This window comes from Williamsia sp. D3, from assembly GCF_000506245.1.
GTDB lineage: Bacteria > Actinomycetota > Actinomycetes > Mycobacteriales > Mycobacteriaceae > Williamsia > Williamsia muralis.
Genome location: NZ_AYTE01000047.1, coordinates 230,460 through 288,130, shown reverse-complemented (window position 1 = coordinate 288,130; position 57,671 = coordinate 230,460). Strand labels below are relative to the sequence as shown.

General features: G+C 65.6%; 51 protein-coding genes, 1 tRNA gene and 3 pseudogenes (2 of these 55 cut by a window edge). 23 read left to right on the top strand and 32 right to left on the bottom strand.

The window, feature by feature from the left end; genetic code table 11:
• Positions 1-1,025: the 3' portion of an MFS transporter gene (locus tag W823_RS54605; RefSeq protein WP_023962965.1), read on the top strand. The gene continues 445 nt to the left of window position 1, outside the view; 1,025 of the gene's 1,470 nt are visible here — the last part of the coding sequence; its start codon lies off the left edge, out of view; the stop codon is at positions 1,023-1,025.
• Between the two features lie 119 nt (positions 1,026-1,144).
• Entirely contained in the window at positions 1,145-1,639 is a 495-nt protein-coding gene (locus tag W823_RS54600; RefSeq protein WP_023962962.1) for a DUF4395 domain-containing protein, read from the top strand.
• On the opposite strand, the pseudogene W823_RS54595 reads toward W823_RS54600, so the two are convergent.
• From W823_RS54595 to W823_RS54575, 5 genes and pseudogenes are all read right to left on the bottom strand, one after another.
• Positions 1,629-2,583, bottom strand: a pseudogene (locus W823_RS54595) (exopolyphosphatase). The gene W823_RS54600 and the pseudogene W823_RS54595 sit on opposite strands and share 11 nt — an antisense overlap.
• A complete protein-coding gene (locus W823_RS54590) occupies positions 2,580-3,131 on the bottom strand; it encodes a DUF501 domain-containing protein (protein ID WP_023962960.1) in 552 nt (183 codons plus the stop codon). The pseudogene W823_RS54595 and the gene W823_RS54590 overlap by 4 nt, the downstream one beginning before the upstream one ends.
• Positions 3,131-3,637: a septum formation initiator family protein gene (locus W823_RS57565; protein WP_023962958.1), complete on the bottom strand. Its 507-nt coding sequence runs from the start codon at positions 3,635-3,637 to the stop codon at positions 3,131-3,133. The genes W823_RS54590 and W823_RS57565 overlap by 1 nt, the downstream gene beginning before the upstream one ends.
• A gap of 107 nt (positions 3,638-3,744) precedes the next feature.
• Positions 3,745-5,031: a phosphopyruvate hydratase gene (gene eno, locus W823_RS54580; protein WP_023962957.1), complete on the bottom strand. Its 1,287-nt coding sequence runs from the start codon at positions 5,029-5,031 to the stop codon at positions 3,745-3,747.
• 168 nt (positions 5,032-5,199) lie between these two features.
• Positions 5,200-5,889, bottom strand: coding sequence for a lytic transglycosylase domain-containing protein (locus W823_RS54575; protein WP_235189686.1), 690 nt, complete (start codon positions 5,887-5,889; stop codon positions 5,200-5,202).
• A 351-nt stretch (positions 5,890-6,240) separates the two neighbouring features.
• On the opposite strand from W823_RS54575, the gene efeU reads away from it, so the two are divergent.
• From efeU to efeB, 3 genes are all read left to right on the top strand, one after another.
• Complete coding sequence (gene efeU, locus W823_RS54570) at positions 6,241-7,134, top strand: iron uptake transporter permease EfeU (protein ID WP_023962952.1); 894 nt, start codon at positions 6,241-6,243, stop codon at positions 7,132-7,134.
• Positions 7,135-7,218: 84 nt separating this feature from the next.
• A complete protein-coding gene (efeO, locus tag W823_RS54565) occupies positions 7,219-8,400 on the top strand; it encodes an iron uptake system protein EfeO (RefSeq protein WP_023962951.1) in 1,182 nt (393 codons plus the stop codon).
• Positions 8,400-9,746, top strand: a complete 1,347-nt coding sequence (efeB, locus tag W823_RS54560; protein WP_023962948.1) for an iron uptake transporter deferrochelatase/peroxidase subunit — start codon at positions 8,400-8,402, stop codon at positions 9,744-9,746. Before efeO ends, efeB begins: the two co-directional genes overlap by 1 nt.
• Before the next feature lie 67 nt (positions 9,747-9,813).
• Here efeB and W823_RS54555 read toward each other — a convergent pair whose 3' ends face one another.
• Positions 9,814-10,464: a MazG family protein gene (locus W823_RS54555; protein WP_023962946.1), complete on the bottom strand. Its 651-nt coding sequence runs from the start codon at positions 10,462-10,464 to the stop codon at positions 9,814-9,816.
• Positions 10,461-14,053 (bottom strand): annotated as a pseudogene (mfd, locus tag W823_RS54550) (transcription-repair coupling factor). Before mfd ends, W823_RS54555 begins: the two are co-directional and overlap by 4 nt.
• Before the next feature lie 181 nt (positions 14,054-14,234).
• Between mfd and W823_RS54545 the strand changes: the two are divergent.
• Genes W823_RS54545 through W823_RS54535 form a run of 3 tightly spaced genes read left to right on the top strand, consistent with a single transcriptional unit; the run spans position 14,235 to position 16,480 of the window.
• On the top strand, positions 14,235-15,128 hold the full coding sequence (locus W823_RS54545) for an oxidoreductase (protein ID WP_023962944.1): 894 nt from the start codon (positions 14,235-14,237) through the stop codon (positions 15,126-15,128).
• The gene (locus W823_RS54540; RefSeq protein WP_023962942.1) at positions 15,125-15,649 is read left to right on the top strand and encodes a GNAT family N-acetyltransferase; all 525 of its coding nucleotides are present in this window, start codon (positions 15,125-15,127) and stop codon (positions 15,647-15,649) included. The genes W823_RS54545 and W823_RS54540 overlap by 4 nt, the downstream gene beginning before the upstream one ends.
• A 48-nt stretch (positions 15,650-15,697) precedes the next feature.
• Positions 15,698-16,480 (top strand): dioxygenase, encoded by a 783-nt coding sequence (locus W823_RS54535; protein ID WP_023962940.1) that lies wholly within the window; start codon positions 15,698-15,700, stop codon positions 16,478-16,480.
• Positions 16,481-16,509: 29 nt separating this feature from the next.
• Here W823_RS54535 and W823_RS54530 read toward each other — a convergent pair whose 3' ends face one another.
• From W823_RS54530 to W823_RS54510, 5 genes are all read right to left on the bottom strand, one after another.
• Complete coding sequence (locus W823_RS54530; protein ID WP_023962938.1) at positions 16,510-17,181, bottom strand: TetR/AcrR family transcriptional regulator; 672 nt, start codon at positions 17,179-17,181, stop codon at positions 16,510-16,512.
• Between the two features lie 131 nt (positions 17,182-17,312).
• On the bottom strand, positions 17,313-18,617 hold the full coding sequence (locus tag W823_RS56960; protein WP_023962936.1) for a serine/threonine-protein kinase: 1,305 nt from the start codon (positions 18,615-18,617) through the stop codon (positions 17,313-17,315).
• Between the two features lie 203 nt (positions 18,618-18,820).
• Positions 18,821-19,345 (bottom strand): hypothetical protein, encoded by a 525-nt coding sequence (locus W823_RS54520; protein ID WP_023962934.1) that lies wholly within the window; start codon positions 19,343-19,345, stop codon positions 18,821-18,823.
• 384 nt (positions 19,346-19,729) lie between these two features.
• Positions 19,730-19,801 (bottom strand) — tRNA-Gln (locus tag W823_RS54515).
• 63 nt (positions 19,802-19,864) lie between these two features.
• Entirely contained in the window at positions 19,865-20,674 is an 810-nt protein-coding gene (locus tag W823_RS54510) for an SDR family oxidoreductase (protein ID WP_023962932.1), read from the bottom strand.
• 100 nt (positions 20,675-20,774) lie between these two features.
• On the opposite strand from W823_RS54510, the gene glmU reads away from it, so the two are divergent.
• The 3 genes from glmU to arsC are packed head-to-tail and all read left to right on the top strand — an operon-like array spanning position 20,775 to position 23,601.
• Positions 20,775-22,277: a bifunctional UDP-N-acetylglucosamine diphosphorylase/glucosamine-1-phosphate N-acetyltransferase GlmU gene (glmU, locus tag W823_RS54505; RefSeq protein ID WP_023962930.1), complete on the top strand. Its 1,503-nt coding sequence runs from the start codon at positions 20,775-20,777 to the stop codon at positions 22,275-22,277.
• On the top strand, positions 22,274-23,254 hold the full coding sequence (locus W823_RS54500; RefSeq protein ID WP_023962927.1) for a ribose-phosphate diphosphokinase: 981 nt from the start codon (positions 22,274-22,276) through the stop codon (positions 23,252-23,254). The genes glmU and W823_RS54500 overlap by 4 nt, the downstream gene beginning before the upstream one ends.
• An 8-nt stretch (positions 23,255-23,262) precedes the next feature.
• Positions 23,263-23,601 carry an arsenate reductase (glutaredoxin) gene (gene arsC, locus W823_RS54495; protein WP_023962926.1) on the top strand — a complete coding sequence of 113 codons (339 nt, stop codon included), beginning with the start codon at positions 23,263-23,265 and terminating at the stop codon, positions 23,599-23,601.
• Positions 23,602-23,617: 16 nt separating this feature from the next.
• On the opposite strand, the gene W823_RS54490 is transcribed toward arsC, so the two are convergent.
• Positions 23,618-24,097 (bottom strand): limonene-1,2-epoxide hydrolase family protein, encoded by a 480-nt coding sequence (locus tag W823_RS54490; protein WP_038254654.1) that lies wholly within the window; start codon positions 24,095-24,097, stop codon positions 23,618-23,620.
• Between the two features lie 256 nt (positions 24,098-24,353).
• Here W823_RS54490 and W823_RS54485 point away from each other — a divergent pair, with 256 nt between their 5' ends.
• Positions 24,354-24,992: a 50S ribosomal protein L25/general stress protein Ctc gene (locus tag W823_RS54485; protein ID WP_023962919.1), complete on the top strand. Its 639-nt coding sequence runs from the start codon at positions 24,354-24,356 to the stop codon at positions 24,990-24,992.
• On the opposite strand, the gene W823_RS54480 is transcribed toward W823_RS54485, so the two are convergent.
• Positions 24,993-25,931, bottom strand: coding sequence for a DMT family transporter (locus W823_RS54480; RefSeq protein WP_161634049.1), 939 nt, complete (start codon positions 25,929-25,931; stop codon positions 24,993-24,995).
• Between the two features lie 64 nt (positions 25,932-25,995).
• Between W823_RS54480 and W823_RS54475 the strand changes: the two genes are divergently transcribed.
• From W823_RS54475 to W823_RS54455, 5 genes are all read left to right on the top strand, one after another.
• On the top strand, positions 25,996-26,601 hold the full coding sequence (locus W823_RS54475; protein WP_023962915.1) for a TetR/AcrR family transcriptional regulator: 606 nt from the start codon (positions 25,996-25,998) through the stop codon (positions 26,599-26,601).
• A 25-nt stretch (positions 26,602-26,626) separates the two neighbouring features.
• Entirely contained in the window at positions 26,627-27,217 is a 591-nt protein-coding gene (pth, locus tag W823_RS54470; RefSeq protein WP_023962913.1) for an aminoacyl-tRNA hydrolase, read from the top strand.
• 119 nt (positions 27,218-27,336) lie between these two features.
• The gene (locus W823_RS54465) at positions 27,337-28,353 is read left to right on the top strand and encodes a beta-ketoacyl-ACP synthase III (RefSeq protein ID WP_023962911.1); all 1,017 of its coding nucleotides are present in this window, start codon (positions 27,337-27,339) and stop codon (positions 28,351-28,353) included.
• A 128-nt stretch (positions 28,354-28,481) separates the two neighbouring features.
• Positions 28,482-30,083, top strand: a complete 1,602-nt coding sequence (locus W823_RS54460; RefSeq protein WP_038254645.1) for a peptide chain release factor 3 — start codon at positions 28,482-28,484, stop codon at positions 30,081-30,083.
• The gene (locus tag W823_RS54455) at positions 30,083-30,730 is read left to right on the top strand and encodes a hypothetical protein (RefSeq protein WP_023962906.1); all 648 of its coding nucleotides are present in this window, start codon (positions 30,083-30,085) and stop codon (positions 30,728-30,730) included. Before W823_RS54460 ends, W823_RS54455 begins: the two co-directional genes overlap by 1 nt.
• Here the strand turns inward: W823_RS54455 and W823_RS54450 are convergent.
• The 12 genes and pseudogenes from W823_RS54450 to W823_RS54395 all read right to left on the bottom strand — a co-directional run bounded on the left by W823_RS54450 (position 30,727) and on the right by W823_RS54395 (position 45,152).
• Positions 30,727-32,771 (bottom strand): annotated as a pseudogene (locus W823_RS54450) (neutral/alkaline ceramidase). The gene W823_RS54455 and the pseudogene W823_RS54450 sit on opposite strands and share 4 nt — an antisense overlap.
• Positions 32,772-32,789: 18 nt before the next feature.
• Complete coding sequence (locus tag W823_RS54445; RefSeq protein ID WP_031333556.1) at positions 32,790-34,100, bottom strand: D-arabinono-1,4-lactone oxidase; 1,311 nt, start codon at positions 34,098-34,100, stop codon at positions 32,790-32,792.
• Complete coding sequence (locus W823_RS54440; protein WP_023962902.1) at positions 34,088-35,347, bottom strand: alanine racemase; 1,260 nt, start codon at positions 35,345-35,347, stop codon at positions 34,088-34,090. The genes W823_RS54445 and W823_RS54440 overlap by 13 nt, the downstream gene beginning before the upstream one ends.
• Positions 35,344-36,597: an MFS transporter gene (locus W823_RS54435; RefSeq protein ID WP_023962900.1), complete on the bottom strand. Its 1,254-nt coding sequence runs from the start codon at positions 36,595-36,597 to the stop codon at positions 35,344-35,346. The genes W823_RS54440 and W823_RS54435 overlap by 4 nt, the downstream gene beginning before the upstream one ends.
• Positions 36,594-37,304, bottom strand: a complete 711-nt coding sequence (locus W823_RS54430) for a TetR/AcrR family transcriptional regulator (protein ID WP_031333554.1) — start codon at positions 37,302-37,304, stop codon at positions 36,594-36,596. The genes W823_RS54435 and W823_RS54430 overlap by 4 nt, the downstream gene beginning before the upstream one ends.
• A 178-nt stretch (positions 37,305-37,482) precedes the next feature.
• Positions 37,483-38,484: an enoyl-CoA hydratase/isomerase family protein gene (locus W823_RS54425; RefSeq protein ID WP_023962896.1), complete on the bottom strand. Its 1,002-nt coding sequence runs from the start codon at positions 38,482-38,484 to the stop codon at positions 37,483-37,485.
• A 13-nt stretch (positions 38,485-38,497) separates the two neighbouring features.
• Positions 38,498-40,312: an ABC-F family ATP-binding cassette domain-containing protein gene (locus W823_RS54420; RefSeq protein ID WP_023962894.1), complete on the bottom strand. Its 1,815-nt coding sequence runs from the start codon at positions 40,310-40,312 to the stop codon at positions 38,498-38,500.
• On the bottom strand, positions 40,309-41,247 hold the full coding sequence (locus tag W823_RS54415) for a 4-(cytidine 5'-diphospho)-2-C-methyl-D-erythritol kinase (protein ID WP_023962892.1): 939 nt from the start codon (positions 41,245-41,247) through the stop codon (positions 40,309-40,311). The genes W823_RS54420 and W823_RS54415 overlap by 4 nt, the downstream gene beginning before the upstream one ends.
• Positions 41,248-41,271: 24 nt before the next feature.
• Positions 41,272-42,135, bottom strand: coding sequence for a 16S rRNA (adenine(1518)-N(6)/adenine(1519)-N(6))-dimethyltransferase RsmA (rsmA, locus tag W823_RS54410; RefSeq protein ID WP_031333552.1), 864 nt, complete (start codon positions 42,133-42,135; stop codon positions 41,272-41,274).
• 31 nt (positions 42,136-42,166) lie between these two features.
• Positions 42,167-43,288 carry a resuscitation-promoting factor gene (locus W823_RS54405; RefSeq protein WP_031333550.1) on the bottom strand — a complete coding sequence of 374 codons (1,122 nt, stop codon included), beginning with the start codon at positions 43,286-43,288 and terminating at the stop codon, positions 42,167-42,169.
• Between the two features lie 71 nt (positions 43,289-43,359).
• The gene (locus W823_RS54400; protein ID WP_023962888.1) at positions 43,360-44,304 is read right to left on the bottom strand and encodes a TatD family hydrolase; all 945 of its coding nucleotides are present in this window, start codon (positions 44,302-44,304) and stop codon (positions 43,360-43,362) included.
• 2 nt (positions 44,305-44,306) lie between these two features.
• Positions 44,307-45,152, bottom strand: a complete 846-nt coding sequence (locus W823_RS54395; RefSeq protein WP_023962887.1) for a PhzF family phenazine biosynthesis protein — start codon at positions 45,150-45,152, stop codon at positions 44,307-44,309.
• Between the two features lie 36 nt (positions 45,153-45,188).
• Between W823_RS54395 and W823_RS54390 the strand changes: the two genes are divergently transcribed.
• Together W823_RS54390 and W823_RS54385 are read left to right on the top strand one after the other, a co-directional pair.
• On the top strand, positions 45,189-45,704 hold the full coding sequence (locus W823_RS54390) for a GNAT family N-acetyltransferase (RefSeq protein ID WP_200866417.1): 516 nt from the start codon (positions 45,189-45,191) through the stop codon (positions 45,702-45,704).
• 10 nt (positions 45,705-45,714) lie between these two features.
• On the top strand, positions 45,715-46,647 hold the full coding sequence (locus W823_RS54385) for an alpha/beta fold hydrolase (RefSeq protein ID WP_023962883.1): 933 nt from the start codon (positions 45,715-45,717) through the stop codon (positions 46,645-46,647).
• Here W823_RS54385 and W823_RS54380 read toward each other — a convergent pair.
• Entirely contained in the window at positions 46,613-47,020 is a 408-nt protein-coding gene (locus W823_RS54380; protein ID WP_023962881.1) for a TIGR03668 family PPOX class F420-dependent oxidoreductase, read from the bottom strand. The genes W823_RS54385 and W823_RS54380 overlap by 35 nt on opposite strands.
• Positions 47,021-47,286: 266 nt before the next feature.
• On the opposite strand from W823_RS54380, the gene nhaA reads away from it, so the two are divergent.
• The 3 genes from nhaA to W823_RS54365 all read left to right on the top strand — a co-directional run bounded on the left by nhaA (position 47,287) and on the right by W823_RS54365 (position 51,402).
• A complete protein-coding gene (nhaA, locus tag W823_RS54375; protein WP_023962879.1) occupies positions 47,287-48,579 on the top strand; it encodes a Na+/H+ antiporter NhaA in 1,293 nt (430 codons plus the stop codon).
• Between the two features lie 70 nt (positions 48,580-48,649).
• Positions 48,650-50,203: a methionine--tRNA ligase gene (metG, locus tag W823_RS54370; RefSeq protein WP_023962877.1), complete on the top strand. Its 1,554-nt coding sequence runs from the start codon at positions 48,650-48,652 to the stop codon at positions 50,201-50,203.
• Positions 50,204-50,223: 20 nt separating this feature from the next.
• Entirely contained in the window at positions 50,224-51,402 is a 1,179-nt protein-coding gene (locus W823_RS54365) for an aminodeoxychorismate synthase component I (RefSeq protein ID WP_023962875.1), read from the top strand.
• Between the two features lie 83 nt (positions 51,403-51,485).
• Here the strand turns inward: W823_RS54365 and rsmI are convergent, their stop codons facing one another.
• Positions 51,486-52,334, bottom strand: coding sequence for a 16S rRNA (cytidine(1402)-2'-O)-methyltransferase (gene rsmI, locus W823_RS54360; protein ID WP_023962873.1), 849 nt, complete (start codon positions 52,332-52,334; stop codon positions 51,486-51,488).
• A 138-nt stretch (positions 52,335-52,472) separates the two neighbouring features.
• On the opposite strand from rsmI, the gene W823_RS54355 reads away from it, so the two are divergent.
• Positions 52,473-53,999 (top strand): dolichyl-phosphate-mannose--protein mannosyltransferase, encoded by a 1,527-nt coding sequence (locus W823_RS54355; RefSeq protein ID WP_031333543.1) that lies wholly within the window; start codon positions 52,473-52,475, stop codon positions 53,997-53,999.
• 90 nt (positions 54,000-54,089) lie between these two features.
• On the opposite strand, the gene W823_RS54350 is transcribed toward W823_RS54355, so the two are convergent.
• The 4 genes from W823_RS54350 to W823_RS54335 form a co-directional block, all read right to left on the bottom strand.
• Positions 54,090-55,790: a BCCT family transporter gene (locus tag W823_RS54350; RefSeq protein WP_023962869.1), complete on the bottom strand. Its 1,701-nt coding sequence runs from the start codon at positions 55,788-55,790 to the stop codon at positions 54,090-54,092.
• Between the two features lie 95 nt (positions 55,791-55,885).
• Positions 55,886-56,281: a GntR family transcriptional regulator gene (locus W823_RS54345; protein WP_235189678.1), complete on the bottom strand. Its 396-nt coding sequence runs from the start codon at positions 56,279-56,281 to the stop codon at positions 55,886-55,888.
• Positions 56,278-57,528, bottom strand: a complete 1,251-nt coding sequence (arcA, locus tag W823_RS54340) for an arginine deiminase (RefSeq protein WP_023962867.1) — start codon at positions 57,526-57,528, stop codon at positions 56,278-56,280. The genes W823_RS54345 and arcA overlap by 4 nt, the downstream gene beginning before the upstream one ends.
• Positions 57,529-57,538: 10 nt before the next feature.
• On the bottom strand, positions 57,539-57,671 hold the 3' portion of the coding sequence (locus W823_RS54335) for an MFS transporter (protein ID WP_023962865.1). 1,079 nt of this gene lie beyond the right edge of the window; the window shows 133 of its 1,212 coding nt (coding positions 1,080-1,212); its start codon lies off the right edge, out of view — the gene reads right to left on this strand; it ends in the stop codon at positions 57,539-57,541.

Here is a 57,671-nt window from a genome sequence, read left to right as displayed (position 1 = left end):
TGATCGGACCGGTCCTCGGCGGCTGGCTGGTCACCAACAACCCCATCGGCGGCGAGTGGCGCTCCATCTTCTTCATCAACCTGCCGATCGGCATCGTCATCGCGATCGCCGGGTTCTTCCTGGTCCCCAACACCAAATCCGAGGAAGTCCGCGACCTCGACATCGTCGGTGTGGTGCTGGCAGTGGGCGGCGTGCTGCTGCTCGTCTACCCACTCGTCGAGGGCCGCCAGCTCGGTTGGCCCGCCTGGTCATTCGTTCTGATGGCGTTGTCGCCTGTGGTGCTGACCGCGTTCGTCTTCCAGCAGAAGCGGCGGACGATCACCGACGCGCTGATCCCCCTACGCCTGTTCGGTAACCGCGGGTTCGTGGGCGGATCGGCAATCCAGTTCCTCTTCCAGGGGTCGATCACCTCGTTCTTCCTGATCCTCGCCCTCTACGTGCAGGTGGGTCTCGGATTCGAGGCCATCGCGGCCGGCGCGATGACACTGCCCTTCAGCATCGGGGCGGTGTTGGCCGCCGGTGTCGCAGCCGCACTGACCACACGTCTCGGCCGGAACCTTCCGCTGATCGGGGGGCTGATGATGAGCTCGGGAACCGCCTGGACCATCGCCACGATCCGGTCCGCGGACGAGGGCTTCTCGAGCTGGGACACCGTCATCCCGATGGGTCTGGCCGGGCTGGGCCTGACCATCATGCTGGTTCCCCTGCTCGACATCGCGTTGTCGACTGTCGACGTGGAGGACTCGGGAGCGGCGTCCGGCACTCTCAACACGTTCGCGCAGATCGGCGGCGCAGTCGGCGTCGCCGTCACCGGTGTGCTGTTCTTCGGGGAGGCGGGACGCTACTCACAGCCAGAGTTGTTGCACGCGTTGTCGATTGCTGCGTGGGTTCCCATCTGCGGCTACGCATTGTGTGCCGCGGCGAGCTTCCTGCTGCCCGGGCTGGGTGCGGTGCGCAAGCATGCCGAAGAGCAGGAGCGTATCGCTGAGCTCGAGGAAGCCCGGCTCGCCGCCGAAGCCCGATGATGGTGGGTTCGGGCGGGCGTTTGACCAGATCACGCCCACCAGAACCCACCAATTCGGGGTTTCGGGCAGGGTGAGTCCAATGGTGGGCGATCGGGTGATGGGTCCGTAGCCTGTTCTCTGTGCTGACTTTTCCCAATCCGGTCAATGACTACGCTGCCCGATCCACCGCCGGGCTGGTCGTGGTCCTGGCCGTCGTCGCCGTCGCGGTGAACAACCCCGTCGTCTACGCGCTGTTGGCGATCGGGTTCGCCTTACGTGTCGCGTCCGGCCCGACTCTGTCACCGTTCGGTCAGTTGTCGGTGCGGGTGATCGTGCCGTATCTGATCAAGAGGACAAAGCTGGTCCCCGGGCCACCCAAACGATTCGCCCAGACCATCGGGCTTGTCGCCAGCGGCGCGGCGTTGATCCTGGCGCTTCTCGGACTCGGGCTTGCCGCGCAGATCGTCACCGGCATTCTCATCGTCGCAGCCCTGCTCGAATCGGCGCTCGGATTCTGCCTCGGATGCACCATCTTCGGCTTCCTGCAACGCCGCGGCGTCATCCCCGAGAGTGTCTGCGAGGCGTGCAACAACATCTCGCTCCAGCGACCCGCCGGTGAACAGGTCAGCTCTTAGCGAGGAGCGACAACGCGATTCCGTCGAGGATGTCGTGCTCGGAGACGACCATCTCCCGGATCGGGCTCTGTTCGGCGATCACCCGGGCCAGTTCCAGCGTCACCAGTGACCCGCCACCGATGACGTCGACCCGGCCCTCGTGCATCGGCCCCAGAGCGGCCCGCTCGGCGCGCGGCATCGCGACCAGATCCCAGCAGACACGGGCGAGGTCGTCGAAGCCCACTCGGGACAGATGGATGATCTCCGGGTTGTACTCGGGCAAACCCGAAGCCAATGCGGCAAGGGTGGTCATGGTGCCCGCGACACCGACGAAGGTGCGCGCACCGGCCACCGATACGTGCGTAAAGGCTTCCGCCAGAAGCTCTTTGATGACCTTCTGGGCCTCGTCGATCTCGGATTTCGTGGGCGGGTCGCTGTGCAGGCACCGTTCGGTCAACCGCACGCAACCGACGTTCGCCGAGTATGCGGAGTGCACTCCCTGCTCGTCACCGACGACCACCTCGGTGGAACCGCCCACCGAGGTCGACGACAACAAACGGGCCCTGCGCCGGATCGAGATCGCCCACAGCCCCCGCGAACGACAATCGGGCTTCCTCGTCGCCCGTGATCACCTCGGCCACACCGCCCGGAACCACCTCGCCGAGCAGTTCCCGGGTCATCGCGAAGAAGTCATCCCGGTTCGCCGCGTCACGCGTGGCCGAGGTGGCGACCATACGCACAGCGCTCACGCCATGCGCCTTCATCACATCCACGTACTCGGCCAGAGCCTGCCGCGTGCGCTCGATGGCTTCGGCGGCGAATGCGCCCGTCGCGTCGACTCCTTGGCCCAGACGGACAACACGCATCTCGCGGTAGAGATCAACGAGACCGCCATCGCCGCCGCGCGCCACCAGCAGGCGGATGGAATTGGTGCCGCAGTCGACCGCGGCGACAACCTGGGTCATTCCGGGATGTCCCCTGCCGGCGTCCGCGGCCAATCCGCCGGTACCGCGGTGCCTCGCAGGCCGGCGTCTGCGGCAAGGGAGACCGCCTCGTCGCCGAGAGGGTTCACCCCCGGACCCTTGGCGAGCGAGTGCGCGATGAGGACGTGCAGGCATTTGACGCGCTGCGGCATCCCGCCGCCGGTGAAGTCTGTGCCGAGCGGTTCGATGGCGTCACGCTCGGCGAGATAGGACTCGTGCGCTCGCCGGTAGTGCTCGGCCAACTCCGGGTCCTCGGCGAGACGGGTGGTCATGTCACGCATCACCCCGGCCGACTCCTGACGGCTGGCCTCGGCTGTGAGCCGCGGGTCGGTGAGGTAGTACAGCGTGGGGAACGGCGTGCCGTCGGGCAGTCGCGGCGCCGTCTTGACCACGGCGGGCCGGCCGTCGGGCGTGCGGTAGCTGATCTCCAGCACCCCGCGCGGCACCCGGCCGAGCTGCTCGGCAACGGCGTCCAGATCTTCTTGCGAGACAGCCGAACCCGCTTCTGACCCCTGCTCGGGCTCCGTCATCACTTCTCGGGAACCGAGATCGAGTTGTACAGGGTCGTGTACCAAGGGTTGGCCGCCACCCTCTCGGCTTCACGTTCTTCTTCTGTCTTCTCGGGAGGAACCGGGTACTGCATGAGCAGCGGCTTCTCCCCCGGCATCACGAACTGCAAACGCTCGCGGGCTTGCGCTTCGATGTAGGCCGGATCGTTCTGCTCGGCCACCTTCTCTTCGTACTCCTGCACCTGCACCTGCAGCTGAGCGTTGCTGGCGCGGAGTTCGTCGAACTCGGTCTGCTGCGAGAAGTACGTCCGCATGGGCACCGCCAAGGTCAGCGCCAGAAGACTCAGAACCGCCGCGAGTACCACTGCCCGCTTCGGGTTGATGTTCTCCCACCGCGAGGAGAGTGCCGACGCGGTACGGGGGAACGCCGTCGACGATGCCGCGGATTGCCTATTCGCGCTCCGGGAACGGGCGGGCCCAGGACTGGGCGCACCTCGTGACCCGGAGCGCGATGGCCCGTGCTTCACGTCGGCCGAGGTCCGTCTCCGGTTCCCACGGGGCGCATCGGAGCCGCCTCGCCTCCGGTTTCGTCTCTCGGCCATCATCATCGATCCATCAACCCGTTCGGTACCGATCAGCCTTCGAAGGAGAACCGCGGGAAGGCGAGGTCACCGGCGTACCGGGCGGCGTCGCCGAGGCCTTCTTCGATGCGGAGCAGCTGGTTGTATTTCGCGACGCGCTCGCTGCGGGCGGGTGCGCCGGTCTTGATCTGGCCACAGCTGCACGCCACTGCCAGATCGGCGATGGTGGTGTCTTCGGTCTCGCCGGAACGGTGGCTCATCATCGACTTGTAGCCGTTGTTGTGTGCCAGCGCGACAGCGTCGAGGGTCTCGGTCAGGGTGCCGATCTGGTTCACCTTCACCAGCAGCGCGTTGGCCGCACCGCGGTTGATGCCGTCTTCGAGGCGCTCGGGGTTGGTGACGAAGAGGTCGTCGCCGACCAACTGGATCCTGTCGCCGATCGATTCGGTGAGGGCGACCCAGCCGTCCCAGTCATCCTCGGACAGGGGGTCCTCGATGGAGACCATCGGGAACTCGGTGATCAGTGCCGCATAGAAGTCGGCCATCTCGGCAGCAGTGTGGGTCTTGCCCTCGAAGGCGTAACCCGTTCCCTCGGTGTGGAACTCGGTGGCCGCCACGTCCAGGGCCAGGGCCACATCGGTGCCGAGCTTGAGACCCGTCTTGCCGATGGCCTCGCTGATGAGTTCCAGAGCTGCGCGGGTACCGGCCACGTCGGGGGCGAAGCCGCCCTCGTCGCCCAGCCCGGTGGCAAGACCCTTGGCCTTGAGCACGGACTTGAGGGAGTGGTACACCTCGGCGCCCCAGCGCAGTGACTCCTTGAACGTCGCTGCACCGATCGGCGCGACCATGAATTCCTGGACGTCGACGCCGGTGTCGGCGTGTGCGCCGCCGTTGAGGATGTTCATCATCGGCACGGGGAGGATGTGGGCGTTCGGTCCGCCGAGGTAGCGGAACAGCGGCAGACCGGCAGACTCGGCGGCGCCCTTGGCCACGGCAAGCGACACTCCGAGCAACGCGTTGGCGCCCAGTCGCGACTTGTCCGGCGTGCCGTCCAGGTCCAGCAGTGCTTGGTCGACGAGACGCTGATCGTCTGCCTCGATGCCGATCACAGCGGGAGCGATCTCCCCGAGGACGGCCTCGACCGCCTTGGTGACACCCTTGCCGCCGTAGCGGTCGCCGCCGTCGCGCAGCTCGACTGCCTCGTGCTCACCGGTCGATGCGCCGGAAGGCACCGCAGCGCGGGTGAAGGTGCCGTCGTCCAGTACCACCTCCACCTCGACTGTGGGATTGCCCCGCGAGTCGAGAATCTCGCGCGCTCCGACCTGATCGATGCTGGCCACGGCATATCTCCTTCGAGTTGGGATGTCACTCCACGTTCAGCGCACGCACCATCGCGGGTGCGGCGAGTATCGCTACAAAGACTAGTGCCCAACCCCTCGCCATACCGACTTGACTCACCGACCGGGAGGGTGGGAAATCGAGACGGCGCGAATTCGAGACGGGGGGAATCAGTAGGCGACGTTGACCGAATAGGCGTTGGCGTGGTCGCGGACATCCAGTACGTACTGCATCGAGTTGTTGTAGACCTTGACCGCGTTCTCCCAACCCTCGGGAGTGGTCATGTCGCCGCCGGACACGCAGAGGTAGCGCGCCGCAGACAGCGCTGCGTCGTCGATGTTGTCCATGTCGGCACGCCCGTCACCGTTGGCGTCGACGCCGAAGCGTTCCCACGTGGTGGGGATGAACTGGAAAGGCCCCATCGCGCGGTCGAGCTGGTCGTCGCCGTCGAGCACGCCGCCGTCGGTGTCATTGATGGTCGCGTTGCCCTGCGTCCCGTCGAGCGGAACACCACGGATCTCCGGGGACACGTCTCCGTTCGCCGCGATGTCGGCTCCGCGGTAGCGCCCGTGTTTGCTCTCGACCCCGGCGATCCCGGCGAGAGTGGTCCAGGTGATGCCGCACTCGGGGTGTTGCTGGCGCTGGATCTCCGCGGCATTGCCGTACGCCTCCAGTGCCACCAACGGGATCCGGGTCTGTTCTGAGATGGGAGTCGCCCAGTCGCGCAGCAGTTCTGCCGTGCGTCCGGGGGTGTTGATGTCGATGTAGGGAACGGGCGCACCCGGATTGGGCGGGATGCCCTCCGGGATGGCGACCTTCGATTTCGACGGCAGATCGAGGCAGCCCGCGGTCAGGAACATCGCCGAGGCGATGGCCGTGACAGCCACTGTCCGTCCGGCGGTCGACCGCACCCCGATTCGGAAACCTCGCCGTCGCGAAGGCACCACCGTCATCCTCACTTCCGTCTTCGTCAACCGCTCACCGGTCACACACCCACTGTGCCCGACACATCTCCGGCGACAGGGCAACGAATCGCCGGTGCCCCGGCACCCGCCCCGGCCACTATGCCCGATATGTCCGTATTCGCAGGTAACGCGCGTGCACACCCAGCCAACCAACTCTCGGGAGCCACTCGGAGTTCCTGCAATCTGGCTGTACGATCGCCGAATTAGGCAACGCGACCCTAATCTGACGCACGAGGAGTCCGCACCGTGAACCTGGCTGACACCGGCTCGGCACCATCGGTGGGAACACAGCTGTTCGGCAGTGGGCTGATCGGTCTTCGTGAGGGCCTCGAAGCCGGGATCGTCGTGATGATCCTCGTCGCATTCCTCGTGAAGTCCGACCGCCGCGACGCCCTGAAATGGGTGTGGCTCGGGGTGGGCGCCGCGGTCGCCATGGTGCTGATCATCTTCGCGGCCATCCACTACGGCACCTCCACCCTCACCGGACTCACCGCTGAAGCGATCGCGGGAGTGACGTCACTGGCCGCAGTGGTCATCGTGACGTTCATGGTGCTGTGGATGAAGAAGGCCGCGGCGTCAATCTCCGGTGAACTCAGGCAGTCGATGACCCGGGCCCTCGAAGTGGGGGCCGGCGCGGTTGTCCTGCTGTCGTTCCTGGCCGTCGGTCGCGAGGGCGTCGAGACCGCCCTTTTGATGGTCGGGTACGCGGAGAACACATCGGGAAGCAACTGGCCACTGATCGGTCTGATCATCGGCGTGGTCGGGGCGGTGGCGCTGACCGTCCTCCTGTACCAGGGCACCGTCCGGATCAACTTCCAGAAGTTCTTCACCTACACCGGCGCGTTCCTGGTGTTCGTGGCCGCCGGGATGCTCGCCTACGCGATCCGAGCACTGCAGACCGTCAACTGGATCCCGGGATTGTCGAACATCGCCTTCGACATCACCGACCACTACGACCAGACGTCCTGGTACGGCACGGTTCTGGCCGGCATCTTCAACTTCCGGCCCGATCCCACCGTGCTCCAGGTGGTCGGCTGGGCGGCCTACCTCGTCATCGTCATGACCGCGTTCCTGTGGCCGACAAGGCGCAAGAATCCCGCCACTCCCCCGGCACCGACCCCCACCTCGGCCACCGTCTGATCGACGCCCGGCCTCCTCGCGCCACCCAAGAAAGGCAGCACCCCCTTGAAGAATCCCACCCGAGCCACGAAAGTCGTTGCACTCATGTGCGCGGCTGTCGCCGGCCCCGTGTTCCTCGCGGCATGCACCGACAAATCGGAGCCGTCCGAAGGTGACATCGCGGTGACCTCCACCGATGAGAGCTGCGACCTCGCGGCCACCGACGCCCAGACCGGCGACGTGTCGTTCAACGTGACGAACAACGGCAACAAGATCACCGAGTTCTACGTGTACGGCAACAACAATCGGGTGCTCGGCGAGGTCGAGAACATCGGTCCCGGTCTGACCGGAAAGCTGACGGTCGAGATCGTCGAACCCGGCACGTACGAGACGGCATGCAAACCGGGCATGGTGGGCACCGGTATCCGCAAGCAACTCGAGGTCACCGGGGAGACGAAGGAAAAAGCCAAGGCCCCGGCCGACGTCGAACAGGCCAAGGCCAGCTACCTCGACTACGTGCGCGGGCAGGTCAACGGGTTCGCCGCGCAGACCGCCACCTTCGTCGAGGCCGTGAAGTCCGGTGACCTGGAGGCCGCGAAGGCGCAGTTCGGCCTCACCCGCACATTTTTCGAGCGGATCGAGCCGGTTGCCGAGTCGTTCCCCGACCTCGACCCCGCAATCGACATGCGGTGGGATGACACCGAAGACGGCGCCCAGCCGTTCACCGGTTTCCACCGTCTCGAGCGTTTCCTGTGGCCGCCGCAGCAGTCCGATGTGGGCGAGAACCCCGGTGATGTGACCCAGGCCGACTTCGACAACGCCCAGAAGACAGACAACAAAACCGAGGCAGACAAGGCCGCGGACGAACTGCTGGCCAACGTGAACGAACTCAAGACCGAGGTCGACAAGCCCGACTTCACCTTCGAGACAGGCTCTTTCGTCAAGGGTCCGCAGGCGCTCATCGATGAGGTCGCGGCCACGAAGGTCGGGGGCGAGGAAGATCGTTACAGCCATACCGACCTCTGGGATTTCGCAGCCAACGTCGATGGTTCCGAGACGCTGATCGCTGCGATGCAGCCCATCATCGCCGCCAAGAATCCCGAACTGATGGACAAGATCACGGCACAGTTCGCCACCGTCCGGCAGTCCGTCGAGCAGTACCGCGAAGGTGACGGATACAAGTCGTACGACCAGGTGCCCGAAGAGGCGCGCAAGGCGTTCTCCGACCAGATCGATGCGCTGTCGCAGAGCCTGAGCCTGGTTCCGGGGCTCGTGATGGGTCAGTAGTGGACGGACCCGACGACAAGCGGGCCGCCGACAAGCCGGCCGACACCCCGTCCGAGCAGCCCCGACATCATTCCGGCGTGACCCGCCGGGTGGTGCTGGGTGCTGCCGGCGTGGGTGCGGTCGCAGCTGCGGCCGTCGGCGGCGCTGCGGTCGGACGGTCAACCGCAGCCGAATCGCAGGCCGACGCCAACGCCCACGTCGTCCCGTTCTACGGCGAACGTCAGGCGGGGATCATCACCGCGGCCCAGGACCGCCTGCACTTCGCCTCGTTCGACGTGATCACCGACTCCCGAGAAGAGCTGGTGGACATGCTGCGACGCTGGACCGCCGCGGCCGAGCGGATGACCCGCGGTCTCGACACCGTCGAAGGCGGTGCTCTCGACATGGGCGACTACACGCCCCCCGCCGACACCGGCGAGGCCATCGGCCTGTCCGCTGCATCGTTGACGCTCACCATCGGCTTCGGGCCCGGCCTGTTCGGGCCGAGCGCGTCCAATCCCGCCGGGGTGGACCGCTTCGGCATCGCCGACCGCAAACCCGCTGCGCTGGTCGACCTCCCACCCTTTGTCGCCGACGCCATCGAGCGCACTCGCAGCTTCGGCGACATCGCCGTTCAGGCCTGCTCGAACGATCCGCAGGTGGCGGTACACGCAATCCGGAACCTGGCGAGGATGGGGTTCGGCGTGGTGAGCGTGCGGTGGTCGCAGCTCGGGTTCGGTCGCACGTCGTCGACCACCACATCGCAGGCGACACCGCGGAACATGTTCGGCTTCAAGGACGGAACGGCCAACATCAAGGCCACCGACACCAAGGCCCTCGACGAGCACGTCTGGGTGGCCGAGGGCGACAACCCCGCCGGCGCACAGTGGATGACCGGCGGGTCGTACCTGGTGGCCCGGCGTATCCGGATGGACATCGAACCGTGGGACCGGGCGATGCTCCTGGAACAGGAACAGATCGTCGGCCGCTTCAAAGGCAACGGCGCCCCTCTGGGCAAGGTAGACGAATTCGACGAACCGGACTTCGCGATCGGTGACGGCACCGGCCCGCTCATCGCTCGCAATGCCCATGTGCGCCTGGCACATCCGAACAACCTGAACGGCGTGCGGATCCTGCGCCGCGGCTACAACTTCACCGACGGTTCAGACGGCTTCGGACACCTCGACGCCGGTCTGTTCTTCATCGCCTATTGCCGCGACGCGCACAAGCAGTTCGTCCCCATGCAGCGTGCACTCTCCACCAAGGACGCGATGATGGAGTATCTGATGCACACCGGCAGTGCAGTGTTCGCCTGCCCACCCGGGGTCAACGAGGGCGAATACTGGGGTCAGAGCCTCTTCGAATAGCCCAGCCCTCCGATGTTGTGCGGTTTTGGCGGACGCCACCTGCAGGAATGCTCGCCATAAGGGCACATCATCGGGGGAGGTTGGTGCGCCAGAACTCCGGTGTTCTCGGCCCGGGCCCTGCGGCCTCGGCAATGCGGATGTCGGCCATGAACTGCAGAACCGCTGCGCGCAGGGCGTCCTCGACACTCGGCCCGTCGGCAACCACCCGGACAGAACGTACTGCGTCGGGAACGAGGTCGTCCGGAAAACCGGCAGCGGCAAGGCGTTCGAGTACCTTCTGCGCCAGCGCCAGGGCCGGCTGACCGGTGGCGATGCCGTCGAGTACCGATCCCCTGGCCTTCTCCGCCGCCTTCCGGGTCTCCCATTCCTCGAGTTGGGTCTGCAGGTCGATGTCGTTCCCGCTGAGCACACCCTGGGTGCGAGCCGAGATCTTCGTGGTGAAAGCTCGTGCCACATCATCGATGTCGAAGGGGTCACCGGACCGGTCGGCCGCGATCCGGGCGTGGAAGAGCACCTGCAGCAGGATGTCGCCCAATTCCTCGAGAAGGTGGTCGCGGTCGCCGGAATCGATGGCGTCGAGCAGTTCGTAGGTCTCTTCGACGAGGTACCGGCGCAGCGACTCATGCGTCTGCTCCCGCTCCCACGGGCCGTCGCGACGCAGTCGGTCCATCAGCTCGACGGCCGCGAGAAGTTCCCAGCCGCTGGGCCGTTCGGTCACGTGCCACCTGCCGTGCCGGCCGCCGAAGGAACGGCCGCACGCATGTTGACCGAGCCCGGGGTGCGACCGTCGACAACCAGCAGGAGGTCTGCGACCACCTGCACCAACTCGACGTCGCGGACCCGGTCGCTGCCGATGCCGCCGGTACGTGGGATGGGCAGGCCGACCACGCCGGTGGTCGCGCGATAGACCACGCTCGGGTAGATCCGCTTGAGCCGGACCTGTTGGGAATCCATGAGTTTGAGCGGCGCGATCTTGATCTGGCTGCCGGCCACACCCACCTCTTTGACCCCGAGTTCGCGCGCCAGCATCCGCAACTTGGCCACCGACACCAGCCGTGCGACCTCTTCGGGTAGCGGACCGTAACGGTCGACCAGTTCGTCCACCACCCCGCCGATCTCCTCGGCCGAGTCCGCGGCGGCGAACTTGCGGTATGCCTCCAGGCGCAACCGGTCCGAATCGACGTAATCGACCGGGATGTGGGCATCCACCGGCAGATCGATCCGCACCTCGCGGTCTTCCTCGGTCGCGATCGGTCGGCCGTCCGCTGCCGCCCGGTAGGCCTCCACCGCCTCGCCGACGAGTCGCACGTAGAGGTCGAACCCGACCCCCGCGACGTGGCCTGACTGTTCGGCACCCAAAACGTTTCCGGCGCCACGCAATTCGAGGTCCTTGAGGGCGACGGCCATGCCGGCGCCCAATTCGTTGTTCTGCGCGATCGTCGACAACCGCTCGTAGGCGGTCTCGGTGAGCGGCTTGTCGCCGTTGTACAGGAAGTACGCGTAACCGCGTTCGCGGCTGCGACCGACGCGGCCGCGCAACTGGTGCAGCTGCGACAGTCCGAGCACTTCCGCGCGGTCGACGATGAGGGTGTTGGCGTTCGAGATGTCGAGACCGGTCTCGATGATGGTGGTACACACCAGGACGTCGTATTCGCGGTCCCAGAAACCCGTGACCGTGCGCTCGAGAAGGTCCTCGCCCATCTGGCCGTGTGCCACCACGACCCTGGCCTCGGGCACCATCTCCTTGATGGACGCCGCGGTCTTGTCGATGGTGCTCACCCGGTTGTGCACGTAGAACACCTGACCATCACGCAGCAACTCACGCCGGATCGCGGCCGCAACCTGCTTCGCTTGATAGGCACCGACATACGTGAGAACCGGGTGCCGTTCCTCGGGCGGGGTCAGGATGGTCGACATCTCGCGAATGCCGGCCATCGACATCTCCAGCGTTCGCGGAATCGGCGTGGCCGACATGGTCAGCACGTCCACGTGGGTACGCAGCGCCTTGATGTGTTCCTTGTGCTCGACGCCGAAGCGCTGTTCTTCGTCGACCACGACCAGGCCGAGGTCCTTCCACCGCACACCGGAGGCAAGCAATCGGTGGGTGCCGACCACGATGTCGATGCTGCCATCGGCCAGACCGTCGGTGACCTTGCGTGATTCGCGGGTGTCGGTGAAACGTGACAAGCCGGCCACAGTGACCGGGAACCCCGACATGCGTTCGGTGAACGTCTGCAGATGTTGTTGCGCGAGAATGGTTGTGGGCACCAGCACCGCAACCTGCTTGCCACTCTGCACGGCTTTGAAGGCCGCGCGGACGGCGATCTCGGTCTTGCCGTAGCCCACATCACCGACCACCACACGGTCCATCGGGACGGGCCGCTCCATGTCGCCTTTGACCTCGCCGATCACGGTGAGCTGATCGATGGTCTCGGTGAAGCCGAAGGCGTCTTCCATCTCCCGCTGCCACGGGGTGTCGGGTGCAAAAGCGTATCCGGGCGCGGCGTGCCGGGCGGCGTACAGCTGCACCAGTTCGCCGGCGATCTCCCGAACAGCCTTGCGCGCCTTGCGTTTGGTGTTCTGCCAGTCCGACCCACCGAGCTTCGAGAGCGAGGGCGCCTCACCGCCGACGTACCGCGACAGCTGATCGAGCGAGTCCATCGGAACGAACAGTCGGTCGCCGGGATGACCACGCTTGCTCGGTGCGTATTCGATGACCAGGTATTCGCGGCGCGCGCCGCCGATCGTTCGCTCGATCATCTCGACGAACTTGCCGATGCCGTGCTGATCGTGCACCACCATGTCGCCGGCATTCAATGCCAGTGGGTCGACCTGGTTGCGGCGCTTGGCCGGAAGTCGTCGCCCGTCCTGGGCGCCGGTCACCCGCGCACCGGTGAGGTCGGCTTCGGTGGCGACCACCAGGCCCGCATCGGGCAGCACAAGTCCCGAGGTGAGCGCGCCTCGCAGCACCGACACCACGCCGGGCTCGGGAACGGAGCCGGGTTCGGCCAGCCGTGCCGCCACCTCGGCCTCGCCCAGTCGTTCCACCAGGCGCTCGGCTGTTCCGGCGCCGGCCGCGACCACAGCGGCGCGATTACCTGCGCCGATGTGAAGACGCAGGGAGGCAAAGGTTTGGTGAGTTCGTCGCGGTCTCCGCGGGGTGCGGGCCCGGGCGTGACCGCGAGTTCGGTGCCCATTCCCATCGGACTCAACGTCCACCACGGCCGTTCGGCCTCGACGGTTTGCGTGTGGACCTCACCGAGTGACCGGTATGCGCTGGCCTCCAGGTGCAGGATGCCTCCCAGGTCGATCGGGGCGTCGGCCCCGCCACCGGCAGCAGTCCACGACGCCTCGAGGAACTCGGCGCCGGTGCGGGCGAGATCGGAGGCGCGGGTACGAACCTTCTCGGGATCCAGGACCAGCACGTGCGTGCCCGCCGGCATCACCTCGGTGAGCAATTGCATCTGCCCTGGGACAAGTGCGGGGATCAGCGCTTCCATGCCCTCGGTCGCGATCCCGTCGGAGAGCTTGGTGAGCATCTCCACCAGCGGACCGGTCGAACTACGCTCGACATCGTTGCCGGTCCCGGCTATCTCGCCTGCCAGCTCTGCCGCACGAGTCCGGACCCCGGTGGTCAGCAGCAGTTCCCGGCACGGATGGATGTGGACGAGCTTCATGTCCACCTCGGGCTGACTGCGCTGGTCGGCAACCGAAAAGGCACGCTGCTCGGTGATCTCGTCGCCCCAGAACTCCACGCGCACCGGGTAATCGGTGGTGGTCGGGAACACGTCCAGGATGCCGCCGCGCACCGCGAACTCGCCTCGTTTGCCGACCATGTCGACACGGGCGTAGGCGAGTTCGACCAGTTTCTCGATCAATGCATCGAAGTCGACCTCCGCTCCCTCACGCAGGGTGATCGCGTCGAGGTCGCCGAGTCCCGGGGCCATCGGTTGCACCAGCGAACGCACGGTGGTGACCACCACGCTCAGCGGTGGGCCGTAGCTGCTGTCCTCGGGATGCCGGAGGCGATGCAGCACTCGCAGCCGCTGACCGACCGTGTCCGCCGACGGCGACAACCGCTCGTGCGGCAGCGTCTCCCACGACGGGAAGTTGCTGACCCTCTTGCCGATCATGTCGCGGAGCTGGGCCGTGAGCTCATCGGCTTCGCGTCCGGTCGCCGCGACGACGAGCACGGGATCCGGGGAGGCCGCGGCCATGGCCGAGATCAGGAACGGCCGGGCGGCGGGTGGGCCCACCAGCTCCAATTCCGGGGCTCCCAGCTGGGCCACCACTCCGGTCAGGGCCACGTCCGACGCCGCGATCTGCGCCAAACCCGACAGCTGTCCCGTGAAAAATGCAGCAGAGGGCCCAGTCACACGAACAGTTTACGGGTGCGAACAAGGGCCGCCGGGCCGGGACCGTCGTGGACCGGAACGAAACCCGGGCAACACCTTCGTCGCCGGAGACCGGGCAGTTACGCTAGGCCGCATGAAAACCCGCTGGTCGGTGGCCAACCTGCCACGTATGGACGGCAAGCGTGTTGTCGTCACCGGTGCCACGAACGGCATTGGATGGGAAACCGCGCGCGGACTGGCGCGTGTCGGGGCCCAGGTGGTGCTGGCGGTACGCGATCTCGATCGCGGCAAGGAGCGTGCCGAGCAGATCGCCGACGAGACCAGCGGCGCCCGCACCGAGGTCGTCGAACTCGATGTCGCCGATCTGTCCTCGGTCCGTCGCTGCGCTGACGGTCTCGGACCGCTCGACATCCTCGTCAACAATGCCGGCGTGATGGCGTCGGAGCGGCGGACCACCGTCGACGGGTTCGAGATGGCGCTCGGAACCAACTTCCTCGGACCGTTCGCGCTCACCAACCTGTTGCTGCCCCAGATCGCCGAGCGTGTCGTGATCGTCGGATCCACGTCGCACAAGACCGGTGAGATCAACCTGGACGATCCACATTTCGAGCGCCGCACGTGGACACGCCCCACGTCGTACTCCCAGTCCAAATTGGCCGACATGTTGTGGGCGCTCGAACTCGATCGTCGATTGCGCAAGGCTGGTTCGACGATCACCACTGCCATTGCTCACCCGGGGTGGGCCACCACCGGCATCCTCGGGGTCACCGGGATCGCACCTCTGGACAAGGTGATCGAGGCCGCCGGCGCTGTGCTCGCCAATACGCCAGAACAGGGCGCGGCGGTCACGCTGTACGCGATGAATCCCGATGTGCCGTCGGGGGCGTACGTCGGACCCGACGGTCGATTCGGTCTGCGCGGCGATCCGGTTCTGGTCGGGCGCACCCCGAAGGCCTGCGACTTCCGGACCGCCGGCCTGCTGTGGGAGTTCGCAGAGCGCGAGACCGGCACGGAGTTCGGTCTGTGAGTGTGTTGATCCGACCGGCCACCGCGCCGGATTGTGTTGCGGTGGCCGACATCTACCGCCACTACGTCGAGAACACGGTGATCACGTTCGACTACGACTCGCCGTCCGCAGCCGACTGGAAGGCCAAGCGTGCGGATCTGAACGCCCAGCGGATGCCGTTTGTCGTCGCCTCGGACGAGACCGGCGCGGTGGTCGGGTTCGCGTACGTGGCGCAGTATCGCGTCAAACAGGCGTACGCCTGGACGGTGGAGAACACCATCTATCTCAGCGCCGACCACACCGGGAAGGGCTATGGAACCGCGTTGATGAACGGGCTGCTCGACGCGGTGCGATCGACATCGATCCGACGGATCGTCGCGGTGATCGCCGACGTGCCCGGTACGGGCTCCATCGCACTGCACACCAAGGCCGGTTTCTACGACGTCGGCAGGTTGCGGCGGATCGGCTACAAACACGGCGCGTGGGTCGATTGCGTGCAGATGCAGCTGGACGTGAACGAATCGGACGATCCACCTACCTGAATACCCAGCGCCGGGATTAAACGGACCGCGGTCCGCGTTGATAGTGTCATGTCTGTGTCGCGCATGCCCGCCTTGTTCCTCAGCCACGGTGCGCCGCCGTTGGTGAATGACACCCGGTGGGTCTGCGAACTCCGTGCGTGGTCCGGCGATCTGCCCAGGCCGTCGGCGATCCTGATCGTCTCGGCGCACTGGGAGTCCGCTCCGCTGACCATCGGTTCGACCGATCCCACCGTGCCGCTGACCTACGACTTCGGCGGTTTCCCCGAGCACTACTATCGCGCACGCTACGACGCACCCGGGGCCGTCGACCTCGCCGGCCAGGTCGCCGCGCTGATGCCCGACGGACAAGCAGTCCACCACGACACCGACCGCCGACTCGACCACGGCGCCTATGTGCCGCTGACCGTGATGTACCCGGAGGCGCAGATCCCGGTCTTGCAGGTGTCGCTGCCGACACTCGACCCCGAGAAGTTGCTCGACCTCGGCCGGCGACTGCGCCCGTTGCGCGACCAGGGCGTCCTCATCATCGGGTCCGGGTTCACCACACACGGGCTGCCGTTCCTGCGCGACCCACGCCCCGACGCCCCTGCACCCACCTGGTCGAAGGAGTACGACAGTTGGGCCGCAGAACGATTCGCCGCGGGTGACGTGGAGTCACTGGTGCGTTTTCGGACCGAGGCGCCGGGCATGCCGTACGCCCATCCGACGGTCGAGCACTGGTCGCCGCTGTTCGTGGCACTGGGCGCGAGCGACGACCCGGAGCAGCAGGGTCAGCAGATCATCGACGGATTCTGGATGGGCCTGAGCAAACGGAGCCTGCAGCTGAGCTGACGAGTCGGTCCTCGACAGCAGCCTGGGGGCTACCCCTTCTCGGTGTAGTCCGGACCGACGAGATGTGGGTCGGATTCCAAGTGCGACAACCCGTTCCAGCAGAGGTTCACCAGGTGGGCGGCCACCACCTCCTTGGACGGCTCACGGACGTCGAGCCACCACTGGGCCGTTACGGTCACCATTCCCACGAGGGCCTGTGCGTACAGCGGCGCCAGTGCCGGGTCGCGGTCGCGGCGCTGAAAATCACTGGCCAGCAGGTGCTCGACCTGGCTGATGGCGTCGGTCAGCAAGCTCGAGTACTTACCGGTCTCGCCCGCTGTGGGGGTACCGCGCACCAGGATCCGGAATCCCTCGGTGCGGTCTTCCATATAGGTCAGCAAGGCCAAGGCCACCTGCTGGATCCGGAACCTCGACCGGTTCTGGGTGAGCGAGGAGGTGATCATCCCCAACAGGGTTTCCATCTCGCGGTCCACCACCACGGCGTAGAGACCCTCTTTGCCGCCGAAATGTTCATACACAACAGGTTTGGAGACGCCTGCGCGCTGAGCGATCTCCTCGACAGAGGTCGAGTCGAAACCGCGCTCGGCGAACAGCCCACGGGCCACCTCGATCAGCTGGTGGCGCCGCTGCGTTCCCGTCATGCGGGCTCGCGGGGCGCGTTGCACCTTCTCGTCGTGTGCGGTGGGACGGTCGACGGTCACCTCGGTCCCTCCTATTCACGTGCCGACCCTGCGTGTGGCCCACAATATAGGCCGTATGCGCCCCGCGCCGAGAATCGTCGTTCTGTCGAGTTGTCGCCACTCGGCCCCGCGTAGCCGCGGTGAGAGATCCGCTACGCGGCCTGACCCACGACGGCGTCGACCACGATCTTGGGCATGCTCGAGTTCAACAACCCTTCGCGCACGAAACCGACATGTTCCGGGTTCTTGCGAACGATGTCGGCGACGACCTGCGCGTACCCCGGAAGACGGACGGCCTTCTCGACGACCTCGCCGAACACGTCGCCGACGTAGAACCGGTTGTGCTCCGCGCCGAGGATCAGCAGACGGGTGAGAAGGAGCTCTCGGGTAGCCAGATCGTCGACTGCATGAAAGGCGGCCCTAATGAAGTCGGCGAGCTTATCGCAGAACGACCACGGGTGGTCGCCGGCCGCGAAGCCGTCGAAGTAGACGAGAATTTGTCTAAACTCGGCCGGCGCGTCCCGAGCGAGCGCTTTCACCACTGCCACGGGCAACGGCACCAGGAACTGCAGGTACAGCTTTGAGTCCGTGGGGTTCTTCATGAACACCTCTGCGAGCTTCTTGACGGTCGACGATCCGCCGCCGGCGACAACCAGCTCGATGAGTTCCTTGGCCTGAACGCCCGGCGGCGACAAGAGGGTCGAGTCGGCGTTCACCTGATCGAACGCAGCCGCCAGTTCACCCGCATCCTCGAATCGCCTTGCCGGATCCCTCGCGAGGCACTTGTGCAGGATGTGCTGGAACTCCGGCGGCACCTTGCTGATGTCGGGCGCGAACGGCCGCTCGCCGGTGAAGAGTTCGTACAACATGCGGCCCAACGAGAAGACATCAGCTGTCGGACCGACGGAATGAGCATCTGAAATCTGCTCCGGCGCGACGTAGGCCCATGTGCCCATGCCCAGATGGGACTGAGTGAGGCTCGTGCTTTCACTAGTCAGGCGCAGACCGAGACCGAAGTCAGCGAGACGAGGCTGGCCCCTGTAAAACAGGACGTTCTCAGGTTTGAGATCACGGTGCAAGACACCCTCACGGTGGGCGTACGCCATGCCCTGCAAGATCTGCGAGAACACCCGACTGATCTGTTCCTTCGGCAACCCCGTCGGGTTGCCGACCAACAGATCCCGCAACGAGTGGTCCGCCCACTCCATCGCGTACCACGGACCACGATCAGGGCAGGTGTTCGAATCGAGAACGCTGACGAGATTCGGGTGTGCCAGCGTTGTCTGGCAACGAATCTCGCGCTGGAAGCGGGCCGCCGTAGTCGCCGGATCGGCGTCGTTGGGATCAGGCTTCATGAACTTGATCGCGACCTTCCGACCGCTCTCGGACTCGGCCTCCCAGATGACGCCATAGCCGTTGAACCGGCTGTCGAGCTGCTTCAAGAGTGTGTAACGCATGTCTGTGTTCCTTCATCGGGCGCCTCGGAGACCCAGGGTTTCATTGATCGAGGCGGCCGCACCGATGAAGGCACACATCCATTGCACGAACACGCAACGTGTATACACTCGTGGTGCGACCCAAATTAATAGCCACGGATTGGTCCGCGTGAGTCTCGGGACTGCTGAACCGGCAAGTTTGCGCAGTTCCGAGACTCGATCTCTCAGAATGGTGGCTCGTCGTCCCCCTCGTCGTTGATGGATGGCAGGCGCTGCGGCATCGTCACGACTCCGCCCGAACCCCACCCGTCGGGTTCCGCGAGACGTCGCGCGTCGTACATACGGTCAGAATCATCCTCGCCCAGCAGCCCGAAGTCGTCACCGTCGGCGTCCGAACCACCGTCCGCGTAACTCGCCAGGGCATACTTCCCCCGCTGGTCCGTGCGGACAAGTTCGTCTGTCGACACCATGCGGGCCATCGCCGCCCGAATCACGTTCATGGGGTCCTTCGAATCTGTAGACCACCCCGCGCGCCGCACCAGGTGATACGCCTCCGAGATACTCAGCGTTGGTCCGTGCTTCTGGAAGACCTCCAGCAACATGGCGCTGGTCGACGGCGCGGCCGAGCTGTCGACGTCATCCTCGGCGAGGGCCTTCAGTGCTCGACCGACGCGTTTCATCTCCACACCAAGCCACGCCTCGTAGGCGCGTAGGTCTGCGACGATCTCGTCGATCTTGCTTTCAGGCATGGCGCAATCGTAGCACCGCACCCGGACTTTCCAACGGAACGTGTCAAGTGGCGAACCCGCTACGTCCACTAGAAGCCTGCTACTAACCGCCAAGGGTCGCTTCTAGGTCAACATCGGTTGAATGGAAACCAATGGTCAGGGGGTTTTGGCACTGCAGTCCAAAGCAAAATGTGATTTCAGTCACATCGAGCAGTTTGAGCGCTGTTTTCAGATCGGAAAAGTATCAGAAGTTTCGTAGTAGGCGAAAAAAAACGTTGGAAGTGCAGCGGTTGCTACATCGCGCAAGAACGCTTTTGCAGAGACAACAAGGGCAGTCAGTAGCGCACGGATATCGCACGGTGCCATCGCGAAGATCAAAGGAACTCGATGAGCTACAAAAGATTGCTCCGCCACCAGGACTCGAACCTAGAATGCCTGAACCAAAATCAGGAGTGTTGCCGATTACACCATGGCGGATTGCGCTCACGATTGTGCCACGCGTCCGAACCCCGAGCGCAACAGGTCCGGACTGCGCACAGCTCAGTCCTTGGGGCCGCCTGCGACGTAGATCACCTGTCCGGACACGAAACCGGCACCTTCGCTGACGAAGAACGAGGCCGTGTGGGCGATGTCATCGGGCACACCGGTCCGCGCGACCGGGATCTGCGAAGCAGCGGCCTTCTTGAAGTCCTCGAAGGGAACGCCGACGCGTTCGGCCGTGGCCGCGGTCATCTCGGTCTCGATGAACCCGGGGGCGATGGCATTGGCGGTGACGCCGAACTTGCCCAACTCGATGGCCAGGGTCTTGGTGAACCCCTGCATGCCCGCCTTGGCGGCCGAGTAGTTGACCTGGCCACGGTTGCCCTGGGCCGAGGTGCTCGAGAGGTTCACGATCCGGCCGAATTTGGCGCCGACCATGTGCTGCTGCACCGCACGCGACATCAGGAAAGCACCGCGCAAGTGCACGTTCATGACCGCGTCCCAGTCCGAGACGGGCATCTTGAAGAGCAGGTTGTCGCGGGTGATGCCGGCGTTGTTGATCAGGACGGTCGGGGCACCGAGTTCGCTCGCGACACGTTCGACCGCGGCGGCCACCGAGTCCTCGTCGGAGACATCGGCGCCCACGGCCAGGGCTTTGCCGCCGGCGTCGGTGATCGCCCTGACGGTGTCGGCACAACTGCCCTCGTCGAGGTCCAGCACCGCCACCGCCAGGCCGTCGGAGGCCAGACGCTTGGCCACCGCCGCGCCGATGCCGCGGGCCGCTCCGGTCACGATCGCCGTTCTCTGTTCGCTCACAAACAACTCCTTGTCGAAGAAACCTGATTCGTCTACCCGGCCGGCCCGAACCATCACTGCGCTGCCCGGTCGATACTCACCCAGTTGTATCAAGACCCCTCCGAAGGTGCGTAGGATCGGGCCGTTCCCCCGCTTCCAACCGCATGGGAGTTCTATGTCCGCGGCCCCCGCATCCGCGCCTTCGTCGTCCGGACCGACCGCAGTTCTGGTTCTCGCCGCAGGCGCAGGCACCCGGATGAAGTCCGCGACCCCGAAAGTCCTGCACACCATCGCCGGCCGCACGCTGCTGTCCCACGCGTTGCACGCCGCAGACGACATCGCTCCCGACCACCTGGTGGTCGTCGTCGGCCACGACCGCACCCGGGTCGAGACCGCGTGCTCGGAGATCGCCACCACGTTGGGCCGCCAGGTGGTGACGGCGGTGCAGGAGCAGCAGAACGGCACCGGTGACGCCGTGCGCGCCGGACTGTCGGCGTTGCCCGACGGCTTCGACGGCACCGTGCTGGTGACCGCGGCGGATGTCCCCCTGCTCGACGGACCGACACTTCATGCGCTGATCAGCGACCACACCGCGTCGCCCCGTGCCGCGGTGACAGTGCTCACGTCCACAGCCGAAGACCCCACCGGGTACGGCCGGGTTCTGCGAACCCAGGACGGTGCGGTCACGGCGATCGTCGAACAGAAGGACGCCACGGAGCAGCAACGGGAGATCACCGAGGTCAACTCGGGCGTCTACGCCTTCGACGCGCAGACCCTGATGGGGGCCCTGGCTGAGTTGTCCCCCGACAACGCACAGCACGAGCTGTACCTCACCGATGTCATCGAGATCGCCAACCGGCATTCTAAAGTGGTGCGCGCCAAGCACATCGACGACGCCGCCCTGGTCGCCGGCTGCAACGACAGGCTGCAACTGTCCACCCTGGGCGCCGAACTCAATCGCCGGGTTCTCGCCCGCCACATGCTGGCCGGCGTCACGATCATCGATCCGGGTACCACCTGGATCGACGTCGACGTGACGATCGAGCCGGACGTCACCATCGCGCCCGGCACCCAACTGCTCGGAACCACCGACGTCGCGACCGGGGCACAGATCGGGCCCGACAGCACTCTTGCGAACGTGACCGTGGGGGCCGGCGCGTCGATCATCCGAACCCACGCGACCGACGCGGTGGTGGGCGCCGACACACAGGTCGGCCCCTTCGCCTACCTGCGACCCGGCAGCGTGCTGGGTGACGGCGGCAAGATCGGAACCTTCGTCGAGACCAAGAACGCCGACATCGGGCCCGGCGCCAAGGTGCCCCACCTGACCTATGTGGGCGACGCCACCATCGGCGAGGGCACCAACATCGGCGCCTCGAGCGTGTTTGTGAACTACGACGGTGTGAACAAGAACCGGACCGTCGTCGGCTCACACTGCCGCACCGGGTCCGACACGATGTTCGTCGCACCGGTCAACGTCGGTGATGGCGCCTACACCGGAGCGGGTACCGTCTTGACGCAGGATGTGCCCGCGGGCGCCTTGGCGATCTCCGGTGGCAAACAACGAAACATCGACGGTTGGGTGCAAGCCAAACGGCCCGGCACGCCCGCAGCCCGGGCGGCTGCCGACGCACTCACCGTCGCCGATCACGTGCAACAAGAAAGTGAAGATCAGTGACCTGGACCACCACCGACAACCAGAAGAGCCTCATGCTGTTCTCTGGTCGTGCACATCCCGAGCTGGCCGACGCGGTCGCCCGGGAACTCGACATCAAGGTCACCCCGCAAACCGCCAGAGACTTCGCCAACGGTGAGATCTTCGTGCGTTTCGAGGAGTCGGTCCGTGGCTCGGATGCTTTTGTGCTCCAGAGCTGCCCGTATCCCTTGAACAAGCACCTGATGGAACAGCTGATCATGATCGACGCCCTCAAGCGTGGGTCGGCCAAGCGCATCACCGCCATCCTGCCGTTCTACCCGTATGCGCGTCAGGACAAGAAACATCGTGGGCGCGAACCCATTTCGGCTCGTCTGGTGGCCGATCTGCTGAAGACCGCGGGCGCCGACCGCATCATCACGGTCGACCTGCACACCGACCAGATCCAAGGGTTCTTCGACGGACCGGTCGACCACATGCACGCGCAGGGTCAGCTGTCGGAGTACGTCAAGAACAAGTACGGCACCAAACACATCACCGTGGTCTCCCCCGACTCCGGACGTGTCCGCGTCGCCGAGAAGTGGGCCGACTCGCTCGACGGTGCCCCGCTGGCCTTCATCCACAAGACACGCGACCCCCTGGTGCCCAACCAGGTGAAGTCCAACCGTGTGGTCGGTGACGTCTCGGGACGCACCTGCGTGCTGATCGACGACATGATCGACACCGGCGGCACCATCGCCGGCGCGGTCCAGGTCCTCAAGGACGCCGGCGCAGGCGACGTGATCATCGCGACCACACACGGCGTCTTCTCCGACCCCGCTGCCGAGCGACTCGCCAACTGCGGAGCCCGTGAGGTCATCGCCACCGACACGTTGCCGATCGGGCCGGAAAAGCAGTTCGACAGCCTCACCGTGCTGTCGATCGCGCCGCTGCTGGGCCGCACCATCCGTGAGGTGTTCGAAAACGGTTCGGTGACAAGCCTGTTCAACGGAAGCGCGTAGGCACTCCGGTGGCGACCATCTACCACAACCCCAAGTGCTCGACGTCGCGCAAGGCATTGCAGCGTATGCGCGACGGCGGGGTCGAGCCGACGATCGTCAAATATCTGGAGACACCGCCGAGCCGTGTCGCCCTGGAGAAGATGATCGCCGACGCCGGCATCGAGGTCCGTCAGGCAGTTCGCAAGCGCGAGTCCCTGTACAACGAACTCGATCTCGCCGACGCGACCGATGACGAGTTGCTGGATGCGATGGCCACCAACCCGATCCTCATCGAGCGGCCGTTTGTGGTGACCGACAAGGGCACGCGGCTCGCGCGTCCGGTCGAATCGATCGACGACATCCTCTGAGAAGAGAGCCGGCCGCCTAACCGCCGAACGGCGCGATGGCGGTCAGGGTGGGCTTCGGTAGCGGTCGCTGCAGACGCGGCACGGCGATGGCGGCCAGGCCGCGAAGTACGCCCTTTGTCATGTCGAAGAAGTCGAAGTAGTCGCGCCAGACGGTGATCAGGCCATCCACGATCTCGAACCGGCCACAGACCCAGAACTGCATCGAGAACCTGCCGAAGGTGAGTTCGTCGATGCGTTCGGTCAGCACCACGGGACCGTCGGTGGTGACGTTGATGAACTGCACGCCGAAGCCCGCGCGAGGGTTCTCCATCACCTTGAAGAGCTTGGCGACGCGGGACTTGCCGCGGATCGTCGAGACGCCCACGTTGGTGTAGTCGATGTCGGGGTGAACCAGCTCCATCGCGGCGCCGAGGTCGCCGAGGGCGAGCAGTTCGAGGAACGACCGGGCGATCTCCGCCTCAGATCTGTCGGTCTCTGTGTCGAAATCGTCTGTCATACCGGCGACGCTACCCGCCGGTGGCGCGGCGTGGTCGCCGAAGTCGGCGAGCCGGTCACAGCGCCGCCCATCAGCGCGAATCGGAGCCACGGCACGGGTGCGGTATAGTCTGACCCGTTGTCTCGGCGAGGGTGATCTCGATTGTCACCGTGATCGGCGCGGCGTGGTTCTCCCCCTTCGGGTGCACTGTGGCTGTCTGTCGATGTTGTCGTGACCCACAGACCCACCACCCGTAACACCGAGGAGAACACCCATCATGGCCACTGCCAATCAGGCCAGCAATCTGAGCGTTTCGATCCGCACCGAGAGCGGCAAGGGCGCAGCCCGTCGCACCCGTCGCGCAGGCAACGTGCCCGCCGTGCTCTACGGCCACGGCACCGAGCCCAGGCACCTCACCATCCCGGCCCGTGAGTTCGCCGCGATCCTGCGTAACAACGGTCTCAACGCCGTCATCGACCTCGACATCGAGGGCGAGACCCAGCTGGCACTGACCAAGCAGGTCGACGTGCACCCGATCCGCAACTACATCGAGCACGCCGACCTCGTCGTGATCAACCGCGGCGAGAAGGTCACCGTCGAGGTCGCGATCGTTGTCGAGGGCGACGCCGCCCCCGGCAACCTGGTCACCCAGGACGCCAGCGTCATCGAGATCGAGGCCGACGTGCTGTCGATCCCCGAGCAGATCGTCGTGTCGGTCGAGGGCAAGGAAGCCGGATACTCGATCAGCGCGGCCGAGCTCGAGCTGCCCGAGGGCGTCACGCTGATCTCCGATCCCGAGACGCTGATCATCGCCGTCAACGAGGCTCAGAAGGCCGAGACCGAGTCGGACACCGACGCTTCCGAGCCGGCCGAGACCGATTCCGCCGCCGCCGAGGGCGACTCCGCCGGCGAGTAGTCAGCGCCGCAAGGATTCCGCCGTCTCCGGCCCGCGCACTTCGGTGTCGCGGGCCGGAGTCGTCTGCGGCGCCGGTCTCGACGAGGCGCCTGCCGACGTTCCCAGCAGCTTGATGGTCACTCCCGCCGCGCTGACCACGACGCCGGTCACCTCCCACACCCCGAGCTGATCGCCGAACATCGGCCAGGCGATCACCATGGTGGTGGGCGGCACGAGCAGCAGCAGGGTGCTCAGGTGCATCGGTCCGGCCTCCCGATTGACCCACAGGTAGGCACCCCAGCCGCCGAACGTCGCAAAGACAACGGCCCATCCCAGCGACCACGCGAAGTCGAACGTCATCGGCGGAATCACCTCCCCGACAGCCACATTCACAGCCCAGAAGATGACGGCACCCACGACGCACTGCACGGCCAGGGCGGCCGCCATCGGCTCGGGCGGCCGCAGTCGCCGCTCGGTGAGTGTGGCCGCGACCAGGGCGAGCATCCCGAACGTGCACAGCAGGTAAGCCCACCAGGGAACGCCGCCGGCGTGCATCTTGCCCCCGACCACAAGTCCGACACCCGCTATGCCGACGGCCAGGCCCAGCCACTCACGGGCTCCTATCCGCTGACCGAGCACGGGCACCGCACACGCCGCCACCACCAACGGCTGCAGTGAACAGATCAATGCGGTGATGCCGGGACTCAGCCCCGCACCCACCGAGGCGCTGATCGCCCCCAGGTACAGACCCTGCATCACGATCGCCAGGCCCACCTGTCGCACCACGCCTGCGCGGGTGATGCGCAGCCGCCTCACCTCACAGAATCCGATCAGCAGGATGGCAGCAACCGCGAACCGGCAGCTGAGCAGCATGTGCCAGGAGGAGTAGCGGGCGGCGAGCTCTGCTCCGAGATAACCCGAGCTCCACGTGAGCACCAGAACCGTCGAGGCTTTGATCATGCCGACAGGTAAACACACCGGTCGGTATACTTGCAGTGTACCGAGCCACCGACCGAGGAGATCCATGACCGTTCCCGCTGTCCTCGACGTACCGACCGAGGCGCCCATGACCCCGGCAGCCGAGCGAATCCTCGACGCCGCAGGGACCTTGTTCTACACCCACGGCATCCGAGCGGTCGGTGTCGACTCGATCGCGGAGGCCGCCGGCACCACCAAGAAGACGATCTACGACCGGTTCGGATCCAAGGACGGACTGATCGTCGCGTATCTACATCGCCGAAGTCTGCGGTGGCGCAGCCTCGTGCTCGACTTCATCCGTCCCCTTCCGGTGGGGCGCGCACAGGCCCTGGCCGTGTTCGACGCCACCGACGAATGGATGGCGTCGTGGGTGCGCGGCTGCGGCTTCATCAATGCGTATGCCGAACTCGGCGGAACCGACCATCCCGGTGTCGAGATCATCGTCGAGGAGAAGGCGTGGGTGCGTGACCTGTTCGCGCACACATGTACCGCAGCCGGCTATCCCGAGCCCCATTTCCTCGCCGGCCAGTTGACGTTGTTGCACGAGGGCAGCATCGTCGCCCGGACCGCGGGGGCACAGGACGATGCATCACGGGTTGCGAAGCTGACCGCGCAGGTGCTGCTGGACGCTCCGGTGGGCGAACCGTCGTGATGGGCGCGGATGACAGAATGAGCGCGTGACCGAGAGCATCGTGATTGTCGGCCTGGGCAATCCGGGCACCCGCTACGAGAAGACCCGCCACAACGTCGGGGCGATGGCGGTACAACACGTGGCGCACAAGCTCGGCGAAAAGTTCAAGGTACACAAGAAGTCCGGGGCCCAGATCGCGGTCGGACGGTTGGCAGACACTCCCGTTGTCCTGGCCGTCCCGACGTGCTTCATGAACGAATCAGGCCGCCAGGTCGGGCCGTTGGCGGCCTTCTATTCCGCAGGTCCGCAGTTTTCGGGACCACACACACTCGTGGTGGTCCACGACGAATTGGACATCGACTTCGGAGCGGTCCGCCTGAAGCAGGGTGGCGGCGAAGGTGGCCACAACGGCCTTCGCTCCATCTCGCAGGCCGTGGGCAGCAAGGACTACCTCCGGGTCCGGCTCGGAGTCGGCCGACCACCCGGTCGTCAGGATCCCGCCGACTTCGTCCTCAAGCCGTTCTCGACGTCCGAACGCACCGAGGTGCCACTGCTGCTGGAGAACGCGTCCGACGCGATCGAATTGCTGATCTCGAACACCCTGGAAGACGCTCAGAACCGCGTGCACGCGTGGTGAGCTGACAACCGCGCCGTCGCGTTGGAGAAGCTCGATTTGTGAGGTGGCACTCGCTAGCCTGTTACAAGCTTCGCCGGCCGACCGATACATCGAAGAAGCCGCAATGAAAAGAGGAACGCATGCCTGTCATCGCTGACAAAACCGGGATCAACAACGTCGGGATTCTCGGCATCGGCGCCTATCGGCCGGATCGCGTGGTCACCAACGCAGAGATCTGCGAGAAGATCGACTCCAGCGATGAATGGATTTACACCCGCACCGGAATCAAGACCCGGCGCTTCTGCGGGCCGGACGAGAACGTCACCACGATGGCCATCGATTCCGGACGCAAGGCCATTGCCAACGCGCTGCTGAGCGGTTCGGACATCGACGCCGTCATCGTCGCCACCAACACCCACCTGCTGCTCACCCCCGGTGCCGGCACCGCGGTTGCCACCGCGCTCGGCGCGAACGGCGTACCTGCCTTCGATGTCACCGTCGGATGCGCCGGATTCGGCTACGCGATGGGTATCGGTGCCGACATGATCCGCGGTGGCAGTGCGACCAACGTCCTTGTCATCGGGTCCGAGCAGCTGTCGATCGCGCTCGATATGACCGACCGCGGCAACTGCTTCATCTTCGGTGACGGCGCCGGCGCCGTTGTCCTCGGTGCCACCGAAACCCAGGGCGTCGGCCCGGTCATCTGGGGCAGCGACGGTTCGCAGTACGACGCGATCCGCCAGGACATCGACTGGCTCGAGTTCATCGAGGGTGACCGCAAACAGCGCCCCTACCTGCGAATGGAGGGCACCAGCGTCTTCCGCTGGGCGGCATTCGAGATGGGCAAGGCAGCTCAGCGGGCACTGGACGCCGCAAAGATCGATGCGCAGGAACTGGACGTCTTCGTCCCACACCAGGCGAACGCACGGATCAACGACCTGCTGGCCCGCGGCCTCAAACTCCGCGACGACGCTGTTGTCGCCGGCGACATCGAGACCACCGGCAACACCTCTGCCGCCTCGATCCCGCTGGCCATGGAAGACCTGCTGTCCAACGGCAAGGCCAAGCCAGGAGATACCGCACTGCTGCTCGGTTACGGCGCCGGCCTCAGCTACGCCGCGCAGGTGGTCACCCTCCCGCCGGTCCCGTTCGAGTAGCACCTCCACCGAGCGGGCCGCTTGGCGGTGGCGGCGATTGGTACCCGAACGCGCTGGTCTGTAGCCTTTTCTGAGTGAGTTCCGACCCGACCGCTACACCTGCCGAAACCCCTACCGCCAACAAGGCCGTGGTGGCCCGCGAGGTGGCCCGCCGTCGCACATTCGCGATCATCTCGCACCCGGATGCCGGTAAGTCGACGATGACCGAGGCGCTGGCCCTGCATGCGCGGATGATCAGCGAAGCGGGCGCCATCCACGGCAAAGCCGGCAGGCGCTCGACCGTGTCGGACTGGATGGAGATGGAGAAGGCTCGCGGTATCTCCGTGAGCTCGACCGCATTGCAGTTCAACTACCGCCTCGACAAGACCGGTAGCGGTGTCGACGAGGTCAATGTGATCAACCTCGTCGACACGCCCGGTCACGCCGACTTCTCCGAGGACACCTACCGGGTGCTCACGGCCGTCGATGCCGCCGTGATGCTCATCGATGCGGCCAAGGGACTCGAGCCGCAGACCCTGAAACTGTTCCAGGTGTGTCGCCACCGCGGCATTCCCATCATCACCATCGTCAACAAGTGGGACCGGCCGGGACGTACTCCCCTGGAGCTGATCGACGAGATCAGCGACCGCATCGGCCTGACCCCCACCCCCCTGTACTTCCCCGTCGGCATCGCCGGCGACTTCCGCGGATTGCTCGACCGGCGGACCGGCAAGTACATCCACTTCACACGCACCGCCGGTGGCGCGACGATCGCACCCGAAGAGCTCATCGAACCCGAGGACGCCCTCGCTCGCGAGGAGGACGACTGGACCACCGCGGTCGAGGAGAGCGAACTGCTCTCGGAGATGGGTCAGGACCATGACCAGGAGATGTTCCTGGCCGGCCAGACGTCGCCGATGATCTTCGCCTCCGCTGTGCTCAATTTCGGTGTACGCCAACTGCTTCAGGCCCTGATCGAGTTGGCACCGCCGCCCACGGGCCGCGAGGCGATCGATCACACGGTCCGCGAGGTCACCGACGCGTTCAGCGCCGTGGTCTTCAAGGTGCAGGCGGGCATGGATTCCTCGCATCGAGATCGACTGGCCTACATGCGCATCGTCTCGGGAGAGTTCGAGCGGGGCATGGTGGTCACCCACGCCCAAACCGGAAAACCGTTTGCCACCAAATACGCCCAAGCCGTGTTCGGCCGAGACCGCTCGACGGTGGACACCGCTTACCCCGGTGACGTGGTGGGTTTGGTCAATGCCATGGCGCTGGCCCCCGGCGACACCCTCTACTCGGGTCCGAAGGTTCAATTCCCGCCCATCCCCTCCTTTGCCCCCGAACACTTCTCGGTGTGCCGTGCCGAATCGGCAGGCAAGTACAAGCAGTTCCGCAAGGCCATCGACCAGCTCGACTCCGAAGGTGTTGTGCAGGTGCTGCGCAACGAGATTCGCGGCGATGCCTCCCCGGTGCTCGCCGCTGTCGGTCCGATGCAGTTCGAGGTCGTGACGGCGCGGATGAAGACCGAGTTCGGGGTCGAGACGAGCTTCCAGGGCCTGCCTTACCAGTTGGCCCGTCGGACCGACGCCGAGAGTGTGGACGAACTGAACCGGCAGCGAGGGGTGGAGGTGTTCACCCGCAGTGACGGGGCACTCCTGGCTCTCGTCAGCGACAAGTGGCGCCTGCAGTACATCGAGAAGGAACACGGCGACCTGACTCTCGAACCCCTGGTGGCGGCGGCAGATTGATGCGGTCACGGTTCCACCGGGTCGGGATGGCGGTCGCCGCATGCGCTCTGGTGACGGCCGGATGCGGTGGCCAGTCGAACTCGTCCGAGGACCCCGTGAGTTCATCGACGGTCGCGCCGACGCCGACGGCCCCGCAGAACGCCAGAGTCGCCGATGACCAGTGCCGATCGACCCCGCCGGCCGGCCCGATCGATCACAGTCTGCAGAGTCTCTCGTTCGCCACAGGCCAGGCCACGGTCGCGATCACGGGCGCCGAACCACAACAAGGCTGCTATCGCTTCGCGCGGTGGGGCAATGCCGATCCGGCGGTCCCGATCGACAGTCTGCTGTTCCTGTTCAAAGACGAAGGTTCCGACGGCGTCACCATCGACATGCTCGTCGGCGACCTGACCACCCGCACTGCACTCAATGCGCGGATCACGGTTGTCGTCGACGGGACCGCCTACGGGGCCGACACCTGTGCGACGACGGTGACCGCCCTGTCCAGCACCGCCGTCGCCGGTGAGTTCAACTGCCCGACCGCAACTCGCGTCTTCGGCAACCCTTTTGCTCCGCTCGACGACACCGAGCCCGAACCGAGCCAGTCGTCACCCTTGCCGACGGTCGCGGTGTCGGGTTGGTTCACCGTCGCTCCGGACGCGGGCTAGCGCGAGACGTCGAAAGCCGCCGATGTACCGGTGAAGCCGGTGATCGTGCCCGCCGGATTCTTCGAGTCGCCGAAGTAGCGGATGCGGAACCTGCCGGACGTCCCGGCAGGAATGTTCCAAAGGACGGTGATCACCGAGGTGTCGGTACTGCTGGCCGGTCGCGCCCAATGCATCTCGGTCGACCATGCGTTGTCGTCGTAGACCCGTTCCCACGTGCCGGCCGTCCACTGTTGCACTTCGACGTAGGTATCCGACGTACGCAGATTGTTGTTGGGGTGAGCACCGACGAACTCCACGGCCACCGTGCTCCCGGCTCGATGACGAGGCTCAGGACCCCTCAGTACGTCTCCGAAACGGTGCCCCGCGATCGGGACGTCCGAAGGTGGAGGCGGCACGAGATCCGGTTGAATGCCGGATTTGTTCAGAGGCGCCGGTCCCCGTCCGAGATCGGAACCCCTCGCCATGGCCCCGGCGAGGGCGTCGAAACTCTGCATGTACGCCGACAGTGTCCACCGGCCGAACTGCGTCTCCCCACCCTCGTACTGCTGTGACACATACTCTTCCGGGGTGGTGACGTACTGGCTGTACCCGTTGGCGAAGCCCTGCAGCAGTACGTTGTCCGCCGAGATCTGCAAGGCGTGTGCCACGACTTGCCGTACCCGGAGCCCTGAGACGATGGTGAACTCGGCAGGGGCAGCCGCAAGCACGAGATCGCCTATCCGGATGATCTGGACCGGCATGATCTGAGGTATCCATGGCCACGGTGGCAGCAGCCCCAAAGGAAACGCGATGAGCTTGGGAGCCTGCACGTCTCGCACCCATGGTGACACGTCGGCGTCGAGCCACCCACCGCGGCCACCAACGGATTGACCTGCCCCTCATAGAAGAACGGCAAGGGCTGTTCGAAGTTGTCCTCCGAGCTGGTTGCCACCGCGCCGGCGCCCATCATCGCCGGGCTGGTGCGCGCCGGCTTTCCATCTGGGGTGTACGTACCGTCGATGGCGACGTCGGAGAAGTCGACGTAGTGCACCACAGATTCCACCCCGGTGCGAGTCATCGGCGAGGCAGAGCGGGATGCCTCACGGCCCGCCTGATATTGCCGCTCACCGATGATGGCGCAGTTGGCCCGGTTGTCGGCCGTGGGTCCAGATGGACTGAACGGCACCAGATCGAGGTTTGGGGTCATGTCTCCGGCGTTGGTCTGCGGGAACGCCGCGATCACGCCCGGCTCATCACTCTCCCATCGGTGGCTGGCATAACCCTTGTTGTCCACCGTGATCAGGCGATTGTGGTCGGCGATCGAGGTTCCGTGCGTGGAGAACCAGGTGATCACGCCGATGTCCTTGCCTGCCTGCGCCAGCCGGAGCACGGTCACTGCTGGGTCGATGGCGGCGGGGAACGCATTCTTGTCTTGGGGCGGGTTCAGATCGAAGGCGACTCTTGAGCGCTGCGCGCTCGCATTGTGCAGCTCGGTTCGCCCCAGTTTCACCGTGCCGGGTGCAAGCGAGTCGTGTGCGCGGCAGATCGCCGCGAATATTCCGTTGACCTCGGCGTCGTAGGAGTTCTTCTTGAAGCCGAACGCGGCCAACGTATACGCGTAGTCCCAGGCGGTCCCGCCACACGAGTTGTGGTTGTGGGTGGCGTTGAGGTTGACGTTCTTCTCGGTGTACAGATCGCCGTACCGTGCCCGCAGCTTGGCCAGCACTCCGATGTGGATCGATTCGAACACGCACGAGGAGTCAGCCGTCACGAAGACCACCCGCTGACCCGAGGCGCTGTCTGCGATGATGTATGCCCTTGCGTGATAACGCATGTGCAATCCCGCGGCGACCTGCTGGGGCTGGGAGTAGCCCATCATTCCTTGGCCTGCCACCGCGCCCGTCATGTCGGCACGTCCGGCTCCCACGAGATAGCCGGTCTGCGCCGGTGCGGCCCCCGCTTGTGCGGAACCGAGCACTCGGGAGGCACCGACCGCCACGGTGGTCGCGGCGGCGCCGCCGAGAACGCGGCGTCGGGAGACTTCTGGTCCGTCGAACTTCATGGTCACCGATCCGTTGGTTCAGTCGCCGAGTACCGAGGCGAGGTAGGGGTTGACAAATACACGATCGGGATCGAAATCTTCACGCACACCGAGAAATTCACCGAACCGCGGATACACCGACCGGAGGTGCCGAGCGTCGCGGGTGTGCATCTTCCCCCAATGGGGGCGCCCACCGTGGTCGGCCATGATCCGTTCGACCTCGGCGAAGTAACCGTCCACCGGGTCTGCGTGATACCGGTGGACGGCAACGTACCCACTGTCCCGCCCACTCGCCGTCGACAGCATGAGGTCGTCTGCCGCCGCCGCACGAACCTCGATCGGGAAACTGACCCTGAACCCTCGCCGGTTGATCATGTCGCGTACCTCGTTCAGCGCCTGCGGTACCCGGTCCAGCGGGATCGCGTATTCCATCTCCCGGAATCGAACCCGACGAGGTGAGACGAAGACCTTGGTCGATGTATCCGTGTACGTCCGAGCCGACAACGCGTTCCCGGCCAGTGAATTGATCCTCGGAACCGCCGCAGGAAAGCGGGCCCCGACCTCACAGGTGGCGCGAAACAGCCCGTTGCTCACGACCTCGTCGTCGAGCAACCGTCGGACCACGCCCGGGCCGGACCTGGGTGTGTCAGGGGGAAGCCGGGTGTTGGTCTTCGTCAGCGCAAAGCCGGTGTGCGGGAACCAGTAGAACTCGTAGTGGTCGTGGAGCGCGACCTTCTCGAGGAACGAGTCGATGACGTCGTCCACCTGCTCCGGACCTTCCTGGGCGCGCAGGGTGAATGCGGGTACACACTGCAGTGTGACCTCGGTGATCACACCGAGTGCACCGAGCCCCAGCGCGACGGCCGAAAGCAGTTGAGGCTCCGAGGTATTCACTGTGCGGACGTCGCCCTCGCCCGTGACCAACTGCACTGCGGTGATCTGTGTGCTGATCCCACCGTGGCGCAGGCCGGTGCCATGGGTCCCCGTTGATGTTGCACCCGAGATCGTCTGGGCATCTACGTCGCCGAGGTTCGCCATGGCCAACCCGTACGGCGCGAGAAGACCGGGGATCTCGCGCAAGGTGGTGCCCGCTCGCAGTGTCGCCCGGCCGGTGGCCGTGTCGACGGCGACGAGTCCGCGTTGACCTGACATGTCCAGCTGAATCTCTGGAGCAATCGCGATGGCACTGAAGCTGTGCCCCGACCCCACGGCCTTGACGGTCACACCGTTGGTACGAGCTCTCGCCACCACATCGGCAACTTCATCGGTGTCTCGTGGCGTCACCACCTCGGCCGGGTTCACCGATTCCGTCCGGCCCCAATTCCGCCACACCGCCGTCACAGAAAGCACTTCCCTTCGCCGCGATAGGTCGGCAGTTCACCGACCACCTTGCCACCGTCGACCACGAGGATCGAGTTGACGTGTTCACTCAGTTCGCCGGACTTGGTGTGCCGCATCCACACCCGGTCGCCGACCCGCATCTGTTGTGCTGCCTTGCCGGTCAGTGGCGTCTGCACTTCCCCGGCCGCCTCGCGCTGCAGGTAGTCGAGTCCTGCCGGCCACACCGGCAGCGGCAACCGGTCCCGGGCCGGCGGTCCGGACGCCACCCACCCACCGCCCAGGCACGTGACGATGCCCCGTGCCGGGACGCGAACAACCGACAAGCCGAACGACATGGCCGGCGCCGGCTTGAAATAGGCATAGTTGTCGAACAGGTGGCCGCCGAAGAAACCACTACCTGCAGCGATGTCCGTGATGGACGGGTCGGTGGCGGTGACCTCGATCGAACCGGTCCCCCCGGCGTTGACGAACTCGAGGTCCGCGATCGTGCGCAGGGCATCGACCACCCGCCCCCGCCGATCGATCAACTCGGCCATCGACCGCCGCTGCATCTCGGTGATCATCTTGTTACGCAGGCGCTTGCGCGGAATTGCATCGCCCACACCGGCCACCTGGGCCTCGTAGGACATCACTCCGACCAACCTCACACCAGGCCGCGCAGCCACCTCGTGCGCGAGCCGTTTGGCTTGCGCAGCCGTGCGAATCGGCGATCGCCGAACACCGATGTGGCCGAGCAGTCGGGAGGAGTAGGACGCGTCGAGGTCGATGGCGACCCTGACGTCAGCAGCGCCCGGTGGCACCGCACGCGCGATGAAGTCGAGGTGGTCCACCGAATCGACCAGGAGGGTGACCCTCTCGGCCGCCACCGGGTCCGTCGACAGTTTCGCGATCGCATGCGCATTGGCTGTCGGATATCCCACCAGTACGTCGGTCACAGCCGCCTCGGTGGCGAGCCAATGGGCTTCGGCGACGTCGTAGGCCAGTACACCGGCGAAGCCATCGGTGGCCAGGATTTCACTGATCACCGAACGCACCCGCAACGATTTGGAGGCGATCCGAATCGGCACTCCGCCGGCTCGCGCACGCAGGTCTGCCACGTTGTGCCGTAGCGCCGTCAGTTCGAGTACTGCCACCGGCCCGTCGGGCGCGCCGTGGTCGCGCACTGCCTGATCGATGGCACGCCAGTATCTTTCAGGTTCTGCCGCCCACGGCCACTCCGGTCGCATCACGGCTCCGTCCAGTCCGAGCTCGGTCATCGCACACTCCGGACCCGGAGCACCGACAGACCGCCGAGTATCCCGAAGAACGCCGACGCGACGAACAGCCCGGTGAACCCGGACGTGAGGTGGACGATGAAGGCCCCGAGCAGTGGGCCCAGCGCTTGGGGCACGGCCATCGCGATGTTCATGATCCCCAGATCCTTTCCGTAGTGGTCGGCGTCGGGCAGCACTTGCGTGGCCAGCGCTTGGTCGACGGCGAGGAAACATCCGAATCCCGCACCCAGCAACGCGGCCGCGACGATCGTTGTGGCGAGGCCCGGAACCAGCGCGATCACGAGTGCAGCAGCGCCTTGGAGCACACCGGCAACGAGAACAAACGGCTTGCGCCTCCCGATCCGGTCACTCAGGGCGCCGGATCCGACCGCGAACGCGATGACGAACACCATGTAGACCGCGGTGAGAGCCAGCAGTGACTCTTCGGGCTCGGACACCTCGAGCCCGAACTGGAGGTAGAAGAACAACAGCGATGTCCCGAGCGCATTGCCGATGTTGACGAGCACCCGTCCCAGCAGTGTCCAGCCGAAGTCCGGTTGTTCGCGCGGCGAGATCCACAGCTCGGCGAACAGCGCGCCCACACTCAGGCGTCGTGACGCGACCGATTGCACGGGAGGGTCAGGAACCCAAAGGACAAAGGGCACAACGAGCACGACGAGCAGCAGCGCCAGCAAGGTATACCCCGCGACGTAGTGTGCGCCCACCGCGGTGAGCACAGCGATACCGGCGATGGTGCCGATCGCCTGCGGCGCCGACACCCAGCTCGACACCACCCCGCGCTGCTCGACCGGCACCTGGTCACTGATCAGTGCGGTCAGTGCCGCTGCGGCCATGCTGAAGCCGGTCAGCGCCAGGCACCAGAAGAGGGCCAGCCCCCAGTAGGTGTGCTGCGGGCCCAGCAGAACAAGCGCGGCCGCGAAGACCGCCGTGCCGGCGAGGATCCAGGGGCGCCTGCGGCCGAATCGTCCGGTGGTCCGGTCACTCAGGGCGCCGGCGAGCGGAAACGCCACCAGAGCGCACACCGCCGACATCCCGGAGATGGTTCCGAATGTGGTGACGCTTCGTTCCCAGTTGCTCTGCTGCAGTACGTCTCCCACGCCCAGCCAGTCATTGATCTGTTCGGGCAGCGCCAACTGGAACGGCGCAAGCTGCGCCATCCAGATACCCACCCAGGCCAGCGCGAACAGCGCCACCCACCGTCTCGACACCCTGGGCTGCGTCGTGATGGTCACGGCGACACCAGATGTGAACGCAACATGGTCACGGTGGCATCGATGATCCGCTCTGCGATCTCACGGTTGCCGGTGTTGAGGTACGCCAACGTCAGACCATCGGTGGCCGCGACCACCAGCGGTGCGAGATGGCTGGGCGGGGTGGCCCATTCGACATGCATCGCTTCGGCTGCCGCTTCCAGCGTCGTCTGCGCTATTTCGTAGTACCGGTCGTAGAGGCGTTGCGCGAAGTGTTCGAGACCTTTTGTGCGCCTGGCGTATTGCGCCAGTGTGATCATCGCCGATTCACGCCCGGGGTCGGCAATGATGCTCTCGAGATACGACATCAGTCCGGCTTTGAGGAGCTCGCCGATGTCGGCCGGCAGAACCCATTCGGCTGCTTGTTCGGCCCCAGCACCCTCGGTCCTAGCACCTTCGGTGCGACGCTCGGAATCGTCCGGCCCGGAGTCGACAGGCCCAGAATCAGGCCCGGGGCGCGGCGACGGAGGACTCAGGGGCGCGATGAAGGTGGCGAGTTCGTCGGAGGTTCCACGCGCCACCAACTCGGCAAGTAGTTCGTCGCGCGATTCGAACGCGTAGTGGAAACTGGCGAGTGACATCGAGGCAGCAGCACTGATCCGCCGGGTGGTAGCGGCTTCGACCCCGTGCTCGGCGATCACCCGGAAAGCGGCCTGGACCAGCAGATCTCTGCGGGTCTCCACGGACATCCTCGCCACGGACCACCCTTTCGCCACCGAGTGAGTGGGTCAGATGACCCACTCGTGGTGTCGAGAGTATGGCACGGGATGTCACCGCGCTGTACGAATGGCCAGGTCGACCAGAATCAGCATGGTCACGCACAACTCACCGCCGCGGGGTCGGACTCGACCTCCGGTCAGGTGAGCGCTAGCCGACGATGCGGGCGACCACTGCTGGATCCACATCGGCGAGGTCGGCCGGGTCGAACCGCGGGTTTCGATCCTTGTCCACCAGCACGGCCCGGACCCCTTCGGCGAAGTCGTGAGTGCGGGTGATCTGTTCGGCGGCGTTGAGCTCTCGTTCGAGGCACTGATCAAGTGTTGAGCGGCTACCGAGGTCGATCATGGCAGCCGTCACGGCAAGGCTGGTGGGTGATGCCTTGTCGAGCAGGGCAACCATCTCGGTGGCCCATTCGTCGATCACCGCGCCGCGCAACCCGCCGACGATCGCCTCGATCGGGTCGTCGCTGAAGTACTCGGCGATCTTCGCCAGCGGCAGCTCGGTCCCGGTGACGGGCTCCGCGCGTCCCGACAACGCCTGTCCCAGCGGCACTCCCGAGCGGATGTCATCCGCCAGGCCCTCGAACAGATCGCTCGGCACGAAGTGGGTGGCCAGGCCGAGCGCCACCGCGTCCGCGCCACGCACCCGCGCGCCGGTGAGGCCCAGCCAGAGCCCGACGCCGGCAGGCAGTCGCGGCAAAAAGTAGGTGGATCCGATGTCCGGGATGAACCCGATTGCCGTCTCGGGCATTGCGATCATGGCCTTTTCACTGACCACGCGAACCTCACCGTGCACACTGATGCCGAGTCCGCCACCCATCGCAGCACCGTCGATCAGCGCGACATAAGGCTTGGGGTACTCGGCGATCAGCTGGTCCAGCTCGTATTCTGCGCTGAAATACCGTGTGACAGAAGCGTGGTCGCCGGCAACGGCGGCGTCCCGGATCGCACGGATGTCGCCACCTGCGCAGAATGCCCGGTCGCTGGCCGAGGTGACCAGCACGAGTTCGATGGCCGGATCGTCAGCCCACGCCGTGAGGACGGGAAACATGTCGTCCACCATCGTCTGGTCCAGGGCATTGAGCGCCTTGGGGCGGTCGAGGATGATCTCGCCGACCCCACCTGAGACCTGTGTACGGATGAACGACATCGATTCCTCCTTCTCAGCCGACCTGGTCGGCGAGTTCCATCCATGACTCCTCGGCCGCTTCCCGCTCTGCGACAACGTCTTTGAGCTCAGCATTGAGCTTCATCAACTGGTCTGCATCGGTTGCGGCCGCGGCCAGCAGTTCGTGCAGGTGCTTCTCGCGGTCGACCAACCGCACCACCTGCTTCTCCAGGCGTTTGAGCGACTTCTGCATGTCTCGCTCGCTGCCGGAGCCCTTTGCAGCACCGGCACCCGTTGCCGGGGTCGTGCCGGGGCGTGACGGGGCCGCCGAGGTCGGTGCCGGTCCGGCCGCGAGCTTCTTGAGGTACTGCTCGATGCCGCCCGGCAGGTTGGTCAGTCGGCCGTCACCGAACAGTGCCCAGGTGCTCTCGCAGATCCGCTCGATCAAGAACCTGTCGTGACTGATGACCACGAGCGTGCCCGCCCAGTTGTCGAGCAGATCTTCCAGTTGCTGCAACGTGTCGATGTCGAGGTCGTTGGTGGGCTCGTCGAGCAGCAGCACATTGGGCTGCGCCATCAAGACTCGGGTCAACTGCAGTCGGCGACGTTCCCCACCGGAGAGATCACCGACCGGCGTGCGCTGCTTGGCCGGGGTGAAGCCCAACCGTTCGGCCAACTGGCCGGCCGATATCTCCTTGTCACCCAGGGTGATCCGGCCCGCCACATCTTCGACCGCCTCGATCACGCGCATGTCGACGGGCAGGTCGTCGAGTTCCTGGCGCAGCCAGCCGATCGAAACGGTCTGACCTTCGATCCTCTTGCCCGCGGCAGGCGGTGTCTCACCGGCCAGTGTGCGGAGCAGGGTTGTCTTACCCGAGCCGTTGATACCGACGAGTCCGATCCGCTCCCCCGGCGCCAGGCGCCAGGTGAGGTCGTCGAGCAGGACGCGTCCGTCCGGGGTCGTCAGGCGTGCATCTTCCAGCTCGATGACAACCTTGCCGAGTCGCCGTTTGGCAAAACTGGCCAACGCCACCGAATCTCGCGGTGGCGGCACATCGGCGATCAGCTTTTCCGCGGCCTGGATCCGGTACTTCGGCTTCGACGTGCGAGCCGGGGGGCCACGCCGCAGCCAGGCGAGTTCTTTCCGGGCCAGGTTCTGCCGGCGTTCCTCGGCAGCGTCGGACAACCGCGACCGTTCCGCGCGGGCATACACCCAGTCGTTGTAACCGCCTTCGTAACTCTCGACGTTGCCGTTCTGCACCTCCCATGTCTGGGTGGCGACGCGGTCGAGGAACCACCTATCGTGCGTGACCACCACGAGTGCACTGCGCCGCGAGACCAGATGGTCTGCGAGCCAGGCAATGCCCTCGAGGTCGAGGTGGTTGGTGGGCTCGTCGAGGATCAACAGGTCGAGGTCCTGGACCAGTGCGGCCGCCAGTGCGACCCGGCGCCGCTGTCCACCCGAGAGGTCGGTCACCAGAGTGTCCAGACCCAGTGCGCCGATGCCGATTCCGGCCAGCACCGAACGGATCCGGGCGTCGCCGGCCCATTCGTGTTCGGCCACATCGAGGGGTCCGAGCACAACCTGGCCGATGGTTTCCTCCGGCGGCAGATGTCCGCGCTGGGTCACCACCGCCATCCGCAGACCGGTACCCCTTGCGACACGGCCTTCGTCGGGGGGTTCGATACCGGCCAGGATCTCCAACATCGTGGTCTTGCCACCACCGTTGAGGCCGACGACCCCGATCCGGTCGCCTTCCTGCACACCGAGGCTCACCTTCTCGAGCAGCGGCTTCACCCCGAACGACTTGCTGATGTTCTCGACGCTGATGAGGTTCGCGCCGTTCGTCTTTCGTGCTGCGGTGGTCATGCGGCCCCTTCGATCAGGCGGGCGCCGGCAACCGGTCCGGATGCGGTCCGGACTGCGCGGCACACCCCGGCTCCCGACAACTCGGCGGCGGTGGTCACGGCGGACGTCTCATCGGCACACAGGAACGCGCAGGTCGGTCCGGACCCGGACACGATTCCGGCCAGCGCCCCGGCGTCGACGCCTGCGCGCAGTGTCCTACGAAGCGCCGGTCGCATCGACAGCGCGGCCGGTTGCATGTCGTTGTGCAGCAAGGCCGCCACGCGCACGGGGTCCCCCGACGCCAGCGCCTGCAAGAGTTCGTCGGGCGATTCGGTGTAGGTGCCGGTGTCCTCTTCTGAGGAATACGACCTACGGAGTTGATCGAGTTCGCGGTACACGGCGGCGGTACTGAGTCCTTCCTTGGCCACGGCCAGCACCCAGTGGTACTCGCCGCGTGAGAGCACGGTGGTCAATTTCTCGCCACGCCCCGTGCCGAGCGCGGTACCGCCCCGCACCGCAAACGGGACGTCGCTGCCCAGTTCGGCCGCGAGGTCGCGCATCTTGTCGCGACCGATGTCCAGTCGCCACAACCGTGCCAAGGCCACCAGTGTCCCGGCAGCATCCGCGCTTCCCCCGGCCATCCCGCCGGCGACGGGAATCCCCTTGGTGATGCTGATGGCGACAGCGGGCTCGCGACCGGCCACCCGGGCCATCAGCTCCGCCGCGCGCCAGGCGAGATTGGTTGCATCGAGCGGTACCGCGCCGGCGCTGTCGCCGGTGACGGTGATCGCCAGGTCGTCGGCCGGGACCACCGAGATGGTGTCCGACAGCGAGAGCGCCTGGAAGACGGTGGTCAATTCGTGATAGCCGTCACGACGCGGCAAACCCACCCCCAGGTGCAGATTCACCTTGGCAGGCACCCGAACGGTGACGGGGCGTGGGACGACAGACAACACGGTGTTCAAGTCTATGCGGCCCTCCTAATCGAGTTGCGCGGCGAGCGCGACGTAGTCCTCGATGGCCAGCCGCTCACCGCGCAGACCTGGGTCGATCCCGGCGGCGACCAGCATGCTCTCTGCCTGTGCGGCAGAGCCGGCGAGTCCCGAGAGGGCGGCACGTAATGTCTTGCGTCGCTGGGCGAAAGCCGCATCGATCACCGAGAACACCCGACGTCGATGTACTTCGTCGATCGGCCACGGCGCCTGGGCGTATCGGCGGATCCGCACGAGTCCCGATTCCACCTTGGGTTCGGGCCAGAACACGCTGCGCCCCACGGTTCCGGCCTGCCCGACCTCTCCGAAGAAGCGCGCCTTGACGCTGGGGACCCCGTAGACGCGGCCACCTGGCCCCGCGGCGAGCCGTTGGGCCACTTCGAGTTGCACCATCACCAGGGCCGAGGTGATGCTCGGGAACTCCGACATCAGGTGCAGCAGAACCGGCACCGCGACGTTGTACGGGAGGTTGGCGACCAGCGCGGTGGGCGCCTGCGGGAGATCGGCTGCCGTGACCCGCAGTGCGTCGGCGGTGACAACGGTGAGTTCACCTGCCTGATCGGGCGCGCGGTCGGCGACAGTGCCGGGCAGACGACCGGCGAGGCGAGGGTCGATCTCGACGGCGAGCACCGATCGTGCCGCGCCGAGCAACCCCAGGGTCAGCGAGCCGAGCCCCGGGCCGACCTCCAGGGCGACGTCATCGCCTCCGACTCCTGACGCCGCGACGATCCGCCGCACGGTGTTCGCGTCGTGAACGAAGTTCTGCCCCAGCGTCTTGGTGGGCCGGATGTCGAGAGCGGCTGCGAGTTCCCGGATTTCGACGGGTCCGAGCAACGCGGGCGAGTTCGTCAGAGCGCTGCCCGATCAACGGGTGCCTGCGCGGTCAGCGCAAGCCGAGTTTCGAGGAACAAGAGGGCCACGCGCCCCATCCTTGCGCGGCCTGGGTCTTGGTGGCAATTGCGATCTGTTCTTCACGGGTCGCGAGGTCGGCACGTGGGGCGTATTCCTGCCCACCCCAGCGGTCCCAGGTGTTCTGGTCGAACTGCACGCCACCGTAAAAGCCGTTGCCGGTGTTGATCGCCCAGTTACCGGTGGCCTCGCACTGCGCCAACGCATCCCACACCGAGCCCGGCGGCACGTACGGCGCACCCGGTTTGGTGCCCACGGCAACTTCTGCGGCAACCGGTTCGACCTTGACCTCGGCATCGACCTGCTTCTTCGCGGTCTCCTTGCCGTTGACCGTCGTCACCTCGTAGGTGACCTCTTGCGAACCGGGGGTACCCGGCTTCTTGACGACCTTGCGGTCTTTGACGAGGTTCGGGTCGTCGACCTTGTTCTCGGGCGGCGCGACGGGTTCGGTGACGGTGATCGTCTCGGTGCGGATACGCGTCACCGTGATGTCCATGTTGTTGGTCACCGGGGTGTCGGGCGCCGGTGTCACCTCATCGGTGGGGGCAAGAGGCTTACCCGTGTCCGCGAGGAGTTCGGCGACGGTCTTGGCCGCGATGTCCTTGGTGACCTTCTCGGATCCGTCGGTCAGGTGCACCTTCTTGGGCAGCACCACGTTCACCAGGCCGCCGGAGACGGGGAGCTGGTCGGTGGTGGGGCCTTCGATCTCGATCGAGTCCGATACCAGGTTCACCTGCGCCAGTGCCTGCTCGACGGTGGTGGCGTTGGTCTTGATCTCCCGGGGGCTGCCGTCGACGTTCACGGTCAGGGTCTTGAGCCGGTGGAACGTGATGGTCTCACCGTCGCCGACACCCGCGTCCGGGGCCGGCTGGACCAGATCTCCACCAGACGGGTCGTAGCCCTGTTCCTGGAGGATGCCCTCGACGGAGGTGCGCATCGTGGCCACCGTCTTGAGCTCCCCGTCTACGTCGATGGTGACGTTCTTGTACATCGCGGTGCCCATGATGCCGCCGGCGATGAGCACGATGAGCAGAAGGGCGACAGCGATACGCGGGGTGCGGGAGGTCGACGAGTTGATACGAGAGAGCACAGACATGATCACGTTAAGATAACGGGATGGTGTGTTTTGTGCAAAGCGACAGGTAAAAGGCCTGCTCAGGCCGTTGTTCAGATGTTGAGACCGTAGGCCCTCGCGGCGTTGGCAGTGATAGCCCCGGCGACCTCAGCGGCGTCCTGTCCTCGCACCTCCGCCAGCGCTCGCGCGGTGTACGGGAGCACGTACGACTGGTTCGGCTGCCCGCGGTACGGGTGCGGGGTCAGGAAGGGCGCGTCCGTCTCGATCAGCAGCAGGTGGTCCGGCACCAACTTGGCAGCCGCCTGCAACGTGATGGAATTCTTGAAACTGACCGTCCCGGCGAAACTCAGCAGATAGCCCCGCTCGATGCACTCAGCCGCTATCTGCTCGTCTCCCGAGAAGCAGTGCATGATCACCGTGTCCGGCGCCCCCTCCCGAGCAAGCATGTCCAGCAGATCCCGATCGGCCTCACGATTGTGGATCATCAACGGCTTGCCGACCCTCTTTGCGAGGTCGATGTGCCAGGCGAACGCCTCGTGTTGTTGCGGCACCGTGGCGCAGTCGTCCGATCGACCCGGCCAGTAGTAGTCGAGGCCGGTCTCCCCGACCGCGACGACCCTGGGATCGGTGAGCATCTGCTCGAGCTCCGCCTTGGCGGCGTCGTCCAGCTCATGGGCGTGGGTGGGGTGCAGGGCCACCGCGGCGTACGCCCGCTGGTCCCACTGTGCTGCGGAAACTGCCCAGCGGGCGTCGACCATGTCATCGGCAACCGTGACCACCGCCCGCACGCCGACGGATTCGGCGTGGTCGAGGATGGCGGTCACCGAATCGACGTCGCGGCCGCCACAGGCAGCCAGGTGGGTGTGGGAATCGATCAACGGTGCAAGGGGCTCGGGATCCGGCGGCGGGGTCCGGCGACGCTGCTTCTTCAACTCCTTGTTGCTGACCGAGGAGTCGTTGCCGTCGGTGATGTTTCCGTCAGGGGTATTGCCGTCAGGGGTATTGCCGTCAGGGGTGGTGCTCTGGTGGTCTGCCATCGCTACAGGTCCACCTCGCCGCTGATGACGGTGGCACTGCGGCCACCGACCCAGATGTCGGTGCCGTCATCGTCGATGTAGACCCGGCCCGCCCGGCCGAGCACGGTCCCCTGCGAGGCCACGTACGACGCCGATACCTGCTGCTCACCGCGCAGCCACGTCGCGAGGCCGGCATTGAGACTCCCCGTCACCGGATCCTCGGGCGCGGCGACCCCCGGGATGAACGCCCGGACCTCAAAATCCGGCCGATCGGCGGGCATGGGCACATCTCCCCGATACGGGCCGATCACACCGACGTTGAGCGACCCGAGTGCATCAAAATCCGGGCGGACATCGAGTACTCGCTGCGCGGAGGTGAGCATCAGGCCGATCCACCGTGGCCCGTTGTCCACCCAGTTCGAGGCGACCACATCGGACGGCGCGAGCCCCAGGGCTTTGTGGATCGTGGCCAGATCCGAGTTGTCGACAGCCCCCGACCGGACCAGCGGAGGACTCGCGAAAGCCAGGCGGTCACCGTCGGACCTGATCGTGACCAGCCCGGCGCCGCACTCCTGAACGATGTTGTCGCCCTTGGGGACTCCACCCGCACGCAACCAAGCGTGAGCTGACCCGAGGGTGGGGTGACCGGCGAACGGTAGCTCTTCGGCGGTGGTGAAGATGCGCAGCTTGTCCGCCGCCGGGTCGTCAGGGGTCTGGAAGAACGTCGTCTCCGCCAGATTCGTCCAGTTCGCGAAGGCCGCCATCGACGCATCGGTCAAGCCGTCGGCGTCGAAGACGACGGCGACAGCGTTCCCCGAGAGGGATCCGGACACGAAGACGTCGACTTGCTGGAAGGGGCGCAGGGGCATGTGTGAATTGTGCCCTGGTCGTTTTACCGTTTTCCAATGGATATAGACATGGGCCGTGATGGCGGGACCCGGACGGACATCGAGACCCGGCCGGCCGACGACTCCGATGTGCAGCGCTTGGTCGCCGCTGCCGTCGCCGAGCTGAATGTCCGCTACCCCGGTGACGTGGAGCTCGAACCCCTTCCCACGACCGGCGACCACTTCGTGGCCGTTGTCGACGGAGTAGCGGTTGGTGTTGTCGTCTTGATCGGTGTGCGCCCTGGACTCGACGAGGTCAAGCGGCTGTACGTCGAGCCCGGGCAGCGCGGGCGAGGCGTGGCGCGGTCACTGATGAATGCACTCGAGCATCGGGCGAACACACGTGGGACCAACGTGGTCCGGCTCGAGACCGGCACCCGCCAACCGGAGGCGATGGCGCTGTACGAGTCGTTGGGGTACTCCCTCATCGAGAACTACTGCCATTACGCGGGCAGCCCGTTGAGCCGCTGCTACGCGAAATCCCTGCGGTCCGACGACGAGACTTCACCCTCCGCCCGCGGGGCCGGGTACTAAGGTCGTGACGATGAGTGAGATCGAGAACCGGGTAGGCACGGCGCAGGTCGGCGACATCACGATCGCTTACGAGGACATGGGTGACCCGAACGATCCGGCCGTACTGCTGATCATGGGTCTCAGCGCGCAGTTGACGTTCTGGCAGACCGCTTTCTGTGAGTCCATCGCCGCCAGGGGTTATCGGGTGATCCGCTTCGACAACCGGGACATCGGCCTCTCGACGCATCTCGACGGCGTACGCGTCGGCGGTTCGATGCTCACCAGGATGGCCCGCCACCAACTCGGTCTTCCCAGCGATGTCCCCTACACCCTCGTGGACATGGCGCAGGACGCCGTGGGCCTGCTCGACACCCTCGAGATCGAGCAGGCGCACGTGGTCGGCGGATCGATGGGCGGCATGATCGCCCAGGTCCTCGCGGGCCGACACCCCGAGCGGGTGCTCTCGCTGGCGATCTTCTTCTCCAGCACCAACGAAGCCTTCCTGCCACCTCCGGATCCGCGCAAACTGTGGGCGCTGCTGTCCGGACCCGGAAAAGGCGCCACCCGCGAGGCCTACATCGAGAACGCAGCCAAGGCGATCCGGGCCATCGGCAGCCCGAAGTACGAACTCAGCTGGGACGAGGCCCTGCGACGGTCGACCGCAGCGTACGACCGCGCGCACGACCCCGCCGGTGTGGTGCGTCAGACCTGCGCGGTGATGGGAACCGGAAGCCTGAAGAAGTACACCACCGCGATCACGGCACCGACCGTGGTGATCCACGGTAAGGCCGACGGTTTGATGCGCCCGTCAGGCGGCAAGGCCATCGCGCGGGCGATCAAGGGTTCCAAGCTCGTGTTGATCGACGGCATGGGCCATGATCTGCCCGAACCGCTCTGGCCTCAGTTCATCTCCGAGTTGGTGGCCAACTTCAGCCGGTCCACGAACTCCAACGCCGCACAGTGACGGCGATCACCGGACCGTCGAGCGAAACAGTCTGATACTGCGGGTATTTGGCACGCAGCATCCTCAATGCGTCATGCACTTCGGGGCCGCTTTCGTGAACGCGGGCACACCCGTCGGCCCGCACCCACCACAGTCGGCTCCAGTCATCCTCGTAGTGATCCACCACCAGGCTGACGTCCGGGCATTCGGCGATGTTCGCCAGGCGCCGCAAGGGTCTGCCGGACTTCGGCTTGCCGTCGACCGCGGTATAGATCACCTCGCCGGCCACGGCGAACACCACCGGGACCACATGGGGTCGGTGGTCGGCGGACACCGTGCCCAGTCGGGCGACGGGTGCACTGGCAAACAACTGTTTCGGGTCGGAGACGGCCACGACTCAGCCTAGATCGCGGAGCGGGGACGGGGACGGCGATGCGCACTGAGCTGTCGGCAGAGCCTGTACAGACCTTGTAAAGTGATCCCCCAGGAGTGCCGGGAAGTCTGGTCGGCCACGTGCAACGCGTAAGACATCTGCGTGCCGTGTCATGTCATCACCGACAGATGTGAGGTATCCCGTTGTCTGACAACCAAGCTCCTGAGCCCACCGACCCGACACCGCCAGGTTCGGCCGGGTCACCCTCGCGGGGACCCACCCTCCCCATGTTCGCCCGGGGATCGTGGTCGGAGGTATCACGGGTCTCGTCGATTCTCCGAAAAGAGACCGTCGGAGGGGCCTTGCTACTGGTCGCCACGGTGATAGCGCTGGTGTGGGCGAACTCCCCGTGGTCCGATGCCTACACGTCGCTGGGTGAGACGACCGTCGGGTCGGACGCGCTGGGGCTGCATCTCGACCTCAGTCTGGCAACCTGGGCGGCCGACGGGCTGCTCGCCATCTTCTTCTTCGTCGTGGGCCTCGAACTCAAGCGCGAGTTCGTCGCCGGCGATCTCCGCAATCCTGCGCGTGCCGCGCTCCCGATCGCCGCGGCCGTCGGCGGGATGGTGGTGCCCGCAGCGATCTTCGTGGCCATCACCCTGCCGGCCGGTGACGGCGCCGTCGAAGGGTGGGCCATCCCCACGGCCACCGACATCGCCTTCGCTGTCGCGGTGCTGGCCGTCATCTCCACCCATCTGCCTTCCGCGCTACGCACGTTCCTGTTGACCCTCGCCGTCGTCGACGACCTACTCGCGATCACCGTCATCGCGGTGTTCTACACCGAGGACGTCAACGTGGGAGCGCTTGCGCTCGCGGTGCTGCCGCTCGCCTTGTTCGCGGTCTGCGTTCAGCGACGCATCCGGTCCTGGTGGGTCCTCCTCCCACTCGCCGCGTTGACGTGGGCGTTTGTACACGAATCGGGCATCCACGCAACCGTGGCCGGCGTGCTCCTCGGGTTCACCGTTCCGGTGATCCGCAGCAAGGCAGCCGGAGGCCCCGACGCAGGCCCCGGCCTCGCCGAACACTTCGAGCACCGGATCAGGCCCATCTCCGCCGGCTTCGCGGTCCCGGTGTTCGCGTTCTTCGCCGCGGGCGTCGCCATCGGCGGTCTGTCCGGGTTCACCGACGCCCTGCGAGATCCGATCGCACTGGGCATCATCGCCGGACTTGTCCTGGGTAAGCCGCTGGGGATCTTCGGCACCACCCGACTGCTGTCGGCCTTCACCCGCGCGAGCCTCGACACGGCGATTCGCTGGATCGATGTCCTCGGCATCGCGATGCTGGCCGGTATCGGATTCACCGTGTCCCTGCTCATCGGCGACCTGGCCTACGGCATCGGCTCCGAACGCGACGAACACGTGAAGATCGGCGTGCTCACCGGGTCACTGCTGGCCGCTGTACTCGCGGCCGTCCTGCTGCGCATCCGCAATCGGCACTACCGGGCCATCTGTGCCGAAGAAAGCGTCGATGACAACCACGACGGCATCCCGGACGTCTATCAGACGCCACAGTCCCGTTGACCGAGCAGTGAGATGAGCCGGTCAGGCCCGGTGATGGCCTCGACACATCGGCGATAAGCTGTCACCCACCATGGCTTCTGCATCGAAACCGCCGTTTTACATCACCACGGCCATCGCTTACCCCAACGGGGCACCACACATCGGGCACGCGTACGAGTACATCGCCGCGGACGCCATCGCCCGATTCAAACGACTCGACGGCTACGACGTGCTGTTCGTCACCGGCACCGACGAGCACGGACAGAAGATGCAGCAGACCGCCGAGAAGGAAGGCATCGAGACCCGGGCCCTCGCCGATCGGAACTCCGCAGCGTTCCGCACCTTGCAGGAGACCCTCGGTAGCAGCTTCGACCGGTTCATCCGGACCACCGACGCCGACCACCATGTCGCGTCGCAGGCCATCTGGGAACGAATGGTCGCGGGCGGCGACATCTACCTCGACAAATACTCGGGCTGGTACTCGATCCGGGACGAGGCGTTCTACTCCGAGTCGGACACCACCGTGAACGAAGACGGTACGAGGGTCTCGACCGAAACCCAGACGCCGGTGGAGTGGACCGAAGAAGAGGCGTACTTCTTCCGGCTGTCCGCCTACCAGGACAAACTGCTGGACCTCTACGAGCAGCACCCGGAGTTCATCGGCCCGGGAACCCGCCGCAACGAGGTGTCGAGCTTTGTCCGCGGCGGACTGCGCGATCTGTCGGTGTCGCGCACCACCTTCGACTGGGGCGTGCAGGTCCCCGGCCACGACGACCACGTCATGTACGTCTGGGTCGACGCGCTGACCAACTACATCACCGCTGCGGGCTACCCCGACACCGACTCGGAGCGATGGAAGAAGTTCTGGCCCGCCGATCTGCACATCATCGGCAAGGACATCATCCGATTCCACTGTGTGTACTGGCCCGCTTTTCTGATGAGCGCAGGCATTGAGCTACCCAAACGGGTGTACGCCCATGGATTCCTGCTCAACAGCGGCGAGAAGATGAGCAAATCGATCGGAAACGTCGTCGACCCGTACGTACTGGTGAACGAGTTCGGTCTCGACCCCATCCGCTTCTTCTGCCTGCGCGAGGTGCCGTTCGGGCAGGACGGGTCCTACAGTCACGAGGCCATCGTCGCGCGGGTCAATGCGGACCTCGCCAACGAACTGGGCAATCTCGCGCAGCGGACACTGTCCATGGTCGGCAAGTACTTCGACGGTGTCCTGCCGGCACCCGCCGCCCTCACCGACGCCGACACCACGTTGCTGGACAAGGCCGACGGCCTGCTGGCTCGCGTGCGCACGGAAATGGATCAGCAAGCCATCCACACCGCACTCGAGGTGATCTGGGAGGTGCTGGGCGACACCAACAAGTACATCTCCGTCGAACAGCCGTGGAAGCTCGCGAAGACCGACCTCGAACGCACCGGCACCGTGCTGTACGTCTGCGCGGAGGTCGTTCGGATCACCACGCTGCTGGCGCAGCCGGCCATGCCGGAATCAACCGGCACGCTCCTCGATCTCCTTGCCGTGAAGCAGGATTCGCGCACTTTCGAGTCCATCGGAGAGCGGCTGACCGCCGGAACGGCGCTTCCGAAACCGACGCCCGTCTTCCCCCGGTACGAACTCCCCAAGAGCTGACGAGATCAGGGCGCGGACTGGTGTTGCGAAGCGTTGAACTCGGTCCGGGTTCGGCGTCTGATGTGGTGCGCGCCCTGGACTTTCACACCCGACGGCTCGGGATACCCGGTCCGGCGGCGCTGATCGGCGATTGGCTCGACTCCGATGCCGTCATCGCTCCGTCGATCGACCTTCGGGCCGGAGTCCCGATACCCGATGACCCGCAAGGGTTCTGGTTCGGCTACCAGGGTTTCCCTGATCGCGTCAGCGAGAACCCGTTGCCTCCCGCTGCCGGCGGTGAGACCGACAATGTGCTCGAACTCGACCGGACGGGCAGCTGGTGGTGGACGTCGCTGAACGGTCAGGAGTGTCCGGACTGGGTACGCGCCAGTCTCGGCGAGCATCACAGCCGCACATGGTCGGTCACCTGGCAGCCGCCCGCGCAGCGACCACACGTGGAGGCCATTGCGCAGTGCCTCGAGGCCATCCGTGCCGGCGAGGTCTATCAAGCCTGTATCTGCACCCGTTTCGCCGGCCGGTTCGCAGGTTCGGCGGCCAACTACTTCGCCGACGGCGTGCACTTCACCCGCCCTCGCAAAGCAGCTCTGCTGCATGGCGATTGGGGATCTGTCGTCTCGTTCTCGCCCGAGACCTTTCTTCATCGACGAGGATCGGTGGTGACCTCGAGCCCCATCAAGGGCACCCTGCCCATCGACCTCGACCCACAGCTGTTGCTCGACTCCGCCAAGGATGTCGCAGAGAACATCATGATCGTCGATCTCGTGCGCAACGACCTGGGCAGAGTGGCGCTCACCGGCACCGTCGCAGTGACCGAGTTGCTCGACGTGCATCCCGCGCCCGGCGTGTGGCATCTGGTGTCCACGGTGCAGGCAACGGTGCCGCCATCGGTGTCAAATTCGGAACTGATCGACGCCACGTTTCCACCCGCCTCGGTGACGGGTACGCCGAAAGCCCGTGCTCGCGAATTGCTTTCGGAATGGGAGCAGAACTCCCGCGGGTTGTACTGCGGGGCAGTCGGAGTGGTCTCCCCCATCTCCGGACTCGACCTGAACGTGGCGATCCGCACCGTGGAGATCGCCCCGGATGGCGCGGCGTTCCTGGGCGTCGGCGGGGGGATCACCATCGACTCCGACCCCGACGGCGAATGGCAGGAGTGCCTGGACAAAGCCGCGGCCATCCTCGGTATCCAGCCCGCCTGACGCGCCTTCCGGTGCACGGCGCACCGGTTCGTCGTTCCGTTGCGCGAGACCGCGACCCGTGCGCCAGTGCGCCAGTGCCGGAATCAGCTCTCGCGGCTCGCGAGCACCGCCTCGTACAGTTCGCGGCGCGAGGCACCTGTCTTCGCCGCGAACTGGGCACAGGCATCTTTGAGGCGCACTCCCCCGGCGACAACCTCCTCGACGCGCGCCACAAGCGCTTCGATGTCCGGTTCGCCCGCGACCGCGCCGTCGAGAACCACGGTGATCTCGCCGCGCACACCCTGGGCCGCCCACTCCGCGAGCTCGCCGAGCGACCCACGGCGCACCTCTTCGTACGTCTTGGTCAGCTCGCGGCACACCGCGGCGCGCCGGTCGGGCCCCAGCACTGCCACCGCATCGAGCAGACAGTCCGCGAGCCGGTGTGGTGCCTCGAAGAAGACAACCGTGCGCGCCTCGTCGATGTACTCGGTGAACCACGATCGACGTTGCCCTGACTTGCGGGGAGCGAAGCCGTCGAAGCAAAAGCGCTCCACCGGCAGACCCGACACGGCCAGCGCGGTGGTCACCGCGGACGGTCCTGGCAGGCACGTGACGGGTAGATCCGCCTCGATACACGCGACCACCAGCCGATAGCCCGGGTCGGAGACCGACGGCATGCCGGCATCGGTGATCACCAGGACGGTGGCGCCCGACCGAACCTCGTCCACCAGGGCCGGGGTTCGCTTCACCTCGACCTGGTCGTAATAGCTCACCACCCGGCCGCCGATGGTCACGCCCAGCCCCGCAGCCAGCGCCTTCGCGCGGCGGGTGTCTTCCGCGGCCACCACGTCGGCAGCGGCCAGTGCCTCCCGGAGTCGGGGGGACGCGTCGTCGATGCGTCCCATCGGGGTCGCGGCGAGTACGAGTTGGCCTTGTGGCTGCGGAGAGTTCATCACCGCACAGCCTACGATTGGCAAGGTGACGTTCGCCCCGCCGCTCGAGAACTCCGTTCCGGAGCCTCGGACAACGCTCGACGGTCCCTTCCCGGGTGGCAATCCTCGGACGAATTACCCGGCGTCCACGCCGAGGACCTGGGCACCAGCCCCGGCGCGGCGCGTAAGGTCCCCGCGCCTGTCTTCGGCCCCACCGATCGTCGGCGCGGCTGGATCGTCGCTCTGATGATCACCGCGATCGGCGCGATCACTCGTTTCGCGAACCTGGGCAGCCCTACCGACAAGGGCACACCCGTCTTCGACGAGAAGCACTACGTGCCGCAGGCCTGGCAGGTGCTCACCGGCGACAACTGGCTCGAGGACAACCCGGCCTACGGTCTAGTTGTCCACCCGCCCGTCGGCAAGTGGATGATCGCCATCGGCGAGTGGCTGTTCGGCTACGACGCCTGGGGATGGCGATTCATGTCGGCGGTGTGCGGCACGCTGATGATCCTCATCGTCGTGCGACTGGTCCGTCGACTGACCCGCTCCACGCTTGTCGGTGCGATCGCCGGGGTGCTGATGATCGTCGACGGGGTCACCTTCGTGGCCTCGCGGACGGGCTTGCTCGACATCTTCCAGATCTTCTTCATCCTGGCTGCGCTCGCCGCGATCGTCTGCGACCGCGACCAGATGCGGGCCCGGATGCACAAGGTCTACTCCGAGGGCCGGATCCACGACTCGCCATACGGACCGCGGCTGGGTTTCCGGTGGTGGCGTTTTGCTGCTGCCATCGCCTTGGGCCTTGCCTGCGGCACCAAGTGGTCGGGCATCTACTTCGTCATCTTCTTCATCGTGCTCTCGCTCGGTTTCGACGTGGCGGCACGCAAGGCCTATCTGGTGCAGCGGCCGTGGCGGGGTGTGCTGCTCCGCGATGTCATCCCCACCGGTTTCTCCCTCGGCGTCACCCCCGTGCTGATCTACCTGGCGACGTTCGCTCCGTGGTTCAGTTCCGAGACAGCGGTTTACCGGTACGAGGTGGGCAGGCAGATCGGCACCGGTGGGCCCTTCGCGTGGGTTCCCGATGCCTGGCGTTCACTCTGGTACTACGAGTCGGGCGTGCTCTCGTTTCACGCCAATCTCACCAACTCCGCAGGCAACCACCACCCGTGGGAATCAAAGCCGTGGACATGGCCCATGGGCCTGCGCCCGATGCTGTACTACATCGAGTACGGCCCGGAGAAGTGCGGCGAGTCCGAGTGCGTCAAGGCCATGATGTTCATCGGCACCCCGATCATGTGGTGGCTGGCGTTACCGATGCTCGCATGGGCACTGTGGCGCATGTTCATCCGGCGTGACTGGCGCTACGCGGTGGTACTGGTGGGCTACGGCGCCGCTTACCTGCCCTGGTTCACCAATCTCGACCGCCAGATGTACTTCTTCTACGCCACCGCGATGGCGCCGTTCCTCATCATGGGTCTGGCCCTCTGCGTCGGGGACGTGCTGGCCGCGAGCCGCCGCGCCAAGAAGTACGCGTACGAGAAGCGGCTGGTCGGCGCGGTCGCGGTCAGCATCTATCTGGGTCTTGCCGTGGCCAACTTCATGTGGATGTGGCCGATCCTCACCGGCGAACCCATCTCCCGCGAGATGTGGAACATGCAGATGTGGTTGCCCAGCTGGACATGATGGAACCTGCAATGGCTACGCGTTGCTACTGCCCCCGGACGCAAACGGGCCCCCTCGAGAGGGGGCCCGTTCACATCCGAATCGAGATGATCACTTCAGTTCTTCGGGAGACTTCCGCAACTGGTCAGGTGTGATCGCCGGAAACTGATCCGAAGGCAGCACGTCGTTGGCCTCGTCGTCGCCGGCCAGGATGTTCGCGTGCGTCCGCAACGTTTGGTCGACCTGGGTGTCGTAGTTGCGCTGGGCAACGATGAGCGGATCGCGGCGCAGGTCCATGTACAGAGACACGCACATGAAAATCATCACGATGACAAACGGCAGCGCGGCGATGATGGCCATCGTCTTGATGCCGTTGAGCGCGTCGTCGCCACTGGCCCACAACAGCAGTGCGGCAACAGCTCCGGTCAATACGCCCCAGAAGATGGTGACGCCCTTGCTCGGTTCGTGCGCCCCCCGTTCGGACAAGGTTCCCATCACCAACGAGGCCGCGTCCGCACCGGACACGAAGAAGATCGCGACGAGCACCATCACGAGCACCGATGCGATGCCGGTCAGTGGCAGGTTGCCGAGCATGTCGAAGAGCTGACTCTCCGCGGAACTGGCGTCGGCCAGCCCCTTGCCGTCCTGCTGTTGTCGTATCGCCGTCCCACCGAAGATGGCGAACCACAGCAGCGACACGATCGTCGGGACCAGCAGCACGCCGATCACGAACTGGCGGATGGTGCGGCCACGGCTGATCTTGGCCAGGAACATGCCGACGAAGGGCGTCCAGGACACCCACCACGCCCAGTAGAAGATGGTCCAGCCGGCGAGCCAGGTCTCACCCTCGCTGTCGACGGTGGCACCTGATCGAGCCGAGAACGAGGTGATGTCGTTGAGGTAGGTGCCGATGCTGGTGGGCAGCACGTTCAGGATGAAGACCGTGGGCCCGACGACGAAGATGAACAGCGCCAACACGATCGCCAAGACCATGTTGGTGTTGGACAGCCACTGGATGCCCTTCGCGACGCCCGACACCGCGGATGCGACGAATGCTGCGGTCAGCACCGCGATGATGGCCACCAGCAACAACTTCGACGGGTCGTTGATCCAGCCGACCTCCACAAAGCCCGAACCGATCTGCGCGGCACCGAGTCCCAGGGAGGCGACCGTACCGAACAGGGTCGCGAAGATCGCGAGGATGTCGATGACCTTGCCGCCCCAGCCGTTGGCACGGTGGCCGAGGATGGGAGCGAAGACTGCACTGACCAATTGTCCTCGGCCACACCGGTAGGTGCTGTAGGCGATGGCCAGGCCGACCACCGCGTACATCGCCCACGGGTGGAAACCCCAGTGGAACATCGTGGTTGCCATGGCGATACCCACGTCGTTCTGCGACGTTCCGGGAGGTGCGGTCACGAAGTGGGTGAGGGGCTCGTTCGCTCCGTAGAACATCAGGCCGATACCCATGCCGGCGCTGAACATCATCGCGACCCAGCTGACGGTGTTGTACTCGGGTTTCTCCCCGTCGCGGCCAAGCGGGATCTTGCCGTATTTGCTGACCGCCAGGAAGATGGCGAACAGTACGAAGAAGGTGGCCGACAGGATGAACACCCAACCGAGGTTGTCGGTGATCCAGGCCAGCAGGTCCTGCGTCCTGGTGTTCAGGCTCTCTTTGTCGACCAGACCCCAGATGACAAACGCGATCACTGCAGCAGCGGTGACCCCGAAGACAACTAGGTCGATCCGCGGTTTTGGACCCCGAACATCCGGAGTCGGAACCGCATCGGTGGTTTCAGTGGTCAATGCCATGAACCTAACTAGAACAGGATTCACCTCGATTGTTCAACTTTCACAACCGATTTGCTACCTGGTCGTAACCACCGGGTTCACCCTGCGCAACCGACCTAAATGGCCCCTAGCTGCGCAATGCCTGCTTGAGCAGCGCCTCGATCTGTGTGTCGTCGACACGTAATTGTCTCAGGGCGGCAACATGCTCCACGGTCAACTGCGCGGCCCGCTGCACCGAGGAATCGGCGTGCGCCTTCACAAAAAGACCCCTGTCGCCCTCTGGTCTCGATGACGTCCTCGGCCTCGAGTTCACGGTATGACCGGGCGACGGTGTTGGGGGCCAGATCGAGCTCTTCGGCCAATGCGCGCACGGTGGGAATCCGGCTGCCGGCGAGCAGCCTGCCCGAATTGACCAGTTCGATGATGCCCCGGCGCACCTGCTCGTAGGGTGCGACGTCGGATTCCGGATCGATGGACAGTTCGATCATCCCGGCACCGCGCCTGTGTGTCACAGCGGATCCCTCGACACCGGGCACGACATGCACCGCGGACCGCCGCGTCCCGAGCCGAGTTCACTGCCCGCGATGGTGAGTACCTCCACGCCCGAATCCTCGAGTCTGCGATTGGTCTCCACGTTCCGGTCGTACGCAACGACAACACCCGGGGCGAGGGCCAGGGTGTTGTTACCGTCGTCCCACTGTTCACGCTCGGCGGTCACCGCATCCAGACCGGTGTCGATCACCCGTAACTTCTCGATTCCCATGGCGTCGGCCGCCGCCTCGACGAACGGGTCGGGACCCGTCACCGAGACCGAGCCGCCTGTCATCGCGATCGTGAACGCCGACAGGGAATCCTGGATCACCGGGTACATCACCACCGCGTCGGTGTCGACCATGGTGCAGACCGTGTCCAGATGCATCGACGCGCGGCGCTGCTCGATCGGGACGGCAAGCACCGTGTGCGCCAGACCATCCTCGAACAGGCTGCGCGCCAACGCTTCCGCACCTGCTGGAGTGGTGCGCTCACCGACCCCGACGGCGACCACCCCGGGAGCGAGCAGCAGTACGTCACCACCTTCGACCGGCGCGGTGTGCGATTCGTAGGCACGCCGGACGCCGAGGAACCGGGGATGGTGGGCGTAGATCAGGTCGGTCAGCGACGTCTCGCGGACACGGGCCGGCAAGGCGAGTGAGGTGATGGCAAAACGGTCACCGATCCAGAACGAGCTGTCGCGGGTGAACAGCAGATTCGGCAGCGGGTCGATGGCGAACTCGGTCCCGTGGTGCATCCGCCAGACCAGCGATGACCGGGCCGAGGCCGCCGACTCGGGCATCTCGTCGAAGGTCATCCCCGCCATCAGGACGCCCGCCAGGTCGGTCGGCGACAACTTGCGCAACTCGGTGGCGAGGTCATGGGCCAGATGGTGACCCAGGCGGCGGGGGCTGACCGCAGCGGCGATCCCCTGCATCCTGGCGGCGCCGCTGTTCGCGATCGTCTCGGTGAGCAGGTCACCGAGCAGCAGTACCTCGACGCCACGCCCACGCAAGACCTCGGCGAAGGCGTCGTGTTCTTCCTGCGCGCGGTCCACCCACGGCAAGCCGTCGAACAAGAGTTGGTCACTGTTGCGCGGGGTCAGTCGCCGCAATTCGTCGCCAGGGCGATGCAGCATGACGGCGCGGAGTCGGCCCACCTCGGAATTGGCACCCAGTGCTGGTCCTTCACCCGACTCGGGGTGCTCGGGACCGGACTCCTCAGACATGCCGTCAACGTTAGTTCGGTCGCGGCTCTTTCGCCGGTATCTGTACACCGGTGCGCGCGGGCGCGGTCTCCCGGGCAAAGCCCCAGACGATCAACGCGGCGAAGGCGATCGCCCCGGTCATGGCGAACGCCGGCCCGAAACCC

Bases quoted from the DNA above. Each gene is read 5' to 3' on its own strand.
- W823_RS54520 (WP_023962934.1), bottom strand. From the start codon at position 19,345: ATGCCTGAAAGCAAGATCGACGAGATCGTCGCAGACCTACGCGCCTAC.
- metG (WP_023962877.1), top strand. From the start codon at position 48,650: ATGGCTTCTGCATCGAAACCGCCGTTTTACATCACCACGGCCATCGCT.
- glmU (WP_023962930.1), top strand. From the start codon at position 20,775: ATGTCCGCGGCCCCCGCATCCGCGCCTTCGTCGTCCGGACCGACCGCA.
- efeO (WP_023962951.1), top strand. From the start codon at position 7,219: ATGTGCGCGGCTGTCGCCGGCCCCGTGTTCCTCGCGGCATGCACCGAC.
- W823_RS54440 (WP_023962902.1), bottom strand. From the start codon at position 35,347: ATGACCGAGCTCGGACTGGACGGAGCCGTGATGCGACCGGAGTGGCCG.
- W823_RS54390 (WP_200866417.1), top strand. From the start codon at position 45,189: ATGGATATAGACATGGGCCGTGATGGCGGGACCCGGACGGACATCGAG.
- W823_RS54430 (WP_031333554.1), bottom strand. From the start codon at position 37,304: ATGTCCGTGGAGACCCGCAGAGATCTGCTGGTCCAGGCCGCTTTCCGG.
- W823_RS54420 (WP_023962894.1), bottom strand. From the start codon at position 40,312: ATGACCACCGCAGCACGAAAGACGAACGGCGCGAACCTCATCAGCGTC.
- W823_RS54590 (WP_023962960.1), bottom strand. From the start codon at position 3,131: ATGACGGAGCCCGAGCAGGGGTCAGAAGCGGGTTCGGCTGTCTCGCAA.
- W823_RS54425 (WP_023962896.1), bottom strand. From the start codon at position 38,484: ATGTCGTTCATCCGTACACAGGTCTCAGGTGGGGTCGGCGAGATCATC.
- W823_RS54480 (WP_161634049.1), bottom strand. From the start codon at position 25,931: ATGATCAAAGCCTCGACGGTTCTGGTGCTCACGTGGAGCTCGGGTTAT.
- W823_RS54475 (WP_023962915.1), top strand. From the start codon at position 25,996: ATGACCGTTCCCGCTGTCCTCGACGTACCGACCGAGGCGCCCATGACC.
- nhaA (WP_023962879.1), top strand. From the start codon at position 47,287: ATGTTCGCCCGGGGATCGTGGTCGGAGGTATCACGGGTCTCGTCGATT.
- rsmI (WP_023962873.1), bottom strand. From the start codon at position 52,334: ATGAACTCTCCGCAGCCACAAGGCCAACTCGTACTCGCCGCGACCCCG.
- W823_RS54400 (WP_023962888.1), bottom strand. From the start codon at position 44,304: ATGGCAGACCACCAGAGCACCACCCCTGACGGCAATACCCCTGACGGC.
- W823_RS54575 (WP_235189686.1), bottom strand. From the start codon at position 5,889: ATGTTCCTGACCGCGGGCTGCCTCGATCTGCCGTCGAAATCGAAGGTC.
- W823_RS56960 (WP_023962936.1), bottom strand. From the start codon at position 18,617: ATGCGTTACACACTCTTGAAGCAGCTCGACAGCCGGTTCAACGGCTAT.
- W823_RS54465 (WP_023962911.1), top strand. From the start codon at position 27,337: ATGCCTGTCATCGCTGACAAAACCGGGATCAACAACGTCGGGATTCTC.
- W823_RS54485 (WP_023962919.1), top strand. From the start codon at position 24,354: ATGGCCACTGCCAATCAGGCCAGCAATCTGAGCGTTTCGATCCGCACC.
- W823_RS54535 (WP_023962940.1), top strand. From the start codon at position 15,698: ATGTCTGTGTCGCGCATGCCCGCCTTGTTCCTCAGCCACGGTGCGCCG.
- W823_RS54545 (WP_023962944.1), top strand. From the start codon at position 14,235: ATGAAAACCCGCTGGTCGGTGGCCAACCTGCCACGTATGGACGGCAAG.
- W823_RS54350 (WP_023962869.1), bottom strand. From the start codon at position 55,790: ATGGCATTGACCACTGAAACCACCGATGCGGTTCCGACTCCGGATGTT.
- W823_RS54510 (WP_023962932.1), bottom strand. From the start codon at position 20,674: ATGGTTCGGGCCGGCCGGGTAGACGAATCAGGTTTCTTCGACAAGGAG.
- W823_RS54490 (WP_038254654.1), bottom strand. From the start codon at position 24,097: ATGACAGACGATTTCGACACAGAGACCGACAGATCTGAGGCGGAGATC.
- W823_RS54405 (WP_031333550.1), bottom strand. From the start codon at position 43,288: ATGTCTGTGCTCTCTCGTATCAACTCGTCGACCTCCCGCACCCCGCGT.
- arcA (WP_023962867.1), bottom strand. From the start codon at position 57,528: ATGTCTGAGGAGTCCGGTCCCGAGCACCCCGAGTCGGGTGAAGGACCA.
- W823_RS54395 (WP_023962887.1), bottom strand. From the start codon at position 45,152: ATGCCCCTGCGCCCCTTCCAGCAAGTCGACGTCTTCGTGTCCGGATCC.
- W823_RS54455 (WP_023962906.1), top strand. From the start codon at position 30,083: ATGCGGTCACGGTTCCACCGGGTCGGGATGGCGGTCGCCGCATGCGCT.
- W823_RS54385 (WP_023962883.1), top strand. From the start codon at position 45,715: ATGAGTGAGATCGAGAACCGGGTAGGCACGGCGCAGGTCGGCGACATC.